Origin of the sequence: Thiomicrorhabdus aquaedulcis (assembly GCF_004001325.1) — a bacterium.
GTDB classification, from domain to species: Bacteria; Pseudomonadota; Gammaproteobacteria; order Thiomicrospirales; family Thiomicrospiraceae; genus Thiomicrorhabdus; species Thiomicrorhabdus aquaedulcis.
Map to the genome: position 1 here is coordinate 633,880 of NZ_AP018722.1, position 57,671 is coordinate 691,550.

Here is a 57,671-nt window from a genome sequence, read left to right on the forward strand (position 1 = left end):
TTAGGGCTAAACGACACAATCATTGAAGTGGATTTAACCCCAAATCGTGCCGACTGCTTGAGTGTAGAAGGATTGGCACGTGAAGTTGCGGCCATAAGCCAAGCGCCTTTTAGCGAACCGTTTGCCATGGTTGAGATGCCTTCTGACCAGGCCTGCTCACAAGCTATTAACGTGCTTGAACCCCAAGCCTGTCCAAAGTATTTGGGTTGCGTGGTCACACAATACAACCCGCAAGCCGTTTCGCCGCGTTGGTTGGTGCAAAAGTTACAACGTTCTGGGTTGCGCTCGGTGAGTTTGGTGGTAGACATTACCAACTACGTGTTGCTTGAACTAGGGCAACCTATGCACGCGTTTGATTTGGACACCTTACAGGGTGCTATCGTTGTGCGCCTTGCCAAAATGGGGGAAACCCTAGTAACCCTAGACGAAAAAACGCTAACACTAAAGGATACAACCTTGGTGATTGCCGACGACTCTGGGCCGATTGCGTTGGCGGGTATTATGGGTGGTTTGGCCACATCGGTTACTGAAAAAACCCAGGCTATTTTCTTTGAATGCGCGCATTTTTCACCGCTTTCGGTCACAGGTAAGGCGCGTCAATATGGTTTGCACACTGATTCTTCACACCGTTTTGAACGTGGCGTTGACCCGCAACTGCCCGAGCGCGCGCTGAACCGTGCGTTAAGTTTGTTTACCCAAATTGCCGGTGGCAATGCCAGTCAGGTAGTAGCAATGGTGAGTGAAGCGCACTTGACCAAACCCGCAGTGATTGAGCTACGTCGTGAAAAAATTGCCCAGCGTTTAGGCGTTGCGGTCAGTGATGAGCAGGTTGAAAGCATCTTTGCCCGTTTGGGCTTTGCCATGCGCACCACCCATCAAGGTTGGAGTTTAACCGCGCCCAGCTACCGTTTTGACATGGCGATTGAGATGGACTTGATTGAAGAGATTGGTCGTTTGTATGGCTACAACAATTTGCCCGAAACCCCGGTAAATGCACCGATGACGCTGAATGAATTGCCCGAGTCGGAACAGGCGTTGTACGCCCTTAAAACCGCATTGGTGCAGCGCGGCTTTAACGAAGTGGTGACCTACAGTTTTGTTGAAGAAGACAAGCAAAAACTTTTAGCACCCGATTTGCCCTACGTGGTATTGCAAAACCCAATCTCTGATGACATGAAAGCCATGCGCACTACGTTGTTACCAGGCCTGGTCAAAACCATTGCTTACAATCAAAATCGCCAACAGCCGCGTGTGCGTATTTTTGAGTCGGGCTTGGTGTTTTACAAGAACGAATCCGATCCAACCGGAGCCAGCCAAGTCCCGATGATAGGGGCGGCGATTGTCGGTTCTATAGCCAATTCGGGCTGGGATGAAGTGACGCGCAACGTCGATTTTTACGATCTAAAAGGCGACGTGGAAACCCTGTTAAGAATGAGTCACCAGTTGGGTAAAATTCGTTTTGCCCCAACGCAAAACCCCGCACTGCACCCAGGTCAATCGGCCAGTTTGATAAAAGATGGCATGGAAGTTGGGTTTATTGGCCAATTGCATCCCCAGTTGGTTAAGCCCGTGGATGTGAGTGGCGCGGTGTATGTGTTTCAAATTAGGCAAGATGCCTTAATGACCATGGACGTACCGAGTGCTCAAGCGATATCTAAGTTTCCCGAAGTGCAGCGCGATTTGGCGTTTGTGGTAGACGAAACGGTTGCGGTGCAAACTTTATTGGATGCGGTGTGGTCAGTGCAATCAGATATTTTAAAAGCCGTGGATATTTTTGACGTGTACCGTGGCGCGGGCGTGCAACCGCATCAAAAGAGTGTGGCATTAACGCTTAAAATTCAACACCACGAACGCACGTTGCAAGACGAAGAAGTCGAAAGCTTGATTGCTCAAGTCTTAAACGCCGCGCAACAGCAAGCCTGTGCAATATTAAGGTAGTGAGGTCTTTGCATGAGTGAATGCAAAAATCTCTAATACGTTAACCGCTTGTGCAAGGGTCTTTTACAGAATAAGGAACAAAAATGACATTAACAAAGGCCGAAATTGCCCAACAACTTACCGATACTTTTGGATTTAATAAACGTGAATCAAAAGAAATTGTAGAGCAGTTTTACGACGAGATTGGCGAAGTGCTGGTGTCTGGCGAGCAAATTAAACTTTCGGGGTTTGGTAATTTTGAATTGCGTGACAAGTCGTCACGCCCAGGACGCAATCCGCGTACTGGTGAAGATGTGCCTATCTCGGCACGTCGTGTGGTGACGTTTAAACCCGGTCAAAAGTTACGCGCACAAATTGACAATTTTGCCAACGCGCAGTAACGTAATAAACGTTTTAGCCATGTTGAGTGGCTTTTGTGTATTTTGGTGTTGTTGTGCCACTAGGTAGAATTAGGCAGGTTGATATGGTGCAAACTGAGTTTGAGTTACCCGATAAAAAATACTTTACGATTGGCGAAGTGGCAGAATTGTGCCAGCTTAAATCGCATGTATTACGCTATTGGGAGCAGGTTTTTCCGCAACTTGAACCCAGTAAACGCCGTGGAAGACGGTACTATCAAAAATGTGATGTGCAATTGGTGTTAGAAATTAGAAGTTTATTGCAAGATCAAGGCTTTACCATTCCAGGCGCCAAAGCGCGTTTGGCTAAGGGAGAAGTAAATCTAATTGATCAGTCAATGAGCAGTGAGCAGATTAGTACGGTGGAGTTATTGCAAGCATTAACTCAAGATATTCAAACGTTTAGAGAGTATATTCACAGCCGTTATTAAGGCTTGTGAACTGTCTTCTTGTCAATTGTGTTTAGGTGTTATTAACCTGAGCGCCGTGCAAAAAAAGTTGTATTCCTTGGCTGAGCGCCAAATCCAATTCGGTTTCCTGAATGGTTTCGCCAAATAGCGCGCGATACAAAAATGGGCCTTTAATCATGTCTAAAAACTGCGCGGCCGCCAACTCGGTATTGAGTGTGCCGTGCAACTTGCCTAATGCAATCTGTTTTTGTAAGTAGTTGGCCAAAACACGAATGGCGGTTTGTGGGCCAAGAGTGTAAAAAATACGCTGAATTTCACTTTGATCGACGTTGTTTTCAGTCACCACCAAACGATAATACGCAATGCCATTGGGCGATAGAGCGATTCTTTGTAGGGTTTTTCCAAAGTGATGCAAAGTGGCGTTTAAATCTTCTGTGCCAAAACTCTCTTGGGTAAAAGGGCTAAACAATAGCTCAGTCTTGTTTTTAAACACCTGTTCAAACAAACCCAATTTATTACCAAACACTCGATAGAGTGTGCCTAACGAACCGCCGGCAAGCTTAACAATTTCATTGACGCTGGTACCGGCATAACCCTGCGTTAAAAAGCACTGTTCGGCCACTTCAAGTATTTTTTGCTGACGCGCCAAGCCGCGCTTTGTGGGTGGTTTTGCGGGTGTTTGGACAGGCCTGGTCATGCAGCTCTCTTTTTAATGCGTGTTAAGTTATTGTGTATAAGTTTTGACGGATGCCGGCGGGTATCGCGCAGGCAATTGTTAGCAAAATTGCAATACATTATACCTTAAACAATGGTTAATTAAGTTTGAACTAAAAGTGTAGCCTGTGCTACACTTTAGAGCTGATTTTTTCAAGAATAGGGTTTTAACCATGTTTTTTCGTATGATGCTTTTGCGTATTGTGAGCCATTCTCAATGGTCTTTGGTTTTTTTGGTGCTGTTAATGGTCTTATTTGTAGGCTCGTCTCTTACACTCAGTGCTGCGCATGCAGACGGTAAAACGTCGGCACCGCCGGCCATGCCCGTGAAAGTATTGGCGGTTACGTTGAGCAATCAAGCCATTTTTAACACCTATCCTGCGCGCGTTCAGGCGCTTAAACAGGTGGATGTGGTGGCACGAGTGGGTGGAATTCTACAAACCAAATATTATCAAGACGGCGATGAGGTTAAGGCCGGTCAGCCACTTTATAAAATTGACGACCGCAAATATCAAGCTTTGGTTAATAAAGCCAAAGCGCAACTGCAAGTTGAGCAAGCGTCGGTAAACCAAGCCCAACGCGAACACACTCGAGTGGTGGGTTTGTTTAAAAATAAAGCCGTCAGTGCCCAAGAACTGGATAAAACCTTGGCCAATTTAGAGCTCGCCAAAGCAATGTTGGCAGGGGCTAAAGCCAATTTAAACGATGCGCAAATTGATTTAGATTACACCTTGGTAAAAGCAGAAATAAGCGGTGTTATTGGCGCTAAACAGCGAGATATTGGTGCGTTAGTAGGCACCACCGCCATCAATAGTGTGTTAAACCAGATTACGCAATTAGATAAAGTGCATGTCGTTTACGCTCTACCCGACAGCGATTTAATGCAACAGCGACGTTTATTGGCGCAAGGCAAATTGAGCTTAAGCACACCGCCCGCACAGGCGCAGATTATAAATGCAAACCAGCAGGTTATCGCCCAAGGTACGGTTGACTTTACCGCCAGCGTGGTTGACGCGGCGACCGGCAGTGTGCAAGGTCGTGCTTTGTTTGACAATGCCAATAAGGCTTTAATGCCGGGCGAGTTTGTAAAGTTAAGAGTGTACGGCACTGTGCGCAATGGGGTGTTTGTGGTTCCGCAAAAAGCGTTGGTGCAAATGGGGCAACAAAGTTTTGTTTATGTGGTTAAAGAGCAAAAAGCTCAATTAGTGCCTGTTCAATTGGCCGGACAATTAGAGCAAGATTGGTTAATAGAGGCAGGCCTGGTAGAAGGGGATTTGGTGATTGTGGAAAACTTAATCAAGCTGCGTCCCAACATGGCGGTCACGCCATTAGCCGACGTTACAACACCAGCCGCACCCTAATCCTAAAAAGGAAACATCATGTTCTCTCGATTTTTTATAGATCGCCCTGTTTTAGCCACCGTGTTTTCAATATTAATTGTGATTGCGGGCTTTTTGAGTATGAAAGCCTTGCCGGTGTCGGAATACCCTGAAATTGTGCCGCCGCAAGTCAACGTAACCGCCACTTATTTGGGCGCCAGTGCCGAAACTTTGGCCGACACCGTGGCCGCACCCTTAGAACAAGCCATTAACGGTGTGGACAATATGCTGTACATCAACAGCACCACATCGTCTTCGGGCACGTTATCGCTGACCGTTACGTTTGATATTGGTACTGACATTGACCAGGCCACCATTAACGTCAACAACAAGGTGCAAGGGGCGCTGAGCCAACTGCCGGCTGAGGTGCAGCAACTTGGGGTTAAGGTTAATAAGAAGTCGCCCAGCATTTTAAAAGTCATTGCTTTGTATTCGGCCGACTCGAGTTTGGACACGGTGTTTATTGCTAACTACGGTTTAATTAACGTCGTGGACGAGCTGTCAAGGCTGCCGGGTATTGGCGAGGTTAGGCAGTTTGGCGCCAAAGATTATTCGATGCGCATTTGGCTTGATCCCAATAAAATGGCGCAATTTGGTCTATCCGCGCAAGAAGTGTCTACCGCGATTAAAGCGCAAAACTCGCAGTTTGCAGCCGGTCGTTTTGGCCAAGAACCCATGGCCAATGAGCAAGCCTTTACGTACACCGTGACCACTCAAGGGCGTTTATCGGACGTTAAAGAGTTTGAAAATATTATTTTAAGAGCCAAAGAAGACGGTGCAATGTTGCGTTTAAAAGACATTGCACGGGTTGAGCTGGGCGCTCAAGCGTACGACTTTAACGCTACGTTTGACGGCAAGCCGACTGTGCCGATGGGGGTGTTTTTACAACCGGGTGCCAATGCGTTAGAAACTGCCAAGTTAATTGACCAAAAAATGCTTGAGTTAGCCAAAAAATTTCCTAAAGGCTTAGATTATGGTGTGCCGTATGACACCAGTGAGTTTGTGGCTATTTCGATTGATAAAGTTATTTTTACCCTGTTAGAAGCCTTGGTGTTAGTGGTGTTGGTGGTGTTTTTGTTTTTACAGAACTTTCGCGCCACGTTGATTCCTGTGCTGGCCATTCCAGTGTCTATTATTGGGACGTTTATTGGGATGTATTTGCTGGATTTCTCGATTAACCAATTGACGTTATTTGGGATGATTTTAGCCATCGGGATAGTGGTGGACGATGCCATTATTGTGGTCGAAAACGTCGAGCGTATTATGCGCAGCACTCACAAGTCGGCGCGTGAAGCCACATTGCAAGCCATGAGTGAAATCACCGGCCCCATTATTGCCATTGTGTTGGTGTTGGCGGCGGTGTTTTTACCCGTCGCGTTTATTGGCGGGTTAACCGGCGAAATGTACAAACAGTTTGCCATTACCATCGTGGTGTCGGTCACCATTTCGGGCTTAGTCGCTTTGACCTTAACACCGGCTTTGTGCGCCAATTTACTGCAAACCGAACACCCCAAAAGCGGCTGGTTTTTTACTCGATTTAATCGCTTCTTTGATTGGGTTACCTCGGGCTTTAGTTCGGGCGTTAAGTTGGTCATGCGCTACAGTGTATTAAGTGTGTTGTTGTTTGGCGGGCTTATTTTAATCACTTATCAAACGCTGGGGCAATTGCCCAAAAGTTTGCTGCCCGCCGAAGACAAAGGCACGTTATTTGTGCTGAGCTATTTGCCCCCGGCTTCAGCCCTTAGCCGAACCGAAGTGGTGCGAGATGAGGTCAGTAATACGCTGTTAAATCATCCTGGGGTTGAACATGCGATTAGTTTTGCCGGTTTTGATTTGCAAACGTTTAGCAATAAAACCGATTCGGGCTTGTCGTTTGTAAAACTGAAACATTGGGATGAACGTCAAAGCCCAGATTTAAGTTCAGACGCGATTGTTAAACAGCTGTTTGGCCAATTAAACGCGATTCCAGAAGCGTTTAGCATGCCCATTGGTTTGCCTACCATTATGGGCATGAGTATGACCGGTGGCTTTGAAGCCTATTTACAAAATCGCACAGGCAGTGGTTCGTTAATGTTAAGCCAGGTAACCGACGAGCTGATGGCCAAAGCCAGTGAGCGTCCAGAGCTTAATCAGATGCGCAGTACGTTTAGCACAGGCGTACCGCAATACGAGGCGGTGTTGGATCGTGAAAAGGCGCAAACCATGCAAGTATCGGCCAAAGAGGTGTTTGCCGCCATGCAAGCCACCTTTGGAAGCTTGTATGTAAACGACTTTAATTTATACGGCCGTACCTACAAAGTAAATTTACAGTCTGAGGCCGATTACCGTGAAAAACCCGAAGATTTAGCGCAAGTCTTTGTGCGCTCGCAAACCGGTCAGATGATTCCATTAAGCAGTTTGGTGAGTTTTAAGCGCGTCACCGGCGCTGATGTGGTCGATCGTTTTAATCTTTTTCCTGCGGCCAAACTCATGGGTGAACCCGCACCGGGTTACAGCTCGGGGCAAGCGTTAGCGGCATTTGAAGAGGTCGCCAACGAAGTCTTACCCGAAGGGTATTCGATTGGCTGGGTGGGCGAGGCGTATCAACAAAAAGCCTCGGCCAATGCCGGTAATCAAGCGTTTTTATTTGGGTTGTTGTTTGTATTCTTAATTTTAGCCGCGCAATACGAACGCTGGTCTATTCCGTTAGCGGTCATTACCGCCGTGCCCTTTGCGGTGCTTGGAGCCGCCCTGGCCGTTTGGTTAAGCGGTTTAGACAATGACATTTACTTTGAATTAGGATTGCTCACGCTGATTGGTTTGTCGGCCAAAAACGCCATCTTAATTGTGGAAGTGGCCATGCAACAACGCAAGCTGGGCATGCCCCTGGCTCAAGCGGCCGAATACGCGGCACGCTTGCGTTTTAGACCGATTGTTATGACCTCGTTGGCCTTTACCATTGCCGCGGTTCCGTTGATGTTAAGCACCGGTGCAGGTGCGGCAGCACGCGTTTCGGTCGGAACAGGCCTGGTAGGCGGCATGATTTTTGCCACCTTGTTGGCACCGCTGTTTATTCCAATGTTTTTTCGCTGGATTGCTCAGTTTTCAGAAAGTACCTCCGAGTGGTTTGCCAATAAACGGGCTACGAATGCCAATAATGCCAACAATACAGGAGAGCTAAAATGAGAGTGACAGTATTGCATCGAGCCATGTGGTTGGCGACCGTCTCAATAGGTGTGGGGTTAAGTGTTGTGATAAGCGGTTGCAGCCAAATCCCTGCTTATCAAGCGCCGAGCACCCCATTGCCCGCTGATTGGAATGGGCTGAATAAGACTGAATTAACCCATATTGCGTTAACGCCAACGCCGTTAAGCCAAGCCTCTTTAAACGAAGCGCAATGGTGGCACGCGTTAAGCGGTGATGCGCAGTTGTATGCGTTAATTGAAGAGGCGCGGGCGCACAATGCCGACGCGCAATTGGCTAAGATTCGGCTGCGTCAAGCCAATGCGTTGTTGCAACAAAGTCAAGCGGCTCGTTTACCGCAGCTTAATGGCACCTTGGGTTTAGGGCGAACACAAAGCAGTGATCAAGCGTATCCCCAAGATCAGGGCGCGACGTTTGGCAATTTTTCACTGGGCGCTTTGCTCAGCTATGAACTGGATGTGTGGGGCAAGGTCGAAGCCGCCGAGCAAAGCGCGCAAGCCAATGTTAACGCCAGTCAGGCCGATGAAAAAGCGGTTAACTTAAGTGTGAGCGCGGCGGTTGCCAAAGCGTATTTTAATTTACAGGCGTTAAATCAAAATTTGTTGCTGGCACAGCAAACTATTCAGTCGCGCACCGAAACCTTGGACTTGCGCCAAACCCAATTAGACTATGGCAGTGTAACGCCCTTAACGGTTTACCAAGCTCAATCTGAGCTTGCGGCGGTGCAAATTGCCTTGCATCAGTTAACCGAGCAACGTAATTTGCAGTGGAATGCATTGGGCGTTTTAGTAGGGCGCACGCCTCAGGCGTTGGTGAATACGCCGCTTGATAAAACGTTGCAAACGCAAAACGCTCAAACCTTCGCAATGCCGTCTATTCCAGTGGGCTTGCCCTCGGAACTATTGCAACGTCGTCCAGATATTATCGCAGCCGAGCAGCGTCTAATGGCGGCCAATGCTAATATTGGTGTGGCGCGGGCATCGCTCTATCCCAGCATTAGCTTAACCGGATTTTTAGGGTTAAAAAGTGAATCGTTAAGTCATGTATTCGATTCAAACGCCGGTGCGTGGAATGCCTCGGCAGATGTGAGCGCGCCTATTTTTGACGGTGGACAGCGGCAGGCGCAGGTTGCGTTAACCCAAGCACAACAACAAGCCCAGCTGGTTCAATATCAACAAACGGTGCGTAATGCCTTTAAAGAGGTGTTGGATGCCTTGGTGCAAATTGAGGGCGCTCAACAACAGTTGGCCGCACAACAGCGACAGGTAGAGGCGTTAAAACAAACGTTGGTATTGGCGCAAACACGGTTTGACGGCGGGTATTCAAGTTATTTAGAAGTGCTAGATGCTCAGCGTTCTATGTTTAGCGCCGAGCTTACCTGGGTGACTATGCGGTTAAATGACACGGCGGCACGCGTTAATTTGTACAAGGCGCTGGGCGGAAGTTGGTTGTAAACCAACCGCACCCAATACATTAAAATGCATTAAACCAAGCACAAAGCAATACGGGTTAAATTGACCAGGCCTGGTCAATTTAACCCATGTTTTTTGTCGTTGAACTGCGATAAGCCCTTGCATAACCAAAGGGTTCGATTATAATACGCGCACTTTACAACAAAGCCAGACGCACTTGGTTTAGTTTAGACGTTGTAAACGTAACACAGTAAGACTCTATTCGATTTAAATTAAAACAAATCGAACACAATTCGGGGTGTAGCGCAGCTTGGTAGCGTACTTGACTGGGGGTCAAGTGGTCGCAGGTTCAAATCCTGTCACTCCGACCATTCAAATCACGTAAAATCAACAACTTACCACTTAATTAACCGTTTAAATCGTGGCGATTTATGTATGCATAGGCATGTTAGTGTGGCGATTTTGTGGTGATTTATTTTTTTAGCGGCTCCATAAATAAACCGCTATACACTCTTGTCTACGCCTACATATTGCCAATATGGCTGTTCCACAGCGTGCCAAACAGCAGACTAAAAATAAGTCCGGTTGCAACCACTATGTACCAATATTGTCTTATTTTTTATCATGCGCCGACTCTTCATCGGGACGATCTTTAAAAAACACCACCAGCAACACAATGGCTGAAATAAATCCGGCCAGGTTGGCTAAATAATGGTTGTCTAATAACATGGCGGCCACGCCGAGCATTAAAATAACGGCGTAAACAACTAAAATAGCGCGCATGGTTTTTCCTTGTGATTGATGAACAATTTTAAATTAAGTGTAAAAATGGCTTTGTGAGATCTTTTTAGCCAGTTTTTGCAAAAAGCTATTGTAGTCAAATTACGTCGACTTTTTGCGCTAAGTTACTTGTTTGGAGTTTTTATGAATGAATTAAATGAAATATATAAAATTTGCGTTTATGTGCCTAACAGTCATCTTGACCAAGTTAAAGATGCGTTATTTAAAGCCGGTGCCGGCAAGATAGGCCATTACGACTGTTGTGCATGGCAAGTTTTAGGGCAGGGGCAATTTAGAGCCTTAAAGGGTGCGACACCATTTTTGGGGCGCGTAGATGCGTTACAAACGGTAGACGAATACCGTGTGGAATTAGTGTGCAATGGCGTGCATATTCATGCGGCGGTTAAAGCATTATTGGCGGCACACCCTTATGAAGAGCCGGCGTACGACGTGATTCCGATGGTGAATGTAAGTGATTTGCGCTAAAAAGACGATGTGTTGGCTGGCTTAAGTATATTGTCATACTTACATATAAGAATTTGTTGATATGACCATACTCTTATATTAAGATGGCAGCGTTGTTTCATTACAACACTCCTCTAAAAGAGCTAAGATTTTTCCGTTTTTGGGATAACCCAGTCAACTTTATGTTGATTGGGTTTTTTTTTGCCCGTTTGCGCGGGATGCGCAAACTCTGTTTTGCCTGCAAACAAACCGTTCTTAATTTAGCAACACGGTTTGTTTACTTGGGTTATGAGTTTAGTGTTATGGGTGAGCAGGTGCGCTGGGCAGTGCTTTTGGTTCGTCTTTAGGGGCTTCAAAGCTCATAAGTTCAATGGTAAACAGCAGGGTTGCGTTGGCACCAATGACGTCGCCAGCTCCTTTTTCAGCGTAAGCTAAGGCGGCAGGAATGGCAACTTCCCATTTTGCGCCCGGGCTCATCAGTTTAAGGGCTTCGCCCCAGCCTGGAATGACGTTGTTCATTTGAAACTTTAATGGAGTTCCACGGGTATACGAGCTGTCAAATTCAGACCCATCAATTAATGTACCGCGGTAGTGCGCCACAATAATGTCGGTTTCTTTGGGAGATTCGCCTTTGCCTTCGGTTATAACTTTGTATTGCACGCCACTGGGCAGCACTTTTACACCGTCGGCTTTGGCGTTTTTAGCCAGGTAAGCAGTGCCTTCTTTGAGATTTTTTTCGCCAGCCAGTTTTTGTGCGGCTTGCTGTTTTTCCATAATGCTCTTTTTGACTTCGCTAATTGCGGTCATCATCTCTTCTTCGGTCAGTTTTAAGGCGCGATTGTTTAGCACGTCTTCCATACCAGCGGTTAGGGCTTTTACGTCAATGTTTAAGCCTTGCTTGGTGAAGTTTTTAGCTAAGTCGGTACCTAGTGTATAGCTGGCACGCTGTTCGTTAGTTTTAAGTGCGCTGTCGGCAGCCATTGCGGTTTGGGCAAAGGCCATGCTTAACGAAATTAACAGTAGTTTTTTCATTGTGTTCTCTTGGTTTTCTATTGGTAAGGTTAAAAAATCTCACCAGGCCTGGTGAGATGTGTGCTTTGGTAAAGGTCTTATTTGGCTAAATTGTCTAAATATTTTTCGGCGTCTAGAGCGGCCATGCAACCCGTGGCTGATGAGGTAATGGCTTGTTTGTAGTGCTGGTCCATTACATCACCGGCCGCAAATATGCCTTTTCTGGATGTTTGCGTGGTGTTGCCTTTTCGGCCACTTTTAACGTGAAGGTAGCCGTTTTCCATCTTAAGCTGGTCGGCAAAAATACCAGTATTAGGGGTGTGACCAATGGCGATAAACACCCCAGCTACATCAACGTCTTTGCTTATTCCTGTGGGCAGATTGTTTAAACGCACACCGGTAACGCCCATTTTATCGCCTAGAACTTCTTCGAGCGTGCTGTTAAATTCAATTTTAATGTTGCCGTTTTGAGCTTTTTCGAGCAAGTGTTTGGCCAGAATTTTTTCACACGAAAACTGGTCGCGTCGGTGCACAATGGTGACTTCGGCGGCAATGTTAGACAGGTAAAGTGCTTCTTCAACGGCGGTGTTGCCCCCGCCAATTACGGCTACTTTTTGGTTGCGATAGAAAAATCCATCACAGGTGGCACAGGCCGATACGCCTTTACCTTTAAACGCTTCTTCAGAGGGTAGGCCTAGATATTTAGCGGAAGCACCTGTGGCAATAATTAACGCATCGCAAGTGTATTCGCCCGCGTCGCCGATGAGTTTAAAAGGACGTTTTTTTAGGTTGGCGGTGTGAATGTGGTCAAACAAAATTTCGGTGCCAAAGCGTTCGGCATGTTGTTGCATGCGTTGCATTAAATCGGGTCCGGTTAAGCCTTCTGGGTCGCCTGGCCAATTGTCCACTTCGGTGGTGGTGGTAAGCTGGCCGCCTTGTTGCATTCCGGTGATGATAACGGGTTCAAGATTGGCACGCGCGGCATATACGGCGGCGGTATAACCGGCAGGCCCAGAGCCCAAAATAAGTAACTTGCAATGTTTTGTAACCATCTTTGCATCCTTTTGTTTTTATGTTGCTTTGAGTGAAACAGCGTGAGGCTTAAATCTAATCGATTTGAAGGTTTTGAGTGTGCTAAAATTTTAGCAGTTTTTAGGCGCAAAACGATACTTTCGATACTTTAAGTGGTTTAAAACCCATTTGGATGTGCTTATTTATTTTGGAACCTATAAAGCTTTTTCTTTGAGAGCCCTATCTTTGGTGACGTAAAGTCCACTCAAACCCATAAGTGAAAACGAATTAACCCATGTCTTTTAAAACGCAAAAGCTTGTTACGCCTGCTCAAAACCAACACAAATTAAACAGTAAACCTGCTGTGCCTGAGTCTGCATCGGGGATGATTGTGCCCTGGCATCGCTTCGCCTGGATTTTAAAAGACGGCGTGGTGCTTAGCTGCATTGGTTTGGGGTTCTTTTTGTTTTTGGTGTTGTTTAGCTATCACCCAAGTGATCCAGGATTTGATTCGGCCGGTGGCGCTTTGGCCGTGCAAAATTATGGCGGAGCGACGGGTGCTTGGTTAGCGTCCATGATTTTGTATTTGTTTGGATTTTTTGGATTTTTAGTTCCATTTGGTATTTTGTTGGCCGGCTGGGTTACTCTTAAAATCCGCAGCGGAAACGAGTTGGATTACCTTCGTTTTATTGTAAGTTTGTTGGGCTTGTTGCTCATGATTACTGCGGGGGCAGGCCTGGCTAATTTATACGCCAACCCTGATTTAGACGGCATAACACTGCCGTATTCGGCGGGAGGGGTTTGGGGTTACGAACTTAGCAATTGGCTGGTGTCCGAAATGGATTTATTGGGCACTACTTTGTTTTTACTGGTGGCGTTTGCGTTGGCCATGAGCATGTTTAGCAGTTGTTCGTGGATGACTATCATTGAAGGCACTGGCCGAGTGACCTATTGGTTGGTTGACAAAGTCTTGCAACATTTTAAATTGCGCGAAGTGTATTTAGAGCAAATGCAGGCGCTCATGGCGCGCACTAAGCGTCGTTATGAAGGGTTTCATCAGCGGGCTATTGAAAGGCGCAATCAGCAGTATCGCCTTGATAATCCGTTGGCGACAGGCGAACAGGCTGAACGGTTGTTGAGCGAGCGCATGACGTTTATAGAAGTGGTGGTGTCAACTTTAAAAGCCTTGTTATCCGAGCCTTGGCGCCGCACATTAAAGTCCAATATTAAAAAAGCTGCATTAAAGCCCGCAGCGGTAGAGCTTAAGGAACAGCCCATTGAGCAAGCACATTTGGCGCAATTAAACCCAAATGATGAAAGTGTGGCCGAGCTGCCACGCAACGATTCGGCCAGTATGTTAGTCGATCAATCAGCGTTAGAGGCGGTTGCGGCCAAAGCTGAAACTCAAACAGCGTTAGATGAATCGAGTTTGTCGGTGGTCGTTAATAAAAAAGCTGTGGTTCATCATGTGTCGCCTAATGTGCAAAACGCACCGTTAATAAACGGTGGTGGAGCGTTGCCCAGTTTAGAGTTGTTAAGCCCTGTGCCGGTGTACGACGAAGGCTTTAGTCAGGCCGATTTAACCGCATTGTCCGAGCTGCTAGAGCAGCGATTGTTGGAGTTTGGTGTGTCGGTTAAAGTGGAATCGGTGCAACCAGGTCCGGTGGTAACACGTTTTGAAATTTTGCCAGCACCCGGCGTTAAAGTGAGTCAAATTAACAACTTAGCCAAAGACTTGGCTCGCGTATTATCAGTGCCATCGGTGCGCGTGGTGGACGTTATTCCCGGCAAAGCCGTGGTGGGAATTGAAATCCCTAATGAACAGCGCGAGATTGTTAGTTTTAGAGATGTGTTGTCGTCCAGCGAGTTTCAAAATGCCACGTCGCCTTTAACCATCGCCTTGGGCAAAGACATTGCCGGCAAACCCGTGGTGGCCGACATTGGCAAAATGCCTCATTTATTGGTGGCGGGTACCACAGGGGCGGGTAAATCGGTGGGCGTAAATAGCATGATTTTAAGCTTGCTGTACAAAAGCACGCCCGAAGAAGTGCGTCTCATTATGGTAGACCCTAAAATGTTGGAGTTGTCGATTTACGAAGGCATTCCGCATTTGCTGACACCCGTGGTAACCGACATGAGTGACGCGGCCAATGCCTTGCGCTGGTGCGTGTTTGAAATGGATCGCCGCTACATGCTTATGGCCAAATTGGGGGTGCGTAACATAGCGGGCTACAACTTAAAAGTGAAAGATGCCATTGATAAAGGCGAGCCTATTATTGACCCCATGTATCAACAAGCCGCCAATTTTGGTCATAATGTGGGCGAGATTCCGCCTACTTTAGAGACATTGCCCTACATTGTGGTGGTGGTGGACGAGTTTGCCGATATGATTATGGTGGTGGGTAAAGAGGTTGAACAGCTGATTGCGCGCATTGCCCAAAAAGCCCGTGCAGCCGGAATTCACCTGGTATTGGCCACGCAACGCCCGTCGGTAAACGTGATTACTGGGTTAATTAAAGCCAATATTCCCACACGTATTTCGTTTATGGTGAACACTAAAATTGATTCGCGCACCATCTTAGACCAAGGCGGTGCTGAACAACTGCTGGGCATGGGCGACATGTTGTTTATGCCGCCGGGTTCGGGCAATCCGCGTCGGGTACACGGCGCGTTTATGAGCGACGAAGAGGTGCATAAAGTCGCCAACTTTGTTAAGTCGCAAGGTGCACCGCAATATTTAGAAAGTATTACCAAAGGCATTGGCGGGGCAGACAGCCCAGGCACCGATTACGATGACGCCGAAAGCGATGCGCTGTACGATGAAGCGGTAGAGTTTGTCACCCACGGCCGCAGAGTGTCTATCTCGTCGGTGCAGCGGCGTTTTAAAATAGGCTATAACCGCGCAGCACGGATTGTCGAGGCGATGGAAGCCGCCGGCGTGGTGTCTACTGCTGGCGCCAACGGCAATCGCGAAGTGTTGGCGCCTAAGTCACACGAACATTAAATTAGATTCACTTTATTTTACGGTCATGTTTACCAAAAAGGACGCTTTAAATATTATGCAAACCAAAAAACCTCTGTTTTCTTCGCTTAAAACCAGTCTATTTAACGGGCTGTTTGCCGTGTTGGGCGGCGTCATGTTAAGCGTGAGTTTGTCCGCTTGGGCGGGTACTGAGCACGAATTGCAAAATTACGTCAATCAGCTTAAAACCTTTGAAGCCGATTTTGAACAAGTCCAACCCGACGAAGCGCGCTTTGAACTTAACCAATCGTTTGGGCATTTTCAGCTCAATCGCCCTGGTCAGTTGGTGTGGCAATACAGCAAACCCAATGCCCAAAAAATTGTCGTCGATGAGCAAAATTTATGGGTCTACGACCTCGATTTAGACCAAGTGTCGGTGCGTCCCATCGAGGATGTAAAAGCCGAAATTCCCTTGAGTTGGCTGTTATACGACGAAGCCATTGAAAAGCGTTTTACCATTATTGACGCCGGTTCGCGCAATGGCATGAGCTGGTACAACCTAGCGCCCAAACAAGCCACTTATTTTCAGAGTATTGAAATTGGTTTAAAAAACGGCGAGATGACCGAGGTGTGGATGTACCAAAATGCCGATAACGTCACTAAAGTTAAGTTTAAAAACATTCAATCCAATCAGGTGATTCCGCTGACTAATTTTCAATTTAAATTGCCCGCAGGCACCGATTTGGTGGGTGAGCCGCAGTAATGACGGCCACCCTGTCTGCCGACATGCCGTCTGACGAGCGTATGCCAAGTTCATCCAGTTCACCCAGCGCATCGGGGTATCAACCCTTGTCGGATCGACTGCGCCCGCAAACCTTGGCCGACTTTGCCGGGCAAACGCATTTATTGGGCGCCAATCGCGCCTTAAGCCGGGTGTTTGCCTCGGGATTATTGCATTCCATGATTTTTTGGGGGCCGCCGGGCACCGGTAAAACTACTTTGGCGCGGCTCATCGCCCAGCAGTCGGGTTTGCAATTTATTAGTTTGTCGGCGGTGTTAGACGGGGTAAAAGCGGTGCGTGCCGCCTTAGAGCAAGCCCGCGCGCATCGCCAGCAGACTAACGTAGGCACCGTACTGTTTGTGGACGAAGTGCATCGCTTTAACAAAGCCCAACAAGACGCATTTTTACCCTTTGTAGAAGACGGCACGTTTGTGTTTATCGGGGCGACCACCGAAAATCCGTCGTTTGAGCTAAACAACGCCCTGCTTTCTCGTGCGCGCGTGTATGTGTTACGCAGTTTAGACCAGGACGAACTGGCCAACGTACTGGAGCGCGGTCGCTTGCGGTTAGAGCACGACCGCCAAAATTTGGACGCGCAGTGTGCTTGTCAATTTCACATTGAACCCAAAGCGCAAACTCTGTTAATTGAGGCCGCCGATGGAGATGCGCGGCGTTTGTTAAATACGCTGGAACAAGCGGCCGACTTTGCGCACGCCTTAGACAGCAATCAACCAGGCCTGGTCACTTTGCAATGGCAAGATTGTTTAGAGGTGATTCAAGGCGGCGTGCGTCGGTTTGATAAGGGCGGCGAAGCGTTTTACGACCAAATTTCAGCCTTGCACAAGTCGGTTCGTGGCTCTGACCCCGATGCCGCCTTGTATTGGCTGGTACGCATGTTAGACGGCGGAGTAGACGCGCGTTATTTGGCGCGTCGTTTGGTTAGAATGGCCAGCGAAGAGATTGGCAACGCCGATACCAAAGCGTTGCAATTGGCGCTCAATGCCGCCGAGGCGTACGAGCGCTTAGGCTCGCCCGAAGGTGATTTGGCACTGGCGCAGGCCGCTGTGTATTTGGCGGTTGCGCCCAAGTCTAATGCGGCGTACATGGCGTATAAAGCAGTCTTGGCCGACATTAAATCGCAGCCCTCTCTTGAGGTGCCGTTGCATTTACGCAATGCGCCCACCGCCTTAATGTCGCAACTGGATTACGGCAAGGGCTATCGGTACGCGCACGATGAGCCCGAGGCCTTCGCGGCAGGCGAGTGTTATTTTCCAGATGATATGCCGCAAAAAACCTATTATCAGCCGGTAGAAAGAGGGTTGGAAATTAAAATTTCCGCTAAAATGCGCTATCTTCAACAATTAAATCAACAGGCTACGTTTAAACGACGACGTTAACGCGTTGACCAGGCCTGGTTAAATAAAAAAGTGACACACTTGTAAACAACACATAACAAGAGCAAGCATATGACAGGGTTAGGGTGGTTGGCCATTGCATTAGGGGGCGCGCTGGGAGCGATGGCGCGTTTTGCCATGTCGCACCAAGTTTATCAATGGCTGGGGCGCGACTTTGCCTGGGGCACGCTGTCTGTAAACGCTTTGGGCTCATTTATTATGGGGCTGGTGGCGGTGCTCATGATTGACAAGTTTGCGCTGTCTATTGAATGGCGCGCCTTTGTGATGGTGGGGTTTTTGGGGGCGTTCACCACGTTTTCGAGTTTTTCATTTGAAACCATGCAATACATACAAACCGGTGAAATGCATAAGGCCGCTTTTAACATCGCGCTAAGCGTGCTGGCCACTTTGTTGGCGGTGTGGTTGGGGCTATTGGTCGGACGGCAATTTTTAACGCAAACGTAAGTTGGGTTAAGTTACGAACTGTATAAACTCGATAAGTTATGCAAACTATTTAAATTATTCATTTTATTTCAACAAGTTAAAAACAGGTTAACACATTATGTTAGACGCAAAACGCTTAAGAACCGAACTCGATGACATTGCCGCGCAGCTACAAACCCGTGGATTTAGCTTGGACGTGGCTAAAATTAACGCTTTAGAAACCCAGCGTAAAGCCCTGCAAACCAACGCGCAAGAGCTGCAAGCTCAGCGCAACAGCAGTGCCAAAGCCATAGGCAAGGCCAAGGCCATGGGCGAAGACATCGCCCCTTTATTGGCACAAGTGGACGATTTGGGAAATTTATTAGACGCGGCCACTCAAGCCTCTGACGCAGTGCTGCTAGAGTTAGAGCAGATTTTTTCGGCCATTCCCAACTTGCCGCACGCCTCGACACCTTTGGGAGCGAGCGAAGAAGACAATGTAGAAGTCCGTCGTTGGGGTGTACCTGCCCAGTTTGATTTTGCGGTTAAAGACCACGTTGAATTGGCCGAACAGCGTGGCTGGTTTGACAACGACGCAGCGGTTAAAGTCACCTCGGCACGGTTTTCGGTGTTAAAAGGCCCTATGGCCAAGTTGCAACGCGCCTTAACTCAATTTATGTTAAACACCCACACGCAACAACACGGTTACGAAGAGGTGTACGTGCCGTATTTGGTGAATCAAGACAGTTTGCGCGGCACCGGGCAACTGCCTAAGTTTGAAGCCGATTTGTATAAAATCAGCAAAAACGACGAGCACGACACCTGCGACCGCGAGCTGTATTTAATTCCAACGGCCGAGGTGCCTATTACCAATTTGTTTCGCGATGAAATTGTGGACGAAGCGCAATTGCCCATCAAAATGGTCGGACACACGCCGTGTTTTCGTTCAGAAGCGGGGTCTTACGGTAAAGACACGCGCGGCTTAATTCGTCAGCACCAATTTGAAAAAGTCGAGATGGTGCAAATTGTGCACCCCGACCAATCGTATGCGGTGTTAGAAACCTTAACCGGTCACGCCGAAGCCATTTTGCAAAAATTAGAACTGCCGTACCGCGTTATGTCGCTGTGCCGTGGCGACATTGGCTTTTCGGCCGCCAAAACCTACGATCTTGAAGTGTGGTTGCCTGGCCAAAACACCTACCGTGAAATTTCATCGTGTTCAAATTTTGAAGACTTTCAAGCACGTCGCATGCTGGCGCGTTTTAGAGGTGCTGGGCAAACCAAACCGCAATTGGTACACACCTTAAACGGTTCGGGTCTGGCGGTAGGGCGCACCTTAGTCGCCATTTTAGAAAATTATCAAAATGCCGATGGCACCATTAGAGTGCCCACCGTGTTACAACCTTATTTGGGGGTTGATGTTTTGTAAAGGTTGCAGAACTGACCAGGCCTGGTTAGATTTTTAAAGGCTCGGTTTTAAAGTCGGTAAACAGCGTGTTCGCAAAGTCTATAATGCGGCCGTTTTTAATTTGTACGCCCTCGGACATCAATAACGCTTCTTTGGCGGGTGCACCAAACGCATAACCCCCTAACTGTCCATCGGCTTTAACCACCCGATGACACGGCACCACAACGGGGTTAGGGTTGCGGTTCATGGCATTGCCCACCGCTTGATACGCCTTAACGTTAAGCGCATGCGCCAAGGCTTGATACGTCGTGACGCGACCAACGGGAATTTGCAGTAATAATGCATAACATTGGGCATTAAAAGAGAGGTTTTGCATTTGACCAGGCCTGGTAAGTTTAAATTAGGTTTACATAAGGCTTAACATAAGGCTTAACATAATACCAATTAACGTGTGCTCACAACGCTAACAACAAAACTTTTATTAAAAAGCCCTAAAAGAACTTGCAATCTTCTTTTATAACCTTATAATACGCAACATCAAAACATTGGTGGACTGGCTGAGCGGTTTAAGGCGGCGGTCTTGAAAACCGTTGTGGGTTTGTAGCCCACCTGGGGTTCGAATCCCTAGTCCATCACCATATTCGACAATTAAGCCCGCTTACGCGGGCTTTTTTGTGCCTAAAATTCAGTAAAAGCTCGATATTTACGGGGTTTTGGCTGTATTTTGTTTTTTATGACGTTTAAAGGAAAATCATACAAGCACATAATAAACGGGGGTAAAATTGGATTAACCCTATAGATGCTTAAGATTTACACCCGTTTAAATAAAATAATTAGGGTCAGAGTCAATGCCATTAAGTTAAGGATTTTGGCATTGAAAATCTTGTGTTTCCCTAGTCAGCATCCGCGCGATAGCCGGGATTTCAAGCCGTTTAAAAAATTCACGCTTTCGCGGGAATAACAGTTTTTGGCTTAACTTAATGGCATTGGGGTCAGAGTAAAATTAAATAACTTTAATAATAAATGGATTGTAGTGTTTGCGGGGAAGTCTTGATTACAGTTTAACGTCCCTTGGCTGAGGTTGGGTAGGATGCTTGTTCGCAATTATGTTAACGCCGCCCTGCAACTGCGGGCGCGTAATTGAGGTGTGAAGCGGTCAAAACGGGGTTAAAAATGCAGTCTTATTTAGCTTTGTAGCTGTAAGGAGCAGGCTCAGTTGGTTGGCTGCTGAAAGTCTTAAAATCTTGAGCCAGCGCCTTTATTTGTAACTCTAACGTGGCATGCTGTTCATACAGGGCTTTTAAATGCACGTTCAATTCACTCAGTACATAATCGGTTTTTTCGGTTTTGCGCGTGTCGTTTATCACAACGGGAGTGACCGCTTTTTGTGGCATGCTTAATTGTGCTACACGCTGTTCAATGGTGTGCAGTGTTTTGGCTTGTGTGAGCATTTGGGCGTTAATTTGATTGAGTTTTTTAACGTGTTCAGCATCTAAACTTACCGTTGTTTGAGAGGGTAAAGTGGCTTGTTTAGCAAGCTTTTCGGTATTCTTTTTTGTTCGGCTTGGTTGGTTTGCAAGGTTTCAATTAACAGTTTTAGGGATTTAAATTGGGCTTTTTGCTCGTTTTGTAACGTGCTTAACGCCAGTGTAATGGTTTCTGTTGGGTCGTCTTTAGGCTGATTTTTGCTGTCTGTTGTGCTGTCAGTCTGTTTTTTTGCATCGGTTTTGATGTCTTCTTTTAGCGGTTCGGTTATTGGGTGCGGTGTGCTTGCGTTGGGTGTTTTTAGGCTTTGAATTTCATAGGTTAACACTTCTAGCATGGCTGACATTTCATCGATTTTTAGCGTGACTTGCTTTTGGTGCAACGTGCCTTCTGTTTTTATAATGTCCAGCACTTCTCCTTTGTAAAGCTCTTCTTTTTGGGTAAGGGCATAAAGTAAGTAACCAATAATAAACAGGCTCAGCACGCTAAACAATATGGCACTTGTTAGCATGATGGCAACACTGCCTTTAATTGATTTTATGTCGGCGTTGGCATTACGCAGTGCTTGACGCCAAGAAAAATTAGCCTCGCTTAGTTCAAGTACCTGTGCTTTTTGTTCGGCCGCCACTTTAAGCGTCGCTTCAGTGGCTTGATGGCTGTGTTGAGCGGCTTGTTGTGCTGTTTTGGCAGTTTCAAGTGCGGCTAGGTGAGCGTCCATTTTGATGGTCGATTGAGCCTGCCCAAGTGTGCTCTGATGCTGTGCAGACTGGTGCTGCTGTGCATCCAATTGCTGGGTAATTTCATCGAGCTGTTCAACCTCTTGAAGAAGGTCATCTACCATCTGACTCATACTGTGTCTGCCTGTTATTTTAAGTCTGCTAGTCGTGCTTCAATGCTTAGATTTATCTCTTTTAAGCGTTGGTTTTTTTCGCGAATTACATCAAGTTGCTGGGTTAATTCGTCTAATGAAAATTCATTTTCAAGCCCGGTTTCGTTTAACGAATAACCGGCTTTTTGAGCGGTGTTAAACGCTCGTTCGGCGGCTGCAAAGGTTGCTTCAATGGCTTTTTGCGTTCGTTCGGCCGATGCCTGAGCTTTAGCGGTGGTCGCCAAAGCGAGTTGCGTGGCTTCTTGTGCCGATTGCACGACTTGTTGTGCTAGTTGCTGAGCGTGCTGATCAATACCAATAGCGGTTTCCATGATGGATACGGCGTGAGCGGTTTGCTCTATTAAGGTACGGTCTTCGGCGTTTGTATTATCTTGGCTAAGCTCGGCAACTGCAGGGATAGCTTCATGAGTTAGTTCATTGGTTGATTGATTGGACGATTGATTAGTTGATGTTTCTGCCAACGTCATTTCAAGTAGCTCATAGTCTTCATTAGTTTTGTCGTCTAACGCTAAATCTGAAGTTACCAGGCCTGGTGAATCTGTTGTAAGGCTGTTTTCAACGTCTGTTTTGGCTAAGCTATCGTCATGAGCCTCATCTAAAGCCACGTCCATATCATCTAAATCATCAATATCATCAGTTACATTTATATTTTCTTGTGCTGTTGGTGTAGAGGTAGACTCGATTTCGATTTCGTCATTAAGCGAATCGGCAAATTCATCTTCTAAGCTGTCGGGTAGGGTTTCTAGCAACGCCGTATTGGTCAAAGAAGAAGTGGATGGATTGTTTTGTGTAACTGAATTTAATAGAGCATCAATGTCAAAATCATCATCGCTGTTGTCTTCATTGTCATCTAGCTGTGCGATTTCATTGGTGATTGGGACAGATATGTCGGCGGTGGTTTCTTTTTCGGCGCTGACTTGCGCCATTAGCGCGTCAATGTCGTCTAAATCTAAAATATCGTCTTGAGCGTTGTCTGGCAATTCGCCCATCATGCTCAGCATTTCTTGTGTGGCTAAATCGTCTTTTTCTAAGTTGATTGTGGACATTATGGGCTACCTCGCAGCGTGAAATGACAGATTGGTCATCCTAAATAAGGACAGGTGCATGAGTGGGTTGTTGGTTAAAAATGGTTAAATTTAAGCCCGAACTCTTTCATGCAAAGGTCGCAAACAGTGTGTTTAAAAATTATTATAAATTATTACCTAGATAAGCATATTGTGTGCCATTTTTAAACTGATGAGCTTTCACCAGGCCTGGTTAAGGGTTTAACTTAAATACACCAAAGTTGGCCGGTTGATCAAAATGAAGGGTTTGTTGGGATATGGGGTGCGTCAATGTCAAACTTTTGGCGTGCAATAAAAGGCGATTTGCTTGGCCTAGTGCAATGGGATCGGCGTATAAGTTATCGCCTAAAATGGGGTGGCCAAGTGCTTTCATGTGCACTCTAAGTTGATGCGAACGTCCTGTAATGGGGGTGAGTTCTACCCAAAATGCAGTGCAAGTAGCATTGGTCAAATCAAACTGTTTTAAGGTGTTCCAGTAGGTTTGTGCGTCTTTACCCCAGGTAAAGTCTACTATTTGGCGAGGACGACGCTCCCAGTCGCAGCGCATGGGTAAGCGTATTTGTCCGTGCGATTGACTGGGCAGACCAGCGCAAACGGCGTGATAGGTTTTTTGGTTTGGCGGGTTTCAAATTGCCAGCTTAAATGGCGATGTGTTTCAGGATTTAATGCCAATACCATAATCCCCGATGTGTCCATGTCTAAGCGATGAACAATTTTAGCGCTCGGATAATGCGGGTGCAAATGTGTGAGCAAGCACTCTTGATTTTCAGGGCTGCGACCCGCAACCGACAGCAATCCGCTGGGTTTATTAATCACCAGTATGTTGCTATCGCTCCATAAAACCCAATCGTCCGAAAAAGAAAATTTAAGCGGGTGGATAGAGGGCGCTTTTAGCGAGGAGGGCGTGGCATTGAGAGGTGCGTGCATTTTAAAGAGTAGCCTTATAGAATGGCTTTACATTTTAATCTAAGGAGTGGGTCTATGGCTAAGAAAGTGGCGGTATTATTTGTGTGCTTGGGCAATATTTGCCGTTCGCCGACAGCGCACGGTGTGTTTAGACAGTTGGTGCTTAATCAAGGGTTGAATGAGCGCATTCAAATTGACTCAGCCGGAACAGCAGCCTATCACGTAGGAAAAGCCCCAGACAGTCGTTCAACATTGGTGGCAAAAGAGCGTGGCATAGACATGAGCGATTTACGTGCTCGTAAAGTCGATTTTGGGGATTTTATTGAATATGATTATATTTTGGCGATGGATGAGGCGAATTTTAATCATTTAAAGGCCATGGCACTGCCTGAGCATTATTCTAAAATTAAGCTGTTTTTAGACTACAGTCAAGAGTTTGAAGAGCGCGAAGTGCCAGACCCATATTATGGCGGAGCAACTGGGTTTGACCACGTTTTTGATTTGGTAGAATCGGCGTCTAAGGGTTTACTGGCGCATATTAAGCAGCAGAATTTGTAAGGATATAGTAATAAGAGCGTGGGATTTTTAATGCCATAAACACAAAAAGCACCCTGGGGTGCTTTTTGTGTTTATGGCTGGTTAAAAAACCTTACTGGTTATTTGATGGCTCATTGTTAACAATGTGCACACCAGAGGTTTCATCTTCGCTTTCGCCTTCTTTACGACGGCGATTACGCGGTCTTCTAGAGGGACGAGTTTTTCTAGGGCGACGACTTGGTTCTGCAGTGGCATCGGCAGTCGTATCGGCAGTAGTTTCATCTTGTTGCACAGCCGCCGTTAAAGGCACTTCTTGACGGTTGTCGTCATGGTGCTGCACATCTGCGATGGGCTCTTGCGGCGCATCGCTTATTTGCTGCAATTCCATTTGAAAAAGCACAGGCGCTGATTCAATGCTGGAATGAGCCGGTTCGTTAATAACAGGAGCCATTTCTATTTGAACGTCGGCTTGTGTGTCAGTGTTAACATCGGCACGAACATCGGTTGATACTAATACGGTTTGAACAGAAGGCGTTTCAGCCATGTCTGTAACCGGTTCGGTGGTGGTGCTCATTTCAGCGTGAGTGTCTTTTACCACTTCTTGAGCCACTTCTTGAACGGTTTCTTGAGCAGGTTCTTGAATAATAGGTTGCTCTATGGGTTGCTCAACGATGTCTAAAATACGTTCTACCACACGCTCAACAGGTGTTTCGATGATGGTTTTGGTTTCAGCAATTGATCCAGGCATCGCTTCAGTCGCAGTGTTTACATCAGATTCTAGCGGTAACTGAGCACTAAACGTCGCTAAGGTGTTGGCTGCAATCAGTTGTTGCGCTTCGTCTGAGGCAGGGTGCGGCGAATCAATCGACATGTTTTCAGCACCATCAGGCGCACGACGACGACTGTTGTACGAACGAGTGTTGTAACGACTACGACGTTTTTGCGCTGGACGACGGCCTTGATTGCCTTCGGTGTCTTCACTGTCATCGCTCATTACTGGTGCGTCTTCAACGCTCAGGTCAGAGGCCAGTCCGTCTACAGCCAGCTCTAGGTCGCCTGGACGGTTTTCGCGTGGCTCACGACGATTACGGTTACTGGAACGCGAACGGTTAGGCTTTCTTTGACCTTCTGCTCCAGACTCATCGGTTCTGTCGTTTCTGCTTGTGTCTTGAACCGCCTCGTTCAAGTTTAGTTCAGACGTTTCGGCTGTCTCAGGGGGACGGCGACGGCTGTTACTATTATTACTGTTGCGGCGACTATTTTGTGAGCGGTTACCACGTCGTTCGTCGTTTTGGCTACGGCTTGAACGGCCGTTTGAGCGACGAATGGCTGGTTCAACCACGGCTTCTTCTTGTGTTTCAGGTTTGCTAAATAACGCTTTCCAAACACGTTTGAACAGGCCTGGTTTAGCCGGTTCAGTTATCTGTGGCACAACACTGACTACTGGCGCAGGTGGTGCAGATTGCTGTACGTTTTGTACGGCAGGCTCTTCTTTAATGATTTTTTGACGGGCTCGTGCTGATGTTCCAGTTCGGGCATTACCATCTCTTTGACTTCGTAACTGGCGCTCACCGGCATCTCTTCGCCATGACGGGTACGATCCATGATGTACTGTGGAGTTTCGAGATGCTCATTGGGTACAATTAAGACGTGTAGATTGTGACGGTCTTCTACCTTAATAATTTGATTACGTTTTTCATTTAATAAAAACGTTGCTACGTCGACGGGCAGCTGAATGGTCACGCGGCGGGTGTTTTCTTTCATGCTTTCTTCTTCAAGCAAGCGCAAGATAGACAGGCCAAGCGATTCTACGCCACGAATGACCCCAACGCCTTTGCAACGTGGGCAAACAATTTGTGTGGATTCGTCAATAGAAGGGCGCAGTCTTTGACGTGACATTTCAAGTAAACCAAAGCGAGATATTTTACCTATTTGCACGCGTGCGCGATCCGACTTAACGGCATCGCGCATTTTGTTTTCAACGTCGCGCTGGTGCTTATTAGATTGCATGTCAATAAAGTCAATGACCACTAAACCGCCTAGGTCGCGTAAACGCAATTGGCGAGCAATTTCACACGCCGCTTCCATGTTGGTGTGAAACGCAGTTTCTTCAATGTCGCCACCTTTGGTAGAGCGACTTGAGTTAATGTCAATGGCCGTCAGGGCTTCGGTTATGTCAATAACAATGACACCCCCCGATGGCAAAACTACTTCACGTTGATAAGCGGATTCAATTTGAGATTCGATTTGAAAGCGTGTAAATAGCGGGATTTTGTCTTGATAAGGCTTAACCTTATATACCTGTTGCGGCATTACGTGCTGAATAAATTCACGGGCTTTATGAAACGTGTCCATATCATCGATGATGATTTCGCCAATGTCTTGACGTAAATAATCTCGTATGGCCAAGATGACAATGTCCGATTCTTGATGAATTAAAAACGGTGCAGCTTTGCTATTAGTGGCTTGTTGAATGGAGCTCCATAATTGAACTAGGTAATCCACGCCCCATTGCAGTTCTTCGGTGCTTTTTCCTACACCGGCGGTGCGAATGATTAATCCCATGCCATCTGGAGTTTGTAAATCGCGCAGAGTATCACGAATGTCGGTGCGCTCGTCGCCTTCGATACGACGTGAAATGCCGCCCGCTTTGGGGTTGTTTGGCATCATCACCACATAAGGACCTGCTAGGGTAATTTGTGTGGTTAAGGCCGCACCTTTGTTGCCGCGTTCTTCTTTTTGCACTTGGACAATGATTTCTTGTCCTTCGGTTAAAACGTCTTTGATACTAAAGCGGCCGTTGTTGGCTTTGCCGTCCGGAAAATACTCTTCAGCGACTTCTTTGAACGGTAAAAATCCGTGACGTTCGGCGCCGTAATCAATAAATGCGGCTTCTAAACTGGGTTCTATGCGTGTGATTCGGCCTTTGTAAATATTGGCTTTTTCTTTTGGTGGTGGGGGGTTTCTACATCTAGGTCGTAGAGGGTTTGACCGTCTACTAGAGCAATGCGAATTTCTTCGGCTTGCGTGGCGTTTATCAGCATTCTTTTCATGCTATTCTCTTTTTAGTTTGCTGAGAATACGGCAATACATAAGGGCAGCACACGGCTGAGCAAGATTGCGTTACGTTTGTTAAGGCGGGTTGTTACAGCAAAATAGGCTTGGTGAATAAAAGGTCGTTTGGGCAAGAGGTGCACGCACTCTATCTTGCAAGGCAAGCTGTTAGAAGTCGTAAGTTTACCGTTAAGCGGGGTAAAGGTACGCGTCATTTAGTCTTGCAATGTCGCTTTTAATCGGGTTGCTCGTCAGTGAGCAATTGAATCGACGTGTTCGGTTCAATCAAATTTAGGTTTCTACTTTACGTAACATTGGTATCGAGCAAGCATTCTTGATTATTATGGTTTTTGATGCTTGCTCTAGCCTTCAGAGTCGTCGTTGTACGCGAGTCTGTTTTAAACAAAACGTGGGCTTTATCGCTTTACCGTAGCGTTAACCAAGCGTCTTACAACCACGAGCAACTCAACTAATTATGAGTTGGGGTTTGCAGTTTGATTAACTTACTAGGCACGGTTTAATAGAGTGTTTTTGGTCTATATTAAATGGCGTGATTAGGCTGGTCTTGTATTGATGTATTCTGCAGAGTTTTATTTAACCCTTTAAACACACCTTAACTATTCACAAACAAAATAAAAATAATGGGGAATATCGGTGGGGTTTAAAGGGCGGGGTTTTGTCAAAAATTCTGGGACGTTTTAGGAAAATCAGCTATTTTGGCTGTTTAATCGTAACGTTAACACCGCTTAAAATTTAAGCATCGCAAATATAACACTCAATTTGCCCTCTTGCAATGACATATTACGCCTAGCCATGTAAACTTAGCCAAATTTAAGAGCTGAGCCAATTCAAACCAAGTAATGCATTGTAAAAAGTGTAGCCAGTTCATGCCGTACATTCAATAATACATGCGTTTGCTAATACGTTATAACCAAGAGAAGCACACTGATGATTCCCCCTAAAGCCCAATTAATTGAGGTGACCGAAGAAGATGCCGGTCAACGCGTCGATAATTTTTTAATGCGCCATCTGCGTAAAGCACCTAGAACCCTGATTTATCGGATTGTGCGCAAGGGCGAGGTGCGGGTTAATAAAGGTCGAGTGCAGGCCAGTACCCGTTTAAAAAATGGCGATGTGGTGCGCATACCGCCAGTGTTTATGCCCGAAAAAGACGTGGTGCTCGAAAGCGATATTCCACACAGTGAAATGCAGCGCATTGAAGAGCATATTTTGTATGAAGATAAAGACTTAATGGTGGTTAATAAACCGTCGGGTGTGGCGGTGCATGGCGGCAGTGGTTTAAGTTGGGGTTTGATTGAGATGCTTCGTCTTCTGCGCCCTTTGGCTAAGCGTTTAGAGTTGGTGCATCGCATTGATCGTGATACATCAGGCTGTTTGTTAATTGCTAAAAAGGCGTCGGTGTTAAAAAATTTACACGAGCAAATTAGAGAAGATAAGCTGGATAAACGCTATTTGGCCATCGTCACCGGTCATTGGCCAAAAGGTATGGCTAAGGTTGATTTGCCCCTGCGCAAGGATACTTTGCCAGACGGCGGTTGGAATGTGTGTGTGGCGCAAAACGGCAAGCCCGCAGTGAGTTACTTTACGGTAGAGCGCAGATTAAAAGGTTCTGATTTGGTGTCGGTTAAATTAAAGACTGGTCGAACCCATCAAATTAGGGTGCACGCGCTGTCGCAAGGTTGTGCGTTGCTGGGGGACGATAAGTATGGCGATCGAGCCGTTAACAAACAGTATCGTCCTATGGGGATGAAGCGTTTGGCGTTGCACGCGCAATTTTTAGGGTTTACTCATCCCGTTACTGAGCAGTGGATGTTAATGGAAGCGCCGTTGTGGCCAGATTTTAAACACATTATTGACGTATTGGCGGAATAATTATGCATGACATGAGTAAGGTGCAAAAAAAATACAAGCTGGTTATTTTTGACTGGGACGGTACTTTAATGGATTCGGAGATGCGAATAGTGGCTTCGATTCAAGCGGCCGCTGCACACTGCGGGCTGCCTGTATTGTCGCACCATGAGTCTAAGCAAATTATTGGTTTGAGTTTGGATAAAGCCATACTGGGGCTGTACCCCAGTGCATCAGGTGAGCAGGTTGAGCAGATGAGTGCTGCGTACAGTCAGCATTTTTTGGAAGAGTCATTGGTGGAAATGGTTCCCTTTTCGGGGGCAGAGTCACTGTTGTTTAGCTTAAGGCAGCAAGGTGTTAAGTTGGCTGTGGCCACGGGTAAAAGTCGTCGTGGTTTAGATCAGGTGTTGAGTCAGTGTGGTTTTGGTGGGTATTTTGACATTACGCGCACTCCGCACGAATCGGCATCAAAACCCGATCCGCTTATGTTGCAACAGATTTTAATGCACTTAAATATCGCGGTGAGTGATGCGGTGATGGTGGGTGATACATCGTTTGATTTGCAGATGGCTCAATCCATTAATATGGATGCGATTGCCTTGGGGCATGGTGTACATGAACTCGATGTTTTGGCGGCGTTTAATCCTGTGGTGCAATGCGACGATTTGCATCAATTGCACGCTTGGCTAATGGCTCGGCTTTAACATTTTAGGTTTTTAAAGTTTTAAGGTTTAGAAAGCGTATTGCCTTCCTTGCTAAGCGACTCGCCTAATCAACCAGGCCTGGTAGGGTGGGTGGTGTAGTTTATTTTTATGGCGCGGCATTATAAAGGTATGGCAGTTCATAACCCATTTTTAAGAAAATGCTGGTGAGTTCAATGAGCGGCAAGCCAATTAATGCGTTGGGATCGGTGCTGTTAATCGCGCTAAATAATGTAATGCCTAAACCTTCTGATTTAAAACTGCCCGCACAATTTAACGGTTGTTCGAGTGCTATATAGTTATGAATAACCGAGTCGCTTAAGTGTCTAAAGTGCACATCGGTTTGGTCTAGCGCTTGGAAGGTTTGCTGAGTATGAGTGTTGATGACCACCAGGCCTGTGTAAAAGGTAATGACCTGGCCGCTAAATTGTTTTAATTGAGCAAATGCATTTTCAGGTGTGTGGGGCTTGCCAATGGCTTGATCATTAAATACAGCGCATTGGTCAGACGCAATAATAATATGGTGCGAAAAGTCTTGAGTAAGCGCCTGTGCTTTTTGCAGTGATAGTCGCATAACCATGGCGTTAGGCGTTTCGTTGGGCAAAGGGGTTTCATTAATATTGGGGCTGGCTTGCACAAAATTAAGATGCAGCTTTGACAATAATTGTTTACGAAAAATGGAGCTCGAACCCAAAACAATGTTAGGCATGTTGCCGCTAAGCGTCTTATGTAATGGGTTGTTTGGTGGCTGTGGGTTGGTGATTGACATGTGTGTTGGGTCATCCTATGGTGGCGAGTCTAACGCTTGTTTGGCTTAACTTATTTGGTTTGGATTAGGTGGTCGGGGATAAATTAGGCGCTAAGTTCTATAAAAAGAAACCTTAAGAAAGTGCTAAAACAGTCGCCTTATCAAAAGGTTGCGGTGTCAATGAGATTTAAGGTCGCCAGTGTATTTGCTGCGTAAACCAGATTAGCAAAAAAGTAGACATATTTTCATGAAAAATAAGCGGTTTTTTTGACTTCACTGCATGATACGAGTATTATTCGCCGCTATGTTTGACAAGCTCCCTGAACTGATCGACCCAATCTACTCGGTAAACCATAATAAACACTTTGTGGGACGAGTCAACCAAGCACGTTTAAAACGCTTGGCAGATATGGTTTTGTCTGCAGATCGTGAGGTTGAGGTTCAGTTAGATTTTTATTATGACAGGGCGTTGCGATTTCCAGCCTTTGTTATGAAGTTAAAAACCAATTTGAATTTGCAATGCCAACGTTCCCTAAAGCCGTTTGACTATGCTGTTGAAACAGAAGTTAAAGGTATCTTTACTGAATCGATGGCGTTGATAGATGATTTACCCGCCGATATTGAGGTATACGATCTTGAGGGTGGAAAAGTTTCCCCCCTTGGGTGGATAGAAGATGAACTCTTATTGTGTGTGCCAATCGCACCGATTGATGAGCAAAACTCTATGGATTATGAAAATGATTCGATTCCCGATGTTGTTGCGAAAGAAACAGTGCTTCAAGAAGAAGCGTTTAAAAAACCCAATCCGTTTGCAGTTTTGCAAGGGTTAAAGAAATAAAAGATTTTATATTTAGGAGAAGCTCATGGCCGTTCAAAAGAGTCGTAAAACCCCTTCAAGACGTGGTATGCGTCGTTCACACGATGCGTTAAGCGCACCAACATTAACCGTTGATGAAACTACGGGTGAAGTTCACCGTCGTCACCATGTAACGGCTGATGGTTATTACAAAGGCAAAAAAGTCGTTCAAGATAAGGCGTAACAGCTCTTGTCTATTAACATTGCCATTGATGCAATGGGCGGTGATCACGGAATCCGTGTTACCGTCCCCGCATCGCTTGATGCGTTAACCGCATTTTCAGACATTCACATTATTTTGGTTGGCAAAGAAGACCTTATTAATGCTGAACTCTCTAAACATTCCTATGATTCCTCCCGTCTTACGGTTCAACACGCTGATGAAGTGGTTGAAATGGACGACCTACCCTCTAAAGCTTTGCGTATTAAACGTAACTCATCCATGCGAATTGCCTTAAATCTAGTAAAAGATGATCTTGCCCAGGCTTGCGTTAGTGCGGGTAATACTGGCGCTTTAATGGCGGTGGCCAAGTTTGTTTTAAAAACTTTGCCGGGAATTGATCGTCCTGCCATCTGTACGGCTATGCCCACCATAAAAGGCCATGTGCACATGCTTGATTTGGGCGCAAACGTTGGATGCAGTGGTCAAAATTTGGCGCAGTTTGCAATAATGGGTTCTGTGTTAGCGGGCGCCATGGATGATAATTTGAGTCCACGAGTTGGCTTGTTAAACATTGGTGAAGAGGAAATTAAAGGACACCAACGTATTAAGGATGCGCACGTTATTTTACGTGCATCTGACATTAACTACATTGGCTATGTTGAGGGCGATGATATTTTTAAGGGTAATACCGATGTGGTTGCCTGTGATGGTTTTGATGGCAATATTGCATTAAAAGCCAGTGAAGGTGTTGCCAAAATGATCTCTTTTTATTTAAAAGAGGCCTTTACTCGTAACATCTTTACTAAATTTATTGCGTTATTGGCATACCCAGTCCTTAAGTCTTTTAAAAACAAGGTAGACCCTCGTCGATACAATGGAGCATCTTTATTAGGGTTGCGTAAAATTGTCATTAAAAGTCATGGCGGTGCAGATCAATTTGGTTATTTTTACGCCATCGCTGAAGCTCGTTTAGAAGTCTCTAAAAATGTACCTGAACGCATCGCTGCAGAAGTTGCAAAATTATTGATAATAAAAGACAAAGTTCAATTGGCAGATGATTTAAGCACACCATTACCTGCTTCCAATCCTCTAACGGCTGTTGCTAGTTAAGGTTGTCGTCTGCTTTAACCTTTTCCTCCCTCCCAGATAAAAGAGTGGTCATGAATCAAAAAATATACAGTCGAATTATTGGAACAGGTGGGTATTTACCCGAAAAAATTCTGACCAATCTTGAACTTGAAAAATTGGTTGATACCAGCGATGAATGGATACGTGAACGTACGGGTATTGAGCAACGTCACATAGCCGCCGAAGGTCAAACCACTTGTGATTTGGCCGAAATAGCCTCAAGACGCGCACTTGACATGGCGGGTGTTGAAGCCAGTCAAATCGATTTAATTATTGTCGCTACTACAACGCCCGATAAGATTTTTCCAAGTACGGCCTGCTTATTACAGCAACGTTTAGCGATTCATGGTTGCCCAGCTTTTGATGTACAAGCCGTGTGTTCTGGTTTTATTTATGCTTTAAGCGTGGCTGACCAGTTTATTAAAACCGGCATGTCTAAATGTGTCTTGGTGGTGGGTGCAGAAACCCTATCGCGCATTACCAATTGGCAAGATCGCAACACATGTGTGTTGTTTGGTGATGGCGCCGGTGCTGTATTGTTACAGGCATCTGAACAGCCGGGTATTTTGTCTACCCATATTCATGCTGATGGCGAGTTTGAAGAGTTATTGCACGTGCCATCAGGCCCGTCTAAACTTCCCAAAAGTGATGATATTTCTGAGCGCACAATGGCAATGAAAGGTAATGAGGTTTTTAAAATAGCGGTCAATACACTGAGTAAAATCGCTATCGAGACACTCGAAGCCAATCAGATGCAAAAAGAAGACGTTGATTGGCTGGTTCCGCATCAGGCCAATTTAAGAATAATTTTGGCTACGGCAAAGAAATTAAAGCTAACCGATGAGCAAACGGTGATTACCGTGCACAAGCACGCTAATACTTCAAGCGCATCTGTGCCGTTGGCGTTGGACGAGGCCATTAGAGATGGTCGGATTCAACGTGGCCATACCTTGTTGCTTGAAGCGTTTGGTGGTGGATTTACGTGGGGCTCAGCTCTCATTAAATATTGAGACTACGATTCTTATGTCGGTACTGAGTTTTTATACCGCGTAGCAAATTTTGTAAAGGGTGTTATTCATGTCGTATGCATTTGTTTTTCCTGGCCAGGGGTCACAATCAGTTGGAATGTTAAATGAGTTGGCGCAACTAAACCCAGTGGTTAAAGAAGTGTTTGCCGAATCATCAGATGTTTTGGGCTTTGATCTTTGGGATGTGGTGCAAAACGATACGGCGGGTGTGTTAAACCAAACGGACGTGACGCAACCGGCTATGTTGGCCGCAGGCATTGCTGTGTATCGCAGTTTAGCCGCGTTAAAACCATTAAATCCTAAGTTTATGGCAGGCCATTCGTTGGGTGAATACACCGCAATGGTGGCCGCAGGTGTAATGACCTTGGCGCAAGGCATTGAATTAGTGGCTGAGCGAGGTCGTTTAATGCAGCACGCCGTACCTGCTGGGCAGGGTGCTATGGCCGCTGTATTAGGATTAGACGATGCTCAAGTAGTTGAGGTTTGTAAAAGCGCATCTGGCCTGGTTGAGGCCGTTAATTTTAATTCACCCGGTCAAGTGGTGATAGCGGGCGAAAAATCTGCAGTAGAATCGGCCATGTTGCTGATGACGCAGGCAGGCGCGTCGCGAGTTGTGCCGTTACCCGTAAGTGTGCCATCGCATTGTTCTTTAATGAAACCTGCGGCTGAAAAATTAGCCGAAAAGCTGGCCGGTATGACATTTGAATTGCCTAGCGTACCGGTTTTGCATAACGTTAATGCTTCTACTGCCAGTTCGGTGGATGACATTAAAGCGTTATTAGTTCAGCAATTGTATTGTCCAGTCCAGTGGGTACAAACGGTGCATGCTATGAAGCTGCAAGGGGTTGATTCTTTGTTGGAGTTAGGGCCAGGTAAAGTGTTATCTGGCTTAAATCGTCGCATTGATCGCGCTATGGGTATGCATGCGGTGTTTGATCAGAAGAGTTTAGAAAAAGCGCTTGAATTGATATAAGTGTTTGAGTGAATTGACCCGTTTTAAAAAATATCCCTGTAAAACGATTTTGACTGAATTGAAATAAGGTAAAAACCATGATGTTATCTGGAAAAGTTGCATTTGTCACCGGCGCAAGTCGTGGAATTGGTAAGGCAATTGCCTTGGATTTGGCGGCGCACGGAGCAGTGGTAATCGGTACAGCTACCACCGAAGCCGGTGCACAAAGTATTAGTGACTATTTAATGCAAGCCGGTGCCCAAGGCGCTGGAAAGTGCCTTAATGTAACCAACGCACAGATGATTAACGATGTGCTCGATGAGGTAACACAGACTTTTGGTGTGCCTACCATTTTAGTGAATAATGCCGGAATTACCCGAGATAATTTATTAATGCGCATGAAAGACGATGAGTGGGATGACATCATTCAAACCAATTTAAGCTCGGTGTTTAGAATGAGCAAAGCTTGTTTGCGTGGGATGATGAAAGCCAAGGGTGGTCGCATTATAAACATCGCCTCGGTAGTGGGTGTTATGGGCAACGCTGGGCAAACCAATTACGCGGCCGCTAAAGCGGGCATTATGGGCTTTAGTAAGTCATTGGCGCGCGAGGTGGGTTCACGTAACATTACGGTAAACACCATTGCTCCTGGCTTTATTGACACCGACATGACGCGCGCACTCCCAGAAGAGCAGCGCGCAGCATTAACCCAACAAATTCCGCTCAACCGGTTAGGCAGTGCAGAGGATATTGCACAGTGCGTGACGTTTTTAGCCGGTGATGGTGGTGCATATATTACTGGGCAAACGTTAAACGTTAACGGTGGTATGTACATGATTTAAGGCAGAATTAGGCATTTTAGACATAGGCTTTTTAACCCTTGTTAATAAAGCCTTTAAACAAGATGCTTGATTAAGCTTGAAAAACCCCTTAGAAAGAGCGAAAATACGCTCATTCTGAAAAACGAATTTTTATCATAAAAAACTGGAGAATTCCATGAGCGGTATCGAAGAACGCGTAAAGAAAATTGTTGTTGAGCAACTGGGTGTAGAAGAAGATCAGGTAACGCCCGATGCTTCTTTTGTAGATGATTTAGGAGCGGATTCTCTTGACACAGTTGAGCTAGTAATGGCTTTGGAAGAAGAGTTTGATTGTGAAATTCCAGATGAAGAAGCTGAAAAGATTTCTACATTAGCGCAAGCAACTGCTTACGTTGAAGCGAACATTGGTTAATTAGTAGCTTAGGCTAAAGGTCAACCAATTACAGTAGAGAATACTGAATAAAAAGCCGTACTCATTACGGCTTTTTTTTTATAAAAATCTAGAAAGACATTAAGTTACGTGTCATCGTGTTAACGCGTCAAAGTCTTTAAATATCGTGAGGGTGCTATTTTGTCTAAACGTCGTGTGGTAATAACTGGGTTAGGGGTTTTGTCGCCTGTAGGGTTAACGGTTGCCGAAACCTGGCAAAATTTATTGGCCGGTAAAAGTGGCATTGACACCCTTACCAAGTTTAATACCGACACTTTTTCGGTAAAGTTTGGCGGTGTGCTTAAAGGCTTTGATGCCTTGCAATACATCAGTGCAAAAGAAGCTAAAAAGATGGATCCGTTTATTCATTACGGTATTGCCGCAGGCACACAAGCCATTTTAGACTCTGGTTTAGAGGTTACCGAGCAAAATGCCACCCGCATTGGTGTATCAATTGGTTCGGGTATTGGCGGTATTGGCTCAATAGAAGCCCAGCATCAAGCCCTTATTAATGGTGGGCCGCGTAAAGTGTCGCCATTTTTTGTGCCCAGTGCGATTATTAATATGATTTCGGGCAATCTTTCGATTATGTTTGGTCTTAAAGGTCCTAATATGGCGATTGGCACGGCTTGTGCAACCGGAACGCACAGTATTGGTGACGCAGCGCGCATGATTGAGTACGGCGATGTTGATGTAATGATTGCCGGTGGTGCCGAATACGCCACCACTGAGTTGGGCTTGGCGGGGTTTGCCGCAGCACGAGCTTTGTCTACGCGTAACGACAATCCTCAAGCCGCCAGCCGTCCTTGGGACAAAGACCGCGATGGTTTTGTCCTGAGCGATGGTGCGGGCGCGGTGGTGCTTGAAGAGTACGAGCACGCTAAAGCGCGCGGCGCAAAAATGTACGCTGAGGTGTTGGGGTTTGGTATGAGTGGCGACGCCTATCACATGACCTTGCCTGCCGCTGGGGGCGAGGGCGCGGCGCGTTGTATGGCATTGGCCTTGCATAATGCTAAGTTAGACCGCAGTCAAATTAATTACATTAACGCGCACGGTACCTCAACCCCTGCGGGCGACTTATGCGAAACCAGCGCAGTTAAAAGCACGTTTGGTGCCCATGCTTACCATTTAACCATGAGCTCAACCAAGTCTATGACCGGTCACTCCTTGGGTGCGGCGGGTGCGATGGAAGCGGTGTTTACCGCTTTGGCATTAAAAGAGCAAAAACTACCACCCACTATTAACTTAGAAAACCCGCAAGAAGGCTGTGATTTAGATTACGTGGCTTTAGAGGCGCGTGATGCCAAAATTGATTATGCCTTATCCAATTCATTTGGATTTGGTGGCACAAACGCAACTTTAGTTCTTGGGCGTATTTAACGCGTTTTTTATGAATGCCCATGTATGGAAACTGCTAAAACCATGAAAGACACGAGTACTTCTGCTTGGTTTGTGACCAGGCCTGTTGACATTATAGGCCGTGATAAGTCAGGAGCAGATGCGCTTGCAACCCTTGATTTAGTCAAGCTGCATCAGCTTAATCCTGTGCGTTATCCATTTTTACTAGAAAGTGTTGCAAAAGGTAGTTTAGGGCAGTTTGATGTCCTGATGGCGTATCCACAGCAGTCTTTACAGCTTAACGCAATCGAGGATGCCGCCAGCTTTATAAGCGCGTTTGAAACACAATGGCGCACTCATAAAATCGATGCGAATTCTTTAGCCGATTACCAACATATGCGCCAGACCCAGTTGGGCGATTTGCCTTTTTTTGGCGGTTGGTTTGCCTATTTTAGTTACGACTACGCACAAGTGGTTGAACCGGTGTTGACTCTGCCGCGGGCGGTATTTCCATTGGCCAATTTAACACGTGTTCCTGCGGCCATTATTATTGACCATAGAACCGCTCAAATCACCTTGGTGGCAGAGGTCGAATTTGCTCATACGTTAGAGCAGATGCACTCCGATATTTTACAGGTTATGGCCACCGCAGGGGACGACAGCCCAGCCCCTCAAGTTCAAAGACAGACTGAAGAGCCTGAAGATAAATATTTGCAGGGTGTAAGCGCTATAAAAGAGTATATTTTAGCCGGTGATGTATTTCAGGCTAATTTATCACGTCAGTGGACGGTCGATTTAACCTCTCAATCTAATTATATGGCCGTGTATAAGGCATTACGAACGCATAACCCGGCACCTTTTGCCTCGTTAGTGTGTTTGTGCGATGCTCAAAATACACCTTGGCAAATCATTAGTTCATCGCCCGAGCGTTTGGTTAAGTACCAAGCACCGTGGGTTGAGACTCGTCCCATTGCGGGTACGCGGCGACGCAGTGCTAATGTAGAAGACGATAAGGCGCTCATGGCTGAATTAATTTCACACCCTAAAGAACGCGCCGAACACATTATGCTTATTGATTTAGAGCGCAATGACTTAGGACGTATTTGTCGACCTGGTACGGTTGAGGTCAATGAATTGATGGTGGTTGAAACTTACGAGCATGTCCACCATATTGTGTCTAACGTGCGCGGCCAATTGCAAGACGGCTTAACACCGTTGGACATTGTGCATGCTCTGTTTCCTGGGGGCACTATTACGGGGTGCCCTAAAATTAGGTGTATGCAAATTATTGCAGAGCTTGAGCAAATGCCGCGCGAAGCGTATACCGGTTCGTTGGGCTATATCAATCGGGACGGTTCAATGGATTTAAATATTTTGATTAGAACCATGATGATGCAAGAGCGCGATGGTGTTCCCTCGGTGCAATTTAGAGCCGGAGCCGGAATTGTGGCCGACTCAGAAGCTCAAAGCGAACTCACTGAAACCCGTCATAAAGCCAAAGGCTTGGTAAATGCCTTGGTGCCGACTTTACTATTCACCGATGCTAACCCTTCGTAAACGATGCCTCAATTACAAGCACATCACGCTACTCAACATCAATCGTTTCACCAGGCCTGGTTAAATGGTCAAGTTTGTCATACTGTGTCTGTTCACGATCGTGGGTTATTGTATGGTGATGGTTTTTTTACCACTATGTTGGCGCATCATTTAAGCGTGTTTAATTGGGCTGGGCATTGGGCTCGGTTGCAGTTTTCTGCTCAGCGTTTGGGGTTTGCTCCGTTAGATCAAGAGGCACTTTGGCAATATATTAGTACGGCTTTACGCGCCGCGTCCGAGCATACGCCACAGCGCACTTGGATTATTAAACTGCTTATTACCCGTGGAGAGTGTGCTCAAGGAGGGCGCGGTTACCAAGTGCCCAAACACGCACAACCGCGCTGTTTAGTTTTTGTAAGTGCCGCACCACTGCAATGTGATTTAAACTTGGCGTTACCCCGTCAAACGGCTATAACGTTAGGTGTGTCTCCAATTGAGTCCTCTGTGCAAAGCCAGTTGGCCGGGGTAAAACATTTAAATCGGTTGGATAACGTGCTGGCGCGAACGCAACTAGCGCAATCGTTAGCCGATTCTTCTGGTACCCGTGATGCGTTAACAGAGTTTAAAGTGGACGACGTTCTCATGCTCAACGCCTTAGGGTATGTGGTGTGCAGTACGCAAGCCAATGTGTTTATGCTCAAAGACAACGTGCTTTACACCCCAAAACTCAATAAAAGTGGGGTGTTGGGCACCACGCGTGAGGTATTGTTAACGTTGGCAAACGGATTACCAAGTCGGCTTTATATGGCTAAGCACGCGATGGAGATTGATTTAACCTTACATGACTTAGGCCAAGCCGATGAGTTGTTTTTGGCAAACGCCGTTCGCGGCATTGTGCCTGTAAGCTGTTTAATGGATGACATCACGAATCTAAACGCCATTGATAATGCCCATACACCTAACATTAAAACCTTTACCACCAAGTCGCGTGAGCAGATTCACCAGGCCTGGTCAGATTGGCAAGTATCGAACGCCAAGTCTGTACACGAATAGTTCACCATAACGAAACAATACCATTAAAAAATTGGACTCCTTATGACCAAGACGGTTAAACCTGCCAAGCCTAGTGCTCGCGTTAGTGGCGCTAAGCACGCCCCTCGAGCGGCCGTTTCTCACGCTGTTCGCAGCAATACGCGCGGGCGAACGGCGCAGGCCGAACAGGCTCAGCATGAGCCCCAACGCAGTTTTGTGCGTAAGCTTAAACTTTTTATGGTGGCGTTGGTGGCGTTGGCTGTTGTTGCTTCCGCTTTGGTTTTTTGGCAGTTTAAGCAGTTTGTAAGCGCGCCTATTTCGCAACACAGCACGGTTTTAGACTTTGAGATTGTGGCCGGCAGTTCGGCCACTAAAGTGGCTTATCAACTGCACGAAAAAGGTTACTTAAGTGCCCCAAAATGGTTTTTGTGGTATTTAAACTATCAAGACAAGCCAGGACAAATTAAGGCCGGCGAAGTTAAGATTTACCCCTACTGGACGGTTGACCAACTGATTGAACAATTGCTTAATGGCAAGGTCATTCAATATCCCGCCACGCTCATTGCCGGGCAAACCATCGAACAGACTTTGCGTACCATACAAGCATTGCCAAAAATACAAAAACAGCTCGATTTAAGCCAACCTAAAGAGGTATTACGTCGTTTAAGCATCGATTTGAACCATTACGAACGTTACCCTTATGCGGCAATTGAAGGGTGGTTTTTACCCGAAACGTATTATTACAAAGCGGGTGACAGTGATCTAGATATTGCTATGCGCGCGCACCACGCTATGCGCGATGTATTAGACCAAGCATGGCAAAATCGTCAAAAAGATTTACCCATCAAAACCCCCTATGAGGCGTTAATTTTAGCCTCGATTGTCGAAAAAGAGACCGGCGTGGCTAGGGAACGTGGCGAAATTGCTGGGGTATTTGTAAACCGCATTCAAAAAAATATGCGCTTACAAACTGACCCAACGGTTATTTACGGCATAGGTCAAGGGTATGACGGCAATATTCGCAAAGTCGATTTGCAAGCCAATACCCCTTACAACACATACAGAATAGACGGTTTACCGCCCACACCCATTGCATTGCCTAGCAAAGAGGCCATAGAAGCGGTGATGCAACCGACCAAAACTCAAAATCTGTTTTTTGTAGCCAAAGGCGGCGGCGAACACCATTTTTCGACCACGTTAGACGAGCATAATAACGCCGTTAATCGCTACATTTTAGGCAAATAAAATGCCCAAACGAAGCAAAACGAATCAAAATGATTCATAAGGAGTTGAGATGATTGGTCAATTTATCACCCTAGAAGGCACCGAAGGCGCGGGTAAATCAACCAACTTAGCGTTTATTGAGCAATGGTTGCACCTGCAGGGCATTGACGCGATTGTCACGCGCGAGCCGGGAGGCACCGCCATTGGTGAGGCGATTCGTCAGGTGTTGCTTAATCCCGAATTTACCCAAATGCAAGCCGACACCGAGCTGTTGTTGATGTTTGCGGCGCGCGCGCAACACCTGCAAGAAAAATCTTGCCCGCTTTGGCGCAAGGCAAATGGGTGGTGTCGGATCGTTTTACCGACGCGTCTTACGCTTACCAAGGTGCGGCACGTGGGATGCCGTTTGAGCGCATTGCACACATTGAACACTGGGTGCAACAAGGGTTTATGCCGCACGCCACGTTTGTCTTTGACCTGCCCATCGAGATTGGCATGGCACGTGTGGCCGCGCGCGGTGGCCAAGTGGATCGGTTTGAGTCGGAGCAACGCGCCTTTTTTGAACGCGTGCGTGGCGCCTACTTAACCCGAGCGGCCGCGCATCCCACACGTTACAAAGTGTTGGATGCCAGCCTGCCACTCAGCGCAGTACAAGCCGAAATTGACGCGCATTTACACCAACTATTAAATCAAGCACGTAGCCTATGAGCGCCATTTTGTCAGACATGCCGTGGCTGGCGCCGCAATGGACGCAATGGTTGCAGTTGTCTGAACGTTTGGGGCACGCCTATTTGCTATCGGGCCCTAAAGGCATTGGTTTAGAACGTTTTGTGGCGCACATCGCCCAAACGGCGTTGTGTTTGTCGCCCCAAAATCATGAGGGGTGCGGGGTCTGCAAAGGCTGTCATTTGTTTAAGACCGCACAACACCCGGATTTTTATACGTTAGGGTGTTTAGAGGACAAAAAAGAGATTGGGGTTGATCAAGTGCGCGGATTAATGAGCAAGCTCAATGAAACCTCGCACCAAGGCGGCTACAAAGTCATTTGGATTGACGGGGTTGGGCGTATGAACGCCTCGGCCTTTAATGCCTTACTTAAAACGTTAGAAGAGCCCGCATCGGGCACGCTGTTTTTGCTCACCACCCACCAAATGGGTCGTTTGCCGGCCACCATTAAAAGTCGCTGTCAAAGCCTGGCGTTTGGCACGCCGCCTTTGCCGCAGTCGATGGCTTGGTTGCAGGCGCGCTTGCCGCAAATCGATTTGGCTTTGATAAAGCGTGCGCTTCGGGTCTGTTGGGGCTCGCCTTTAGCGGCGCAAGCGTGGATAGAAGGCGGTGAGTTTGCCCAAGACACCCAGTGGAACGACGGTATAAAAAGCCTGATGAATGGGCATAAAACCGTGTCAGAGGTGGTAAAACCGTGGCTTAAATGGCCACAGCCCGAAGCGGTGTTTGACTATTTTTATTTGTGGAGCGTGTCCAGCCTGCGCCAAGCCTCCTACAACACCGATGCGGTGTTTAGCCAGCCACGCCACCAGGTGCAAAATCAGGTGCAAAATCAGTTACGTTTTCAACAAGCGGTGTTGCAAGCCAAACAGGCCTGGTTAGGCAACGCCAATAAAGAGTTGGTATTAGAAACCCTTTGTTTGGAATGGTTGCGCATCGCACACACCAGCGCGCCACTGCAGACGGCATTTGCCTCAAAATTAATCAAAGGAACCTTGCCATGATTGTTGACTCGCATTGCCATTTAAATATTTTGCCGGTCGAACAGGTCGGAACAGTCGACGAGGTGCTGGCCAAAGCGCACGAGTTAGGCGTTGAGCGGTTATTATGCGTGGCCATTAACCCGCAACAATGGTCCGAGGTGATTGCGTTAGCCGAACGCCATCCGCAAGTGTACGCGGCCATTGGCGTGCATCCGTGCGAAGCGCCTGACGTGGTGGTCAGCGACGCCGAATTAATCGCTGTGGCTTCGCACCCCAAGGTGATTGCGATTGGTGAGGTAGGGTTAGATTACTTTCACTTTAATGCCAATGGTGATGAAGACATGGAGTGGCAACACGCCCGTTTTAAACAGCATATTGCGGTGGCCAAGCAGTTAAATAAGCCGTTGATTATTCACACCCGCAACTCAACCCCCGACTGTTTGGCTATTTTGGCCGAGCAAAATGCCCAAGAAGTCGGTGGCATTATGCACTGTTTTGTAGAGGACTTGGTCACCGCAGAGCAGGCTATGGCGCTTAATTTTTACATTTCGTTTTCGGGTATTGTGACCTTTAAAAATGCCACCGACCTTAAAGCGGTCGCTAAAGCCGTTCCGCTTGAACGCCTATTGGTCGAAACCGACGCACCTTATTTAGCCCCCATGCCGTATCGTGGTAAAACCAATCAACCCGGTTACACCCGTTACGTGGTCGAAGAAATTGCGCGTTTAAAAGGGCTGTCGTTTGATGAGGTGGCGCAGGCCACCACTGCAAATTTTAATCGTTTATTTAAGTTGGAGTTGTAATATGCGTCCTGTCGCGTCTTCAGCGGGTTCACCAGGCCTGGTTAAAAAGGTGGTGGCTTTGTCCGAACGCTCTTACACGTGGGAGCGCATTTTTGAATTGGTGGTGCGCCATAAAGCGGCGTTAATTAAAGCGCATATTATCGCCTTTTTAGCCGTGCTAATGACCGTGCCGCTGCCCATGTTGTTGCCGTTTTTGGTCGACGAAGTGCTGCTGGATAAACCTGGATTTATTGTCGGGTTTTTAAACACCCTGGTTACACCCGAGTGGCATGGTGCGATTTACTACATTGTCGCCATCACCCTGATTACCATTGTTTTGCGGTTGTTTGGACTGGTGTTTGGCGTGTGGCAAATGCAGCAATTTACCGTGATTTCAAAAGAGGTGACGTTTCAAATTAGGCGCGATTTACTGGCGCGCGTGCAAGGCGTGGCCATGGCGCAATACGAAACCATGGGCAGTGGCAGTGTGTCGGCCACCATGGTAAACGACGTCAACACCATTGATAACTTTTTAGGCACCACCGTAGGCAAGCTGATTATTGCCGTGTTTAGTTTGGTGGGCATGACCGCCATTTTGCTTTGGTTGCACTGGCAACTGGCACTGTTTATTGTGTTGATGAACCCCATTGTGATCTACTTTACAATGCGCATGGGGCGTAAGGTTAAAACCCTTAAAAAAGACGAAAACTCAGCGATGGATGCGTTTCAACAATCGCTGACCGAAACCTTAGACGCATTACAACAAGTGCGTGCGGCCAATCAAGACAGCTCATTTTTTGACCGAATTAGAGGCAAAGCCAAAGCCATTCGCCACCATTCCGAAGCCTTTACCTGGAAGAGCGATGCGGCGAGCCGTTTTTCGTTTATGATTTTTTTAGTCGGCTTTGATATTTTTAGAGGTGCCGGCATGCTCATGGTGGTGTTTGCCGACCTGTCCATTGGTGAGATGATTGCCGTGTTTGGGTACCTGTGGTTTATGATGGGACCGGTGCAAGAAATCTTGGCCATTCAATACAGTTACAGTGCCGCCAGTGGCGCGTTGCAACGGGTTAACGAAGTGTTGGACTTGCAACAAGAACCCGCCTATCCACAAACCGTTAATCCGTTTGTGGGTAACCAGGCCGTTGGCGGGGTGAGCGTGGCGGTGAAAGACCTGGCGTTTCACTACCCCGGTAAAACCGATTTGGTGCTTAATCACCTTAACTTTGAAATAAAACCGGGCGAAAAACTCGCCCTGGTGGGGGCGAGCGGCGGTGGCAAAACCACCTTGGTGCAACTGCTATTGGGCTTTTACGAGGCCAGCTCGGGCAAAGTGTTGTACAACGATTGCCCCATTGAACTCATTGGTCAATCGGTGGTGCGTACCCATGTGGCTACGGTGCTGCAAGCACCGGTGTTGTTTCACCAAACCATTCGCTTTAACTTAACCTTGGGGCAACCCATGAGCGACGAGGCCTTGTGGCACGCCCTGAGTTTGGCGCAGTTAACCGATACCGTTAAAAAACTCGACCTGCAATTGGAGTCGATTGTGGGACGCAACGGCATTAAACTATCGGGTGGGCAACGCCAGCGCTTGGCCATTGCGCGCATGATTTTGCAAGACCCCAAAGTGGTGATTATGGACGAGGCCACGTCGGCGCTGGACATGGAAACCGAGCGCCAGTTGTATTTGGCACTCGCGCCGTTTTTAGAAAATCGTACCACGCTGATTGTGGCGCACCGTTTAAGTTCTATTCGCCAAGCAGATCGTATTTTGGTGTTTGAAGACGGTCATATTATTGAAAGCGGCAGCCACGAAGACTTATTAGCGCAACAAGGCACGTACCATAAGTTGTATCGTTGACCGCAGGTTGTTAAGTCTTAAAACCTTTTAAACCTTTAAGCCACTTTGACCAGGCCTGGTCAAATGTGGTATTTTACGCGATTAAATTTTTTACCTTTACCCAAAGTTTTCCCAAGGAGGGCATGTGTCAATAGGTCAAGCAGAGGTGGCATATATTTCTCGTTTAAGCGCCATTCAGGTCAATCCCAGTGAGGTTGATGAGGTGGCGCATAAACTTTCGAACATTTTAGAGTTGTTTTCGCAATTGCAGGCCGCCAACACGCAAGGCGTTGAACCCATGGCGCACCCGTTAGACCAAATGCAGCGCTTACGTGCCGATGTGGTCACTGAAACCAATCAACGTCAAAAATTTCAAGCCATTGCCCCCAGCGCGCAAGACGGCTTGTATTTAGTTCCCCAAGTGATTGAATGAGAGCCCTATGCATACCCTAACGTTAAAACAGATGAGCCAAAAACTGCACAGCGGTGAGATTACCAGCGTGCAACTGACCCAGCATTATCTTGACCGCATTAGCGCATTTGACCCAACCCTTAACGCCTTTATTAGCGTAACGCCTGAGTTGGCTTTGTCCATGGCAGCGGACGCCGACAAAAAATTAGCCGCCGGCCAGGGCGAGTTTTTAACTGGGATTCCGGTCGCGCACAAAGACATTTTTTGCACCGACGGCGTTAAAACCTCGTGCGCCTCTAAAATGTTAGACAACTTTATTGCCCCCTACAACGCCCACGTCGTGGAGCTGTTAAACCAGATTGGCATGCCCATTTTAGGCAAAACCAATATGGACGAATTTGCCATGGGCTCATCAAGCGAAAGCAGTTATTACGGCCCTACGTTAAATCCGTGGGATCATCAAGCCGTACCCGGTGGTTCGTCGGGTGGCGCGGCCGCGGTGATTGCCGCCGGTTTAGCGCCCTTAGCCACGGGCACCGACACGGGCGGCTCTATTAGACAGCCGGCGGCGTTTTGTGGCATTACCGGTATTAAACCGACTTACGGTGCAGTGTCACGTTTTGGCATTATTGCCTATGCCTCTAGTTTTGATCAAGCCGGCCCTATGACGCGCTCGGCCGAAGACGCCGCCTGGTTGCTAAGCGCCATGGCGGGGTTTGATGCGCGCGACTCCACCAGTTTAGAACGCCCTAAAGACGATTACACCACCCAGCTTAATCAGTCGTTAAACGGCCTTAAAGTCGGTGTGCCGGCCGAATACTTTGGCGAAGGTCTTGACCCTGCGGTTGAAACCCAGGTTAAAAACGCCATTGCTGAAATCGAAAAATTGGGCGCGCAGATTGTTACGGTGCATTTGCCCAACAAAGATTTGGCCGTGCCTGCGTACTACGTGTTGGCGCCGGCAGAAGCCTCGTCTAACCTGTCGCGTTTTGATGGCGTGCGCTATGGCTACCGCGCAAAAGACCCAGTTGATTTACAAGATTTATACCGCCGTTCGCGCGCCGAAGGCTTTGGTGCCGAAGTAAAACGCCGCATTATGGTGGGCGCGTACGCGTTGTCGGCCGGATATTACGATGCGTATTACGTTAAAGCCCAGCAATTACGCCGCATGGTCAGCGACGATTTTAAGCGTGCTTTTGAACAATGCGACGTGATTATGGGGCCTGTTGCCCCCACGCCCGCGTTTAATTTGGGCGAAAAAACCGACGACCCAACCAGCATGTATTTAGCCGATTTGTACACTATTCCGGTGAATTTAGCCGGTTTGCCGGCCATGTCGATACCTGCGGGGTTTGTACAAGGTCGTCCAGTGGGATTGCATTTGGTGGGGCCGTATTTTAGCGAGTCTAAATTGCTTAATATTGCGCACCAATATCAGCAGGTCACCGATTGGCACACTAAAATGCCAGCGCAATATAAATAATTATTGCCATCGTTATCGCCATAAAAGCAGTCATCAAAATTTTGAGTAGGAAAACACCATGAGTTGGGAAGTCGTCATCGGTTTAGAAATACACGCGCAATTAACCACGCAATCTAAAATTTTTTCGGGGGCGTCCATAGCCTATGGCGCAGAGCCCAATACCCAGGCCTGCGCCATTGATTTGGCTATGCCGGGTATGTTGCCGGTGTTAAATCAAGCGGTCATTGGCAAGTCCATTTTATTGGGTTTGGCGCTGGAGGCCGAAATTGGCCGTAAATCGGTGTTTGACCGCAAAAACTATTTTTACCCCGATTTGCCTAAAGGCTACCAAACCTCACAATTTAATTTTCCGATTGTCGGTAAAGGGCGGTTAGAAATTGAAGTCGATGGCGTTAAAAAAGTCATTGGCGTAACCCGCGCGCATCTTGAAGAAGACGCCGGTAAGTCGATTCACGGCGCTGTGACTGGGCAAACCGGGGTCGATTTAAACCGAGCCGGCACACCGTTGCTTGAAATTGTCTCGGACCCCGACATGTCTTCGGCGCAAGAGGCGGTGGCGTACGCCAAAAAAATGCACGAACTGGTGCAGTATTTGGGCATTTGCGATGGCAATATGCAAGAAGGCTCGTTTAGGGTCGATTCAAACGTGTCGGTGCGTCGCCCTGGCGAGCCTTTGGGCACACGTGCCGAGCTTAAAAACATCAACTCGTTTAAGTTTATTGAAAAAGCCATCGAAATTGAAATTGAACGCCAAATAGACATTTTAGAAAGCGGCGGCAAAGTGGTGCAAGAAACCCGTTTGTACGACGCCGAAAAGAACATCACCCGTTCTATGCGCACCAAAGAAGAAGCCAACGACTACCGTTATTTTCCGTGCCCCGATTTACTGCCGGTGATGATTACCCAAGCCGATATTGACGCGATACGCGCCACCATGCCCGAACTGCCTGCCGCCAAACGCGACCGTTTTGTGAGCCAGTTTGGCTTAAGCGAATACGACGCCACTCAGCTTACCAGCAGCCGCGCCATGGCCGAATACTTTGAAAACTTGTTGGCTAAAACCGATGCCAAAGACCCTAAGTTATGCGCTAATTGGATGTTGGCTGGGTTTTCAGCCGCGTTAAATCGCGATGGGTTAGACGTGGCGCAAGCGCCGGTGAGCACCGAACAGTTTGCCGGTTTAATCGGCCGAATTTTAGACAATACGCTGTCGGGCAAAATTGCCAAACAGGTGTTTGATGCCATGTGGGCGGGCGAGGGTTCGGCCGACGACATTATTGAGGCCAAAGGCCTAAAACAGATTACCGACAGCAGCGCCATTGAGGCCTTGGTGGACGAGGTGTTGGCCAATAATCCTAATCAGGTGGCGGCCTTTAAAGCTGGGCAAGAAAAAATGTTGGGTTATTTTGTCGGGCAAATTATGAAGGTGTCGGGTGGGCAAGCCAACCCAGCGCAAGTGAATCAAATTTTGTTGAGCAAGTTAAGCTAAGCAAGCTAAGCTAACGTAAGTTAATTAGGGCATGAACCAGGTGCAAATTGGCGCGCATACGGTGGCGTTGGTGCGCACCACGCGCAAGCAATCGTTGGCGCTTAAATTTAAACCCAGCGGCGTGGCGTTATTGGTGCCTCGGCATTTGTCGCAGGCACACATAATGCGTTTGCTCAGCGTTCACCAGGCCTGGTTAGTTGAGCAATTAGAACGCTATGCGCAACGCGTGCCACCATCACCGCAATCACCGCAATCACCATACGCGCTAGCGTCGAGCGCAAACCCCGCATTTAAGGTGCAAGACGGGGCGCAGTTTGAGTGGTTGGGCAACCACGTCACCGTGCGCGTGTTACCAGGCCTGGTTAATTCTTCGTTGTCTGCTTCTTTTCAGTCTTCTAATACGCTTAATAAGGCGCTTAATAATGCGCTCAATTATGTTGAATGGCGGTGGGACGACAACGTCTTGGGCGTGCACGCGCCTGCGCTAGAAGCGGTGCAAGCGCATTTGCCCAGCGCGTTTAAACAGCAGCTTATGGAGCGCGCTCACGCCTACATTGCCCCAAAATTGGCACATTACGCGCAACACATTGGAGTAAATGTGCGTCAATTGCACATTAAAACCTACAAATCGCGTTGGGGCAGTTGTTACACCGACGGACGCATTCAATTTAACTGGCGCTTAATGCAAGCCCCAGCATTTGTGGTCGATTATGTGATTGTGCACGAACTGTGTCATCTTATTCACGCCAATCATTCGGCGCATTTTTGGCGCCTGGTAAGCCAATACTACCCGCAAACGCCCGCCGCAAAAGCCTATTTAAAAACCCACGGCCGCCGTTTAATTACCTTTTTAGACGGGGTTTAGGATTTGTCGCAACCATTAGTTGCAACTTTTCGTTGCAATTTTTAATCGCACCCGTAGTCACACCTATTAACCGCACCTTTTAAAACAGCAGAGCGCCATGAGTTTAATTTCTGATTTTGATGGTTCCACCGTGATATTAACCGCCAACAGTCGTTTGGCGCAAAGCCTTAAACACGATGCATTGGGCGACCGTGCGGTGAGCGTGTTGCCCCAAATTATGTCGTTTAGTCAGTGGTGGAATGCGTGGTTGGATGAGGTAATTTTGGCCGGTGAACTCTCTTTAGAACAGATGAGCCAGCGCCATTTAAACGCTTTTGAAGCGCAGGTTTTGTGGGAAGAGGTGTTACAGCAAGAACTGAATGAATGGGTAAAGTTAAGTGCCGATAATCTGGTACAAGAGGATGACATACCAGAACCCATCGAGTTGTTAAACCCCTCCAGCACCGCCAAACAGCTTTACCAGGCCTGGTCATTACAACAAGGTTGGTTAGACGACGCACTGTGGCAAACCACGTTGGCACAAGGCGGCACATCAAAAGAGGTGGCGTTATTTGAACGGTGCCAGCAGCGTTATCGCCAACTGTTGCAACGCCATAATTGGCTGGACGAGCCGTTATTGAGTCAGCAGCGTTTGGTTTGGTTGGCGCAAGGTAAAGGTCGTTTGCCGTTGGCCTTTAACGTAGTGGGATTTGATGAGTTAACACCTGAGCTTTTAGCGTGGCAAACCATTGTGCAACAGCGCGGTGTTAAGGCCATTATTGAGTTGCCCACGTTGTCCACGGCGGCGATACAGACCCAAAACACTGCGCACGCTTTGTACATGGCCGCCGATGCGGTTGACGAAGCGCAGCAAGTGGCGCTGTGGTGTGTTGAACAGTGGCAACGTTTGTCGCAGTGCAAAGACAGCAATCAAAACCCCAATCAAAAAAACCTGCGCATAAAAATTGGCGTGGTCGCCCCCAACTTGGCCGATCACAAAGCGTTATTAACCCAAGCGTTAGACGAGCAATTGTATTTGGCCGGCCTGCAACCGCTGCGCAGTGTGAGCGTGCAACCGCCATTTTACAATTTGTCGTTGGGCGAGCCATTAAGCCAATTGCCTTTGGTTAAAAACGCCTTGTTGGGGGTCGAGTTGTTATTGCAGCCGCACAAAACCTGTTCGTTTGCCAACTGGAGTCAGTGGCTTATTTCACCTTATACCTTGGGCGATTTAAACGCCCGCCAAACCCTAGAAGCCAAATGGCGGGGGTTGCAATGGGCCGAGTTTAAATGGCCTAAATTGCTGGATAGCGCCACCCCAGCGTTGCAAGAACCAGGCCTGGCCAAATTCAAAAACGCCTTAGAACAGCAAGCCAATATCACGTTGGCCAGTCGCTTAACCTTGCGCGAATTTGTGCAGGCGGTGCGGGCGTGTTTGGATCTGTTTAACCAACCTTTGCGCACCCTTAACAGCGATGAATACCAACAAAACAAGGCGTTACAGTCGGCTCTTGAGGCGTTTTCACGGCTGCTGTTTTTAAAGCCGTCGGCACGGTTGGGCGACTGGCTCAGTCGCTTAAAACGCTTTTTAGGCGAGCAGGTACATCAATCGCAAAGTAAGGGGTTGCAGCCCATTCAACTTATGGGGGTGTTAGAAGCCGGCGGGCAACATTTTGATGCGCTGTGGGTGATGGGGTTAACCGATGAGGCCTGGCCAAGAAGCCCCAATCCCAATCCGTTTTTGCCCATGCGATTGCAACGCCAAGCCGGTTTACCACGTTGCGATGCGTTGCGTGAGCTGGTGTACGCGCAAAGCATCACCGCACGCCTTAAAACCGCCGCCACCAATACCGTGTGGAGTTACCCCCAACAAACCGCCGGTGCGGTGTTGCTGCCCAGTCCATTATTGAGCGAGATGTTGACCACGCCGTATGTGCCGCGCCCTTATCAAACCTTGGCGCAATGGAGTTTTATGCAACGCGATGTCGCCGCCCCGTTAGAGTGGATTGAAGACGCGCAAGCGCCCGCCATGCCCGAACACAGCCAAGCGCCTGGTGGCACCAGTATTTTGGCGGCGCAAAGTCAGTGTCCGTTAATGGCGTTTATTGATTATCGGTTGGGCGCACGGTATGGCTTACAGACCGTCACCGACGGACTGCAAAACACCCATCAGGGCACGTTAATTCATTGGGTGTTAGAGCGTTTTTGGCAAGTGACGCGCACGCAAAGTGCGTTATTGGCGTTAAGCCAAACGGCCTTAGAAGCGCGGTTAAACGAATTAATAACCCAAGCCTTTAGCGAACTGCACGGCCAGTTAACCGCGGCGTATCTGCACATTGAACAGGCCCGAATAGGTGAGTTGTGTTTGGCGTGGTTAAACTTAGAAAAAACCCGTCCAAGTTTTGAGGTGGTGGCGCTGGAAACACAGCAGCTTATTCATTTGGCGGGGATAGAATTTAAAGTCATTATTGACCGGGTTGACCGAGTCAATGCACAGAGTGGCACGCCGCAAATGGTTATTTTAGACTACAAAACCGGCGCGGCTAACATTACCAACTTGCTAAAAACGCCCACCAAAGCGCCGCAATTGGCGGTGTATTTGCACGCCTTACAGAGCTTAGACAGCGTCAGCGACTTGAACGACTTAAAAGACTTTAACGATATGAACAACATTGGCGGTATTGGCTATGGTTTATTGCACTCCGACGACGGCGCTAAAATCAGCGCACTGTGCCAAGCGGCTGATATTTTGCCCGACTCACGCACCATCACGGTGTTTAGCAAATTGGCCGACAAAGAGGGCGGCGACTATTACCAAGTGGCGTGGAGCGACTTTTTAGACGCGTTGCGCGAGCAAGTTTTTACCCTAGCGTTACACATTAAGCAAGGCGTTGCCCCCATGCAATTTGACCGATTAGAGGATGTGCAATACGCGCACGGTCGTTTGGCACTGCGTTTGCCGGAAGTGGCGGCGCAATTAAACCAAGTGGGCGCTCTAAAAGGTGAAGCCGATGAAAGCGAAGGGGTCGCACATGAGTAACGAATTTATAAATAACGAATCGACGCTAAACCAAGTGCACATTAATCCCCAAGCGGCTTACGTCCAATTGAGTCATGCACTGGGGTTGCAAGAAGACGCCAATTTGCCCGATGCCGCCGTGCGGTTTGCGGCGATTAATCCGTTTGACTCGTTTATTGTGCAAGCCCCGGCGGGTTCGGGTAAAACGGCCCTTTTAACCCAACGTTATTTGGCGCTATTAGGCCAGGTGAATCAGCCTGAGCAAATTGTGGCCATGACCTTTACCAAAAAGGCCGCCGCCGAAATGCGCGAACGCATTATGGCTGCATTGCGCCTGGGGCTAAACGCTGCCAAACCCAATGCAACCTTATTTGAGCAAAACACCCATGCGCTGGCGGTGTGCGCGCTTAAACGCGATGCCCAATTGGGTTGGAATATTTTGCAAGCTCCACATCGTTTACGCATTAAAACCATCGACGGCATGAACGGCTATTTGGTAGGGCAAATGCCGTTACTCTCCAAAATGGGCGCACAACCGCAGGTGGCACAAAACAGCGATTTGGCGTATTTAGAAGCGGTGCAGCTCACCTTAAAAAGCACCTATTGCGAAGACGCGGTGGGTCAATTACTGCGTTTGGTCAATGGACGTTTTAACCGTGCCGAAAATTTATTGGTGAGCATGCTTAAAAAACGTGATCAATGGATGGGGCATTTGGTGCGCCTGCGCAGCACCGACCAAGATGAGGCGCGTCTCCATTTAGAGAGCGCGTTGCACAGTATTGTGCAAAGCGAACTGAATGAGCACGTTGCGCATTTAAGCGGTGTACAAACGTATTTGCAAGAAGCCTGCGAACTGGCCGATTACGCCGTGCAAAACCAACAACCGCAGTTATCGCCATTATGCGGCGCGTGGCCACTGCACGCCGATTTAGAACATTTAATGCCCTGGCGCGCCTTGGCGCAATGGCTGTTAACCAGCGATGAAAAAGGGTTGCGTAAAACCGTTACGGTTAAAAATGGTTTTCCGGCCGGCAAAGGCTTGGCTAAAGAGCAAAAAGATCGATTTTTAAATGCGTTGGCTGGTTTAAACGCCGACCCGCATCGCGCCCAGTTGGTCGAAAGTTTAGCGGTGTTAAAGAACCTGCCGCAACCGCAGTACAGTGAAGAGCAGTGGGACAATTTGCAATGGTTGGTGCATCTGCTGACGGTGGCGGCGGGGTATTTAAAAGTGGTGTTTCAAAGTCGCGGGCAGGCCGATTTTATCGAAATTGCCCAAGCCGCCAGTCAGGCACTGGGCAGCGCATTAGAGCCGACCGAGCTGGCCGAGCAATTGGATTATCAAATCAAACATATTTTGGTGGACGAGTTTCAGGACACCAGCGCCGAGCAAAACAGTTTAATGTGCAAATTGGTGGCCGGTTGGCAACCCGGTGATGGGCGCACATTGTTTATTGTGGGCGACCCCATGCAGTCTATTTACCGTTTTAGAGAAGCCGAAGTGGGCAATTTTTTGCAGGCTTGGAAAGGTCGTTTGGGCGAGGTGTGTTTAACCCCGGTTCATTTAACGGTCAACTTTCGCTCAACGCACGGCGTGGTCGATTGGGTAAATCGAACCTTTGTAAAAGTGTTTCCAAAGCGCGATAACATTGAAAAAGGGGCGGTCAGTTACAGTCCAGCGGTTGCCGCGTCTACTGATGCCACGCCCGCTGTGCACGAGCATTGGGCGTTAAATCAAGCGCCCGAAAGCGAAGCCCAAGCGATGTTTGCGTTGGTGCAACAGCGTTTAGCGGAGCTGGCGGCGCAGGCTAAGGTTAATCCGACCCAAAAGTTGGCTAATATTGCCATTTTGGGGCGTTCACGCGCCAGTTTAATGGGCATTGCGCGCAGGTTTAAAGACGCCAATATTGCCTTTAAAGCGGTGGAACTTGAAAGCTTGGCCGAGCGTCAAGAGGTGCAAGATGTGTTGGCGTTAAGCCGCGCATTATTGCATTTGGCCGATCGTCCGGCGTGGATTGCTTTACTGCGCTCGCCGTTGGTGGGGTTGTCGTTGGCCGACTTGTATGCGCTGATGGGCGACGAACCCGCTAAGTTGCATCAAACGGTGTGGCGTTTATTGACCGCAAACACCACGCCATTGTCTGACGAAGGGCAAACGCGCTTAAACGGGGTTGTGCCGATTTTGCACGGCGCGTTACAGCGCTTGGGCAGTGTGGCATTTTCGACCTTGGTGCGCGAAACTTGGTTGCAATTAGACGGCGCGCAAACGGTGGAAAACGCCGTGGCGTTAGATAATGTGCAGGTGTTTTTTGACACCTTGGCCGGGTTGGACGGCGAGGCGTTGGAGTTTAGCCAACTGGACAGTCTGTTGGCCGATTTGTACGCCAAAGCCGACGCGCGGCCAGAGGCTCAGCAAATTGAGCTGATGACCATGCACAAATCCAAAGGCTTGGAATTTGATACGGTTATCCTACCAGGCCTGGGCAGAAAGCCGCGCAGTAACGATCATCAACTGGTCAGTTGGTTTGCATTTTTGGACAATAGCGCCTTGGACGAAACACCGGTTGAGCAGTTGGTGATTGCGCCGATTGATCAAAAGGCCAGGACGCGTCGCCTTTAAGCAAGTTGTTAAAACGCTTTGAGCAGCAAAAGCAAGACTATGAGTTGGCGCGTCTGTTTTATGTGGCGTGTACCCGGGCCAAATGCCAATTGCACCTGTTTGGCAGCGTGCGTTTTCAACTGTCGGACAAGGACAGCGATACCTTGGACAGCGGTTTTACCGACACGCTAAAACCACCCAGCAGCAGTTTGCTGGCACCTCTCTGGCCGTGCGTGGCGGCGCAATTTGTGGCCTTGGCCAAAGCGTTTGAGCCCGCGCCAAGCCAAGTCGATGCGCTTAAACCCATCATAAAAGTCAGTCGGTTGCCGCTTGAACGAGTTGGATTTAAACCCTCAGCACTCATGTTAAAAGACGTTGCGGTAAATAAGCTGGCTGATCAGGTTAAAAACCCGGTAAATGAAACCTTACCAGGCCTGGTCGAATCGGCATTGCTTAATACCGAAGTGGGTAAACTGGTGCATAAAGTGTTAGAGCATGTGGTGGTACAAGGGCTTGAACACTGGCCATTAGCGAATGTTGCGGCGCAACTGCTGCAACGTCAACCCATTTACGCCCACTGGTTAACGCAGCAAGGGGTTATCGACGATTTACCCGTTGCGCTCGCGCGGGTGCAGCAGTCGTTACAAAATGCGTTAAGCCATGCGCAAGTGCGTTGGGCGTTGAGCAACCATTGGGACGAATCGGCGACCGAGCTGGCGTTGGTGAGCACGCAATTAAGTGACGCAACCGTTGACGAATCCATCGAACATCTTCAACAAACCAACCAACTTAATCTGCATGTGGTAGACCGAACGTTTGTGGATGACGCCAATACGCGTTGGATTATTGATTACAAAACCAGTGCGTTTGTCGGTGAATGGCGTGCGCTTGATGTAACCGAACGCCAAGCCTTTATAAACGCCAAAATAACCCACTACCAGCCACAATTAGCGCGCTACGGCGCGTTATTTGCCCAACTTGAAAACCGACCCCAAAAATGGGTGCTGTATTTTAGCGACCTTAATGAATGGGTTGAGTTGGCGGTGGAGGGGTGAAAAAAGTTTAATACACTTGGATATTTGATATGTTTGGCGTATAAGCATTCGTGGTTTAATTGACCTTTGATCACGGTTTGAAAAAAATGAAAGTCAAAGGTCTCTCAAAGACAATAAAGTATGAGGAGTAATATAAGTGCCAACCATTTCGATGTTTTATGGGATTGTGATTTATTTATACTTTTTTGATAATGAACGACACAACTTGCCACATATTCACGCTAAATTTCAGGATTATGACGCTTCTTTTTCCATTGAAGATGGTGATTTGTTGTCAGGAAATATTCCATTAAACAAACAGCGTTTAGTTCAGGCATGGATTGAGATTCACCGCGAGTCATTGATGGCAGATTGGGAGTTGGCTGTGAATGGCCTGCCGCCATTTAAAATTGAACCTTTAAAATAACGAGGCTTTTAAATGCATTTAGTCAGTTCAGTAAAACCACTTGATAATTATCAGTTGGCGGTTACATTTAAAACGGGTGAAGAGAGGTTGTTTGATGTTTCGCCTTTTTTAGAAAAAGGGGTGTTTGTGCAATTAAAAAATCCCGACTTTTTTAGGCGAGCATTCATCGCATGGGACACCGTTTGCTGGCCTAATGAGTTGGATATTTCACCCGATACGATTTATTTGTGCTCTAAACCATTACAGGCGGCGCAGTAATAGTGCGTTAATGGCGCATTAATAGGTGGGCATCACTTCACTCGCGCAAAATCCTCTTTTAACCAGGCCTGGTCAGATTTATTTGAAGGGTTTGTGCGTTAAAGAAGGCTTCAAATTCGTTGATGGGCAAGGGTTTGCTAAACAAATAGCCTTGGTACAGCGTGCAGCCTTGTTCTAATAGTATTTGACGTTGCTGCTGGGTTTTCAACGCCTTCGGCGACCACTTCGAGTTTTAAGGCTTTTGCCATGGCCAAAATGGTTTGTACAATGGTAACGTTTTCTTGATTGCGTTCGCGCTCTAAGCCTTTAACAAACGATTGGTCTATTTTGACTTGCGCCAGCGGC

General features: G+C 47.5%; 51 protein-coding genes, 2 tRNA genes and 2 pseudogenes (2 of these 55 only partly in view). 41 read left to right on the top strand and 14 right to left on the bottom strand.

Translation table 11 applies throughout. The annotated features are described in order from the left end of the window. The 3 genes from pheT to EP181_RS02825 form a co-directional block, all read left to right on the top strand. Window positions 1-1,938 carry the 3' portion of a phenylalanine--tRNA ligase subunit beta gene (gene pheT / locus EP181_RS02815; RefSeq protein ID WP_127470316.1) on the top strand. 453 nt of this gene lie to the left of the window's left edge, so only the last 1,938 of its 2,391 coding nucleotides appear in the window; its start codon lies off the left edge, out of view; the stop codon is at window positions 1,936-1,938. A gap of 83 nt (window positions 1,939-2,021) precedes the next feature. Continuing rightward, entirely contained in the window at window positions 2,022-2,318 is a 297-nt protein-coding gene (locus EP181_RS02820; protein WP_127470317.1) for an integration host factor subunit alpha, read from the top strand. Between the two features lie 83 nt (window positions 2,319-2,401). Beyond that, entirely contained in the window at window positions 2,402-2,767 is a 366-nt protein-coding gene (locus EP181_RS02825) for a MerR family transcriptional regulator (protein ID WP_127471739.1), read from the top strand. Window positions 2,768-2,798: 31 nt separating this feature from the next. Here the strand turns inward: EP181_RS02825 and EP181_RS02830 are convergent, their stop codons facing one another. Next, the gene (locus EP181_RS02830) at window positions 2,799-3,443 is read right to left on the bottom strand and encodes a TetR/AcrR family transcriptional regulator (protein WP_127470318.1); all 645 of its coding nucleotides are present in this window, start codon (window positions 3,441-3,443) and stop codon (window positions 2,799-2,801) included. A 190-nt stretch (window positions 3,444-3,633) separates the two neighbouring features. Here EP181_RS02830 and EP181_RS02835 point away from each other — a divergent pair, with 190 nt between their 5' ends. The 4 genes from EP181_RS02835 to EP181_RS02850 all read left to right on the top strand — a co-directional run bounded on the left by EP181_RS02835 (window position 3,634) and on the right by EP181_RS02850 (window position 9,805). Continuing rightward, window positions 3,634-4,821: an efflux RND transporter periplasmic adaptor subunit gene (locus EP181_RS02835; RefSeq protein WP_127470319.1), complete on the top strand. Its 1,188-nt coding sequence runs from the start codon at window positions 3,634-3,636 to the stop codon at window positions 4,819-4,821. An 18-nt stretch (window positions 4,822-4,839) separates the two neighbouring features. Further along, entirely contained in the window at window positions 4,840-8,004 is a 3,165-nt protein-coding gene (locus tag EP181_RS02840; RefSeq protein ID WP_127470320.1) for an efflux RND transporter permease subunit, read from the top strand. Continuing rightward, entirely contained in the window at window positions 8,001-9,476 is a 1,476-nt protein-coding gene (locus tag EP181_RS02845) for an efflux transporter outer membrane subunit (protein WP_127470321.1), read from the top strand. Before EP181_RS02840 ends, EP181_RS02845 begins: the two co-directional genes overlap by 4 nt. Window positions 9,477-9,728: 252 nt before the next feature. Beyond that, a tRNA-Pro gene (locus EP181_RS02850) sits at window positions 9,729-9,805 on the top strand. 241 nt (window positions 9,806-10,046) lie between these two features. Here the strand turns inward: EP181_RS02850 and EP181_RS02855 are convergent. Beyond that, complete coding sequence (locus EP181_RS02855) at window positions 10,047-10,217, bottom strand: hypothetical protein (RefSeq protein WP_232023488.1); 171 nt, start codon at window positions 10,215-10,217, stop codon at window positions 10,047-10,049. Window positions 10,218-10,358: 141 nt separating this feature from the next. On the opposite strand from EP181_RS02855, the gene EP181_RS02860 reads away from it, so the two are divergent. Then, entirely contained in the window at window positions 10,359-10,700 is a 342-nt protein-coding gene (locus EP181_RS02860; protein WP_269471148.1) for a YqfO family protein, read from the top strand. Between the two features lie 279 nt (window positions 10,701-10,979). Here the strand turns inward: EP181_RS02860 and EP181_RS02865 are convergent, their stop codons facing one another. Next, window positions 10,980-11,711 carry an FKBP-type peptidyl-prolyl cis-trans isomerase gene (locus EP181_RS02865; protein WP_127470322.1) on the bottom strand — a complete coding sequence of 244 codons (732 nt, stop codon included), beginning with the start codon at window positions 11,709-11,711 and terminating at the stop codon, window positions 10,980-10,982. Window positions 11,712-11,788: 77 nt separating this feature from the next. Next, window positions 11,789-12,742, bottom strand: a complete 954-nt coding sequence (trxB, locus tag EP181_RS02870) for a thioredoxin-disulfide reductase (RefSeq protein WP_127470323.1) — start codon at window positions 12,740-12,742, stop codon at window positions 11,789-11,791. Window positions 12,743-12,996: 254 nt separating this feature from the next. Between trxB and EP181_RS12185 the strand changes: the two genes are divergently transcribed. The 5 genes from EP181_RS12185 (at window position 12,997) to serS (ending at window position 19,690) form a co-directional block, all read left to right on the top strand. Next, the gene (locus EP181_RS12185; protein ID WP_269471149.1) at window positions 12,997-15,705 is read left to right on the top strand and encodes a DNA translocase FtsK; all 2,709 of its coding nucleotides are present in this window, start codon (window positions 12,997-12,999) and stop codon (window positions 15,703-15,705) included. Window positions 15,706-15,760: 55 nt separating this feature from the next. Next, on the top strand, window positions 15,761-16,426 hold the full coding sequence (gene lolA / locus EP181_RS02880; protein WP_127470324.1) for an outer membrane lipoprotein periplasmic chaperone LolA: 666 nt from the start codon (window positions 15,761-15,763) through the stop codon (window positions 16,424-16,426). Window positions 16,427-16,467: 41 nt separating this feature from the next. Further along, the gene (locus tag EP181_RS02885) at window positions 16,468-17,841 is read left to right on the top strand and encodes a replication-associated recombination protein A (RefSeq protein WP_127471742.1); all 1,374 of its coding nucleotides are present in this window, start codon (window positions 16,468-16,470) and stop codon (window positions 17,839-17,841) included. 69 nt (window positions 17,842-17,910) lie between these two features. Further along, the gene (crcB, locus tag EP181_RS02890; protein ID WP_127470325.1) at window positions 17,911-18,303 is read left to right on the top strand and encodes a fluoride efflux transporter CrcB; all 393 of its coding nucleotides are present in this window, start codon (window positions 17,911-17,913) and stop codon (window positions 18,301-18,303) included. A 97-nt stretch (window positions 18,304-18,400) separates the two neighbouring features. After that, a complete protein-coding gene (serS, locus tag EP181_RS02895; protein WP_127470326.1) occupies window positions 18,401-19,690 on the top strand; it encodes a serine--tRNA ligase in 1,290 nt (429 codons plus the stop codon). A gap of 25 nt (window positions 19,691-19,715) precedes the next feature. Here serS and EP181_RS02900 read toward each other — a convergent pair whose 3' ends face one another. Beyond that, entirely contained in the window at window positions 19,716-20,045 is a 330-nt protein-coding gene (locus EP181_RS02900) for an MGMT family protein (RefSeq protein WP_127470327.1), read from the bottom strand. A 171-nt stretch (window positions 20,046-20,216) separates the two neighbouring features. Between EP181_RS02900 and EP181_RS02905 the strand changes: the two genes are divergently transcribed. Then, window positions 20,217-20,307 (top strand) — tRNA-Ser (locus EP181_RS02905). 543 nt (window positions 20,308-20,850) lie between these two features. Here the strand turns inward: EP181_RS02905 and EP181_RS02910 are convergent. The 4 genes and pseudogenes from EP181_RS02910 to EP181_RS12780 all read right to left on the bottom strand — a co-directional run bounded on the left by EP181_RS02910 (window position 20,851) and on the right by EP181_RS12780 (window position 24,034). After that, window positions 20,851-21,120 carry a hypothetical protein gene (locus tag EP181_RS02910; protein ID WP_127470328.1) on the bottom strand — a complete coding sequence of 90 codons (270 nt, stop codon included), beginning with the start codon at window positions 21,118-21,120 and terminating at the stop codon, window positions 20,851-20,853. 47 nt (window positions 21,121-21,167) lie between these two features. Next, window positions 21,168-22,004, bottom strand: coding sequence for a hypothetical protein (locus EP181_RS02915; protein WP_127470329.1), 837 nt, complete (start codon window positions 22,002-22,004; stop codon window positions 21,168-21,170). A 14-nt stretch (window positions 22,005-22,018) separates the two neighbouring features. After that, window positions 22,019-23,089: a hypothetical protein gene (locus EP181_RS02920; RefSeq protein WP_127470330.1), complete on the bottom strand. Its 1,071-nt coding sequence runs from the start codon at window positions 23,087-23,089 to the stop codon at window positions 22,019-22,021. A 211-nt stretch (window positions 23,090-23,300) separates the two neighbouring features. Further along, window positions 23,301-24,034 (bottom strand): annotated as a pseudogene (locus EP181_RS12780) (RluA family pseudouridine synthase). A gap of 54 nt (window positions 24,035-24,088) precedes the next feature. On the opposite strand from EP181_RS12780, the gene EP181_RS02930 reads away from it, so the two are divergent. Then, window positions 24,089-24,571 (top strand): low molecular weight protein-tyrosine-phosphatase, encoded by a 483-nt coding sequence (locus tag EP181_RS02930; RefSeq protein ID WP_127470331.1) that lies wholly within the window; start codon window positions 24,089-24,091, stop codon window positions 24,569-24,571. A gap of 91 nt (window positions 24,572-24,662) precedes the next feature. Here EP181_RS02930 and EP181_RS12200 read toward each other — a convergent pair whose 3' ends face one another. The 3 genes from EP181_RS12200 to EP181_RS12210 are packed head-to-tail and all read right to left on the bottom strand — an operon-like array spanning window position 24,663 to window position 27,603. Then, the gene (locus tag EP181_RS12200; RefSeq protein ID WP_127470332.1) at window positions 24,663-25,982 is read right to left on the bottom strand and encodes a hypothetical protein; all 1,320 of its coding nucleotides are present in this window, start codon (window positions 25,980-25,982) and stop codon (window positions 24,663-24,665) included. An 8-nt stretch (window positions 25,983-25,990) separates the two neighbouring features. Continuing rightward, entirely contained in the window at window positions 25,991-27,484 is a 1,494-nt protein-coding gene (locus tag EP181_RS12205; protein WP_338064750.1) for an Rne/Rng family ribonuclease, read from the bottom strand. Further along, on the bottom strand, window positions 27,457-27,603 hold the full coding sequence (locus EP181_RS12210; RefSeq protein WP_232023490.1) for a hypothetical protein: 147 nt from the start codon (window positions 27,601-27,603) through the stop codon (window positions 27,457-27,459). Before EP181_RS12210 ends, EP181_RS12205 begins: the two co-directional genes overlap by 28 nt. Window positions 27,604-28,552: 949 nt before the next feature. Here EP181_RS12210 and EP181_RS02945 point away from each other — a divergent pair. Both EP181_RS02945 and EP181_RS02950 read left to right on the top strand, forming a co-directional pair. Continuing rightward, window positions 28,553-29,497 carry an RluA family pseudouridine synthase gene (locus tag EP181_RS02945; RefSeq protein ID WP_127470333.1) on the top strand — a complete coding sequence of 315 codons (945 nt, stop codon included), beginning with the start codon at window positions 28,553-28,555 and terminating at the stop codon, window positions 29,495-29,497. 2 nt (window positions 29,498-29,499) lie between these two features. Next, window positions 29,500-30,177: an HAD-IA family hydrolase gene (locus tag EP181_RS02950; RefSeq protein ID WP_232023491.1), complete on the top strand. Its 678-nt coding sequence runs from the start codon at window positions 29,500-29,502 to the stop codon at window positions 30,175-30,177. A 106-nt stretch (window positions 30,178-30,283) separates the two neighbouring features. Here the strand turns inward: EP181_RS02950 and EP181_RS02955 are convergent, their stop codons facing one another. Beyond that, window positions 30,284-30,943: a Maf family protein gene (locus tag EP181_RS02955; RefSeq protein WP_232023492.1), complete on the bottom strand. Its 660-nt coding sequence runs from the start codon at window positions 30,941-30,943 to the stop codon at window positions 30,284-30,286. A 283-nt stretch (window positions 30,944-31,226) separates the two neighbouring features. Here EP181_RS02955 and EP181_RS02960 point away from each other — a divergent pair, with 283 nt between their 5' ends. From EP181_RS02960 to EP181_RS03075, 24 genes and pseudogenes are all read left to right on the top strand, one after another. Then, complete coding sequence (locus EP181_RS02960; protein WP_172959677.1) at window positions 31,227-31,760, top strand: YceD family protein; 534 nt, start codon at window positions 31,227-31,229, stop codon at window positions 31,758-31,760. Between the two features lie 25 nt (window positions 31,761-31,785). Continuing rightward, window positions 31,786-31,962, top strand: coding sequence for a 50S ribosomal protein L32 (gene rpmF, locus EP181_RS02965; protein WP_127470335.1), 177 nt, complete (start codon window positions 31,786-31,788; stop codon window positions 31,960-31,962). A 6-nt stretch (window positions 31,963-31,968) separates the two neighbouring features. After that, entirely contained in the window at window positions 31,969-33,051 is a 1,083-nt protein-coding gene (plsX, locus tag EP181_RS02970; protein WP_127470336.1) for a phosphate acyltransferase PlsX, read from the top strand. Window positions 33,052-33,101: 50 nt separating this feature from the next. After that, window positions 33,102-34,079 (top strand): beta-ketoacyl-ACP synthase III, encoded by a 978-nt coding sequence (locus EP181_RS02975; protein WP_127470337.1) that lies wholly within the window; start codon window positions 33,102-33,104, stop codon window positions 34,077-34,079. A gap of 67 nt (window positions 34,080-34,146) precedes the next feature. Beyond that, a complete protein-coding gene (gene fabD, locus EP181_RS02980; protein ID WP_127470338.1) occupies window positions 34,147-35,070 on the top strand; it encodes an ACP S-malonyltransferase in 924 nt (307 codons plus the stop codon). Window positions 35,071-35,150: 80 nt separating this feature from the next. Next, the gene (fabG, locus tag EP181_RS02985) at window positions 35,151-35,891 is read left to right on the top strand and encodes a 3-oxoacyl-ACP reductase FabG (RefSeq protein WP_127471745.1); all 741 of its coding nucleotides are present in this window, start codon (window positions 35,151-35,153) and stop codon (window positions 35,889-35,891) included. Window positions 35,892-36,045: 154 nt separating this feature from the next. After that, window positions 36,046-36,282, top strand: coding sequence for an acyl carrier protein (gene acpP / locus EP181_RS02990; protein ID WP_127470339.1), 237 nt, complete (start codon window positions 36,046-36,048; stop codon window positions 36,280-36,282). A 159-nt stretch (window positions 36,283-36,441) separates the two neighbouring features. Then, complete coding sequence (fabF, locus tag EP181_RS02995; protein WP_127470340.1) at window positions 36,442-37,680, top strand: beta-ketoacyl-ACP synthase II; 1,239 nt, start codon at window positions 36,442-36,444, stop codon at window positions 37,678-37,680. Between the two features lie 24 nt (window positions 37,681-37,704). After that, entirely contained in the window at window positions 37,705-39,195 is a 1,491-nt protein-coding gene (locus EP181_RS03000) for an aminodeoxychorismate synthase component I (protein ID WP_232023493.1), read from the top strand. 3 nt (window positions 39,196-39,198) lie between these two features. Continuing rightward, window positions 39,199-40,227 (top strand): aminodeoxychorismate lyase, encoded by a 1,029-nt coding sequence (pabC, locus tag EP181_RS03005; RefSeq protein ID WP_127470341.1) that lies wholly within the window; start codon window positions 39,199-39,201, stop codon window positions 40,225-40,227. A 42-nt stretch (window positions 40,228-40,269) separates the two neighbouring features. Continuing rightward, the gene (gene mltG / locus EP181_RS03010; RefSeq protein WP_232023494.1) at window positions 40,270-41,451 is read left to right on the top strand and encodes an endolytic transglycosylase MltG; all 1,182 of its coding nucleotides are present in this window, start codon (window positions 40,270-40,272) and stop codon (window positions 41,449-41,451) included. A gap of 49 nt (window positions 41,452-41,500) precedes the next feature. Beyond that, a pseudogene (gene tmk / locus EP181_RS03015) lies at window positions 41,501-42,138 on the top strand (dTMP kinase). Beyond that, window positions 42,135-43,160 carry a DNA polymerase III subunit delta' gene (gene holB / locus EP181_RS03020; protein WP_127470342.1) on the top strand — a complete coding sequence of 342 codons (1,026 nt, stop codon included), beginning with the start codon at window positions 42,135-42,137 and terminating at the stop codon, window positions 43,158-43,160. The pseudogene tmk and the gene holB overlap by 4 nt, the downstream one beginning before the upstream one ends. After that, complete coding sequence (locus EP181_RS03025; RefSeq protein ID WP_127470343.1) at window positions 43,157-43,942, top strand: TatD family hydrolase; 786 nt, start codon at window positions 43,157-43,159, stop codon at window positions 43,940-43,942. Before holB ends, EP181_RS03025 begins: the two co-directional genes overlap by 4 nt. A 1-nt stretch (window position 43,943) precedes the next feature. Beyond that, a complete protein-coding gene (locus EP181_RS03030; RefSeq protein ID WP_127470344.1) occupies window positions 43,944-45,785 on the top strand; it encodes an ABC transporter ATP-binding protein in 1,842 nt (613 codons plus the stop codon). A 124-nt stretch (window positions 45,786-45,909) separates the two neighbouring features. Next, window positions 45,910-46,197, top strand: a complete 288-nt coding sequence (gatC, locus tag EP181_RS03035; protein ID WP_127470345.1) for an Asp-tRNA(Asn)/Glu-tRNA(Gln) amidotransferase subunit GatC — start codon at window positions 45,910-45,912, stop codon at window positions 46,195-46,197. 7 nt (window positions 46,198-46,204) lie between these two features. Continuing rightward, on the top strand, window positions 46,205-47,659 hold the full coding sequence (gene gatA / locus EP181_RS03040; protein WP_127470346.1) for an Asp-tRNA(Asn)/Glu-tRNA(Gln) amidotransferase subunit GatA: 1,455 nt from the start codon (window positions 46,205-46,207) through the stop codon (window positions 47,657-47,659). Between the two features lie 58 nt (window positions 47,660-47,717). Then, window positions 47,718-49,148 (top strand): Asp-tRNA(Asn)/Glu-tRNA(Gln) amidotransferase subunit GatB, encoded by a 1,431-nt coding sequence (gene gatB, locus EP181_RS03045; protein ID WP_127470347.1) that lies wholly within the window; start codon window positions 47,718-47,720, stop codon window positions 49,146-49,148. Between the two features lie 31 nt (window positions 49,149-49,179). Beyond that, window positions 49,180-50,013, top strand: a complete 834-nt coding sequence (locus EP181_RS03050) for a M48 family metallopeptidase (protein ID WP_127470348.1) — start codon at window positions 49,180-49,182, stop codon at window positions 50,011-50,013. A 97-nt stretch (window positions 50,014-50,110) separates the two neighbouring features. Beyond that, on the top strand, window positions 50,111-53,032 hold the full coding sequence (locus EP181_RS03055) for a PD-(D/E)XK nuclease family protein (RefSeq protein WP_127470349.1): 2,922 nt from the start codon (window positions 50,111-50,113) through the stop codon (window positions 53,030-53,032). Next, window positions 53,025-55,628 carry a UvrD-helicase domain-containing protein gene (locus EP181_RS03060; RefSeq protein ID WP_194073982.1) on the top strand — a complete coding sequence of 868 codons (2,604 nt, stop codon included), beginning with the start codon at window positions 53,025-53,027 and terminating at the stop codon, window positions 55,626-55,628. Before EP181_RS03055 ends, EP181_RS03060 begins: the two co-directional genes overlap by 8 nt. Before the next feature lie 5 nt (window positions 55,629-55,633). Then, entirely contained in the window at window positions 55,634-56,662 is a 1,029-nt protein-coding gene (locus EP181_RS03065) for a PD-(D/E)XK nuclease family protein (protein WP_127470351.1), read from the top strand. 136 nt (window positions 56,663-56,798) lie between these two features. Beyond that, complete coding sequence (locus tag EP181_RS03070; RefSeq protein ID WP_127470352.1) at window positions 56,799-57,068, top strand: DUF4160 domain-containing protein; 270 nt, start codon at window positions 56,799-56,801, stop codon at window positions 57,066-57,068. Window positions 57,069-57,080: 12 nt separating this feature from the next. Continuing rightward, entirely contained in the window at window positions 57,081-57,326 is a 246-nt protein-coding gene (locus EP181_RS03075) for a DUF2442 domain-containing protein (RefSeq protein ID WP_127470353.1), read from the top strand. A 137-nt stretch (window positions 57,327-57,463) separates the two neighbouring features. Here EP181_RS03075 and EP181_RS03080 read toward each other — a convergent pair whose 3' ends face one another. Then, window positions 57,464-57,671: the final stretch of a putative bifunctional diguanylate cyclase/phosphodiesterase gene (locus EP181_RS03080; protein WP_127470354.1), read on the bottom strand. It continues 971 nt past the right edge of the window; the window shows 208 of its 1,179 coding nt (coding positions 972-1,179); its start codon lies off the right edge, out of view — the gene reads right to left on this strand; the stop codon is at window positions 57,464-57,466.

Coding starts and splice junctions, on each gene's coding strand:
- EP181_RS02820 (WP_127470317.1), top strand. CDS start 2,022: ATGACATTAACAAAGGCCGAAATTGCCCAACAACTTACCGATACTTTT.
- EP181_RS02825 (WP_127471739.1), top strand. CDS start 2,402: ATGGTGCAAACTGAGTTTGAGTTACCCGATAAAAAATACTTTACGATT.
- EP181_RS02830 (WP_127470318.1), bottom strand. CDS start 3,443: ATGACCAGGCCTGTCCAAACACCCGCAAAACCACCCACAAAGCGCGGC.
- EP181_RS02835 (WP_127470319.1), top strand. CDS start 3,634: ATGTTTTTTCGTATGATGCTTTTGCGTATTGTGAGCCATTCTCAATGG.
- EP181_RS02840 (WP_127470320.1), top strand. CDS start 4,840: ATGTTCTCTCGATTTTTTATAGATCGCCCTGTTTTAGCCACCGTGTTT.
- EP181_RS02845 (WP_127470321.1), top strand. CDS start 8,001: ATGAGAGTGACAGTATTGCATCGAGCCATGTGGTTGGCGACCGTCTCA.
- EP181_RS02855 (WP_232023488.1), bottom strand. CDS start 10,217: ATGCGCGCTATTTTAGTTGTTTACGCCGTTATTTTAATGCTCGGCGTG.
- EP181_RS02860 (WP_269471148.1), top strand. CDS start 10,359: ATGAATGAATTAAATGAAATATATAAAATTTGCGTTTATGTGCCTAAC.
- EP181_RS02865 (WP_127470322.1), bottom strand. CDS start 11,711: ATGAAAAAACTACTGTTAATTTCGTTAAGCATGGCCTTTGCCCAAACC.
- trxB (WP_127470323.1), bottom strand. CDS start 12,742: ATGGTTACAAAACATTGCAAGTTACTTATTTTGGGCTCTGGGCCTGCC.
- EP181_RS12185 (WP_269471149.1), top strand. CDS start 12,997: ATGTCTTTTAAAACGCAAAAGCTTGTTACGCCTGCTCAAAACCAACAC.
- lolA (WP_127470324.1), top strand. CDS start 15,761: ATGCAAACCAAAAAACCTCTGTTTTCTTCGCTTAAAACCAGTCTATTT.
- EP181_RS02885 (WP_127471742.1), top strand. CDS start 16,468: ATGCCAAGTTCATCCAGTTCACCCAGCGCATCGGGGTATCAACCCTTG.
- crcB (WP_127470325.1), top strand. CDS start 17,911: ATGACAGGGTTAGGGTGGTTGGCCATTGCATTAGGGGGCGCGCTGGGA.
- serS (WP_127470326.1), top strand. CDS start 18,401: ATGTTAGACGCAAAACGCTTAAGAACCGAACTCGATGACATTGCCGCG.
- EP181_RS02900 (WP_127470327.1), bottom strand. CDS start 20,045: ATGCAAAACCTCTCTTTTAATGCCCAATGTTATGCATTATTACTGCAA.
- EP181_RS02910 (WP_127470328.1), bottom strand. CDS start 21,120: ATGCTCACACAAGCCAAAACACTGCACACCATTGAACAGCGTGTAGCA.
- EP181_RS02915 (WP_127470329.1), bottom strand. CDS start 22,004: ATGAGTCAGATGGTAGATGACCTTCTTCAAGAGGTTGAACAGCTCGAT.
- EP181_RS02920 (WP_127470330.1), bottom strand. CDS start 23,089: ATGTCCACAATCAACTTAGAAAAAGACGATTTAGCCACACAAGAAATG.
- EP181_RS02930 (WP_127470331.1), top strand. CDS start 24,089: ATGGCTAAGAAAGTGGCGGTATTATTTGTGTGCTTGGGCAATATTTGC.
- EP181_RS12210 (WP_232023490.1), bottom strand. CDS start 27,603: ATGAAAAGAATGCTGATAAACGCCACGCAAGCCGAAGAAATTCGCATT.
- EP181_RS02945 (WP_127470333.1), top strand. CDS start 28,553: ATGATTCCCCCTAAAGCCCAATTAATTGAGGTGACCGAAGAAGATGCC.
- EP181_RS02950 (WP_232023491.1), top strand. CDS start 29,500: ATGCATGACATGAGTAAGGTGCAAAAAAAATACAAGCTGGTTATTTTT.
- EP181_RS02955 (WP_232023492.1), bottom strand. CDS start 30,943: ATGTCAATCACCAACCCACAGCCACCAAACAACCCATTACATAAGACG.
- EP181_RS02960 (WP_172959677.1), top strand. CDS start 31,227: ATGTTTGACAAGCTCCCTGAACTGATCGACCCAATCTACTCGGTAAAC.
- rpmF (WP_127470335.1), top strand. CDS start 31,786: ATGGCCGTTCAAAAGAGTCGTAAAACCCCTTCAAGACGTGGTATGCGT.
- EP181_RS02975 (WP_127470337.1), top strand. CDS start 33,102: ATGAATCAAAAAATATACAGTCGAATTATTGGAACAGGTGGGTATTTA.
- fabD (WP_127470338.1), top strand. CDS start 34,147: ATGTCGTATGCATTTGTTTTTCCTGGCCAGGGGTCACAATCAGTTGGA.
- fabG (WP_127471745.1), top strand. CDS start 35,151: ATGTTATCTGGAAAAGTTGCATTTGTCACCGGCGCAAGTCGTGGAATT.
- acpP (WP_127470339.1), top strand. CDS start 36,046: ATGAGCGGTATCGAAGAACGCGTAAAGAAAATTGTTGTTGAGCAACTG.
- EP181_RS03000 (WP_232023493.1), top strand. CDS start 37,705: ATGGAAACTGCTAAAACCATGAAAGACACGAGTACTTCTGCTTGGTTT.
- pabC (WP_127470341.1), top strand. CDS start 39,199: ATGCCTCAATTACAAGCACATCACGCTACTCAACATCAATCGTTTCAC.
- mltG (WP_232023494.1), top strand. CDS start 40,270: ATGACCAAGACGGTTAAACCTGCCAAGCCTAGTGCTCGCGTTAGTGGC.
- holB (WP_127470342.1), top strand. CDS start 42,135: ATGAGCGCCATTTTGTCAGACATGCCGTGGCTGGCGCCGCAATGGACG.
- EP181_RS03025 (WP_127470343.1), top strand. CDS start 43,157: ATGATTGTTGACTCGCATTGCCATTTAAATATTTTGCCGGTCGAACAG.
- EP181_RS03030 (WP_127470344.1), top strand. CDS start 43,944: ATGCGTCCTGTCGCGTCTTCAGCGGGTTCACCAGGCCTGGTTAAAAAG.
- gatA (WP_127470346.1), top strand. CDS start 46,205: ATGCATACCCTAACGTTAAAACAGATGAGCCAAAAACTGCACAGCGGT.
- gatB (WP_127470347.1), top strand. CDS start 47,718: ATGAGTTGGGAAGTCGTCATCGGTTTAGAAATACACGCGCAATTAACC.
- EP181_RS03050 (WP_127470348.1), top strand. CDS start 49,180: ATGAACCAGGTGCAAATTGGCGCGCATACGGTGGCGTTGGTGCGCACC.
- EP181_RS03055 (WP_127470349.1), top strand. CDS start 50,111: ATGAGTTTAATTTCTGATTTTGATGGTTCCACCGTGATATTAACCGCC.
- EP181_RS03060 (WP_194073982.1), top strand. CDS start 53,025: ATGAGTAACGAATTTATAAATAACGAATCGACGCTAAACCAAGTGCAC.
- EP181_RS03075 (WP_127470353.1), top strand. CDS start 57,081: ATGCATTTAGTCAGTTCAGTAAAACCACTTGATAATTATCAGTTGGCG.